The 57,436-nt window shown below is 72.4% G+C and carries 46 protein-coding genes and 1 riboswitch (2 of these 47 running past the window's edge); of the genes, 17 read left to right on the top strand and 29 right to left on the bottom strand.

Annotated features, from left to right (window positions below; translation table 11 throughout):
• Together AQJ54_RS02005 and AQJ54_RS02000 are read right to left on the bottom strand one after the other, a co-directional pair.
• A protein-coding gene (locus AQJ54_RS02005) for a GMC family oxidoreductase (RefSeq protein WP_062233222.1) crosses the window boundary here: on the bottom strand, positions 1-337 show its beginning. Its footprint begins 1,193 nt before the window's first position; only the first 337 of its 1,530 coding nucleotides appear in the window; the start codon lies at positions 335-337; its stop codon lies off the left edge, out of view.
• 89 nt (positions 338-426) lie between these two features.
• Positions 427-1,953 carry an aldehyde dehydrogenase family protein gene (locus AQJ54_RS02000; protein WP_062233219.1) on the bottom strand — a complete coding sequence of 509 codons (1,527 nt, stop codon included), beginning with the start codon at positions 1,951-1,953 and terminating at the stop codon, positions 427-429.
• Positions 1,954-2,143: 190 nt separating this feature from the next.
• On the opposite strand from AQJ54_RS02000, the gene AQJ54_RS01995 reads away from it, so the two are divergent.
• Positions 2,144-2,899, top strand: a complete 756-nt coding sequence (locus tag AQJ54_RS01995; RefSeq protein ID WP_062233216.1) for a LolA-like protein — start codon at positions 2,144-2,146, stop codon at positions 2,897-2,899.
• 40 nt (positions 2,900-2,939) lie between these two features.
• On the opposite strand, the gene AQJ54_RS01990 is transcribed toward AQJ54_RS01995, so the two are convergent.
• The 3 genes from AQJ54_RS01990 to AQJ54_RS01980 all read right to left on the bottom strand — a co-directional run bounded on the left by AQJ54_RS01990 (position 2,940) and on the right by AQJ54_RS01980 (position 6,400).
• Positions 2,940-3,908: a hypothetical protein gene (locus tag AQJ54_RS01990; RefSeq protein WP_248845283.1), complete on the bottom strand. Its 969-nt coding sequence runs from the start codon at positions 3,906-3,908 to the stop codon at positions 2,940-2,942.
• Positions 3,909-4,284: 376 nt separating this feature from the next.
• Positions 4,285-4,641, bottom strand: coding sequence for a hypothetical protein (locus AQJ54_RS01985; protein ID WP_062023570.1), 357 nt, complete (start codon positions 4,639-4,641; stop codon positions 4,285-4,287).
• Complete coding sequence (locus tag AQJ54_RS01980; RefSeq protein ID WP_062233212.1) at positions 4,628-6,400, bottom strand: hypothetical protein; 1,773 nt, start codon at positions 6,398-6,400, stop codon at positions 4,628-4,630. The genes AQJ54_RS01985 and AQJ54_RS01980 overlap by 14 nt, the downstream gene beginning before the upstream one ends.
• A gap of 140 nt (positions 6,401-6,540) precedes the next feature.
• Here AQJ54_RS01980 and AQJ54_RS01975 point away from each other — a divergent pair, with 140 nt between their 5' ends.
• A complete protein-coding gene (locus tag AQJ54_RS01975; protein ID WP_062233209.1) occupies positions 6,541-7,437 on the top strand; it encodes a bifunctional helix-turn-helix transcriptional regulator/GNAT family N-acetyltransferase in 897 nt (298 codons plus the stop codon).
• A gap of 31 nt (positions 7,438-7,468) precedes the next feature.
• Here AQJ54_RS01975 and AQJ54_RS01970 read toward each other — a convergent pair whose 3' ends face one another.
• Positions 7,469-8,383, bottom strand: coding sequence for a LysR family transcriptional regulator (locus tag AQJ54_RS01970; RefSeq protein ID WP_062233207.1), 915 nt, complete (start codon positions 8,381-8,383; stop codon positions 7,469-7,471).
• Positions 8,384-8,477: 94 nt separating this feature from the next.
• Here AQJ54_RS01970 and AQJ54_RS01965 point away from each other — a divergent pair, with 94 nt between their 5' ends.
• Positions 8,478-9,917, top strand: a complete 1,440-nt coding sequence (locus tag AQJ54_RS01965) for an MFS transporter (RefSeq protein WP_062233204.1) — start codon at positions 8,478-8,480, stop codon at positions 9,915-9,917.
• Positions 9,918-10,209: 292 nt separating this feature from the next.
• Here AQJ54_RS01965 and AQJ54_RS01960 read toward each other — a convergent pair whose 3' ends face one another.
• The 6 genes from AQJ54_RS01960 to AQJ54_RS01935 all read right to left on the bottom strand — a co-directional run bounded on the left by AQJ54_RS01960 (position 10,210) and on the right by AQJ54_RS01935 (position 16,561).
• Entirely contained in the window at positions 10,210-11,190 is a 981-nt protein-coding gene (locus tag AQJ54_RS01960; protein ID WP_062233201.1) for a hypothetical protein, read from the bottom strand.
• A 175-nt stretch (positions 11,191-11,365) separates the two neighbouring features.
• A complete protein-coding gene (locus AQJ54_RS01955; protein ID WP_030317084.1) occupies positions 11,366-12,355 on the bottom strand; it encodes a malate dehydrogenase in 990 nt (329 codons plus the stop codon).
• 376 nt (positions 12,356-12,731) lie between these two features.
• Positions 12,732-13,925: a helix-turn-helix domain-containing protein gene (locus AQJ54_RS01950; RefSeq protein WP_165938960.1), complete on the bottom strand. Its 1,194-nt coding sequence runs from the start codon at positions 13,923-13,925 to the stop codon at positions 12,732-12,734.
• Positions 13,926-14,135: 210 nt separating this feature from the next.
• Entirely contained in the window at positions 14,136-14,648 is a 513-nt protein-coding gene (locus tag AQJ54_RS01945; protein ID WP_062023557.1) for a helix-turn-helix domain-containing protein, read from the bottom strand.
• A 241-nt stretch (positions 14,649-14,889) separates the two neighbouring features.
• The gene (locus AQJ54_RS46565; protein WP_062024195.1) at positions 14,890-15,333 is read right to left on the bottom strand and encodes a DUF3017 domain-containing protein; all 444 of its coding nucleotides are present in this window, start codon (positions 15,331-15,333) and stop codon (positions 14,890-14,892) included.
• Between the two features lie 373 nt (positions 15,334-15,706).
• Positions 15,707-16,561 (bottom strand): bifunctional methylenetetrahydrofolate dehydrogenase/methenyltetrahydrofolate cyclohydrolase, encoded by an 855-nt coding sequence (locus tag AQJ54_RS01935; RefSeq protein ID WP_062233196.1) that lies wholly within the window; start codon positions 16,559-16,561, stop codon positions 15,707-15,709.
• A 224-nt stretch (positions 16,562-16,785) separates the two neighbouring features.
• On the opposite strand from AQJ54_RS01935, the gene AQJ54_RS01930 reads away from it, so the two are divergent.
• Both AQJ54_RS01930 and AQJ54_RS01925 read left to right on the top strand, forming a co-directional pair.
• Positions 16,786-17,427: an RDD family protein gene (locus AQJ54_RS01930; RefSeq protein ID WP_062233193.1), complete on the top strand. Its 642-nt coding sequence runs from the start codon at positions 16,786-16,788 to the stop codon at positions 17,425-17,427.
• 288 nt (positions 17,428-17,715) lie between these two features.
• Positions 17,716-19,380: a serine/threonine-protein kinase gene (locus AQJ54_RS01925; protein ID WP_062233190.1), complete on the top strand. Its 1,665-nt coding sequence runs from the start codon at positions 17,716-17,718 to the stop codon at positions 19,378-19,380.
• A 38-nt stretch (positions 19,381-19,418) separates the two neighbouring features.
• Here AQJ54_RS01925 and purH read toward each other — a convergent pair whose 3' ends face one another.
• Complete coding sequence (purH, locus tag AQJ54_RS01920) at positions 19,419-20,981, bottom strand: bifunctional phosphoribosylaminoimidazolecarboxamide formyltransferase/IMP cyclohydrolase (protein ID WP_062233187.1); 1,563 nt, start codon at positions 20,979-20,981, stop codon at positions 19,419-19,421.
• Entirely contained in the window at positions 20,978-21,649 is a 672-nt protein-coding gene (gene purN, locus AQJ54_RS01915; protein ID WP_207917341.1) for a phosphoribosylglycinamide formyltransferase, read from the bottom strand. Before purN ends, purH begins: the two co-directional genes overlap by 4 nt.
• Positions 21,650-21,855: 206 nt before the next feature.
• On the opposite strand from purN, the gene AQJ54_RS01910 reads away from it, so the two are divergent.
• Positions 21,856-22,662 carry a hypothetical protein gene (locus AQJ54_RS01910; protein ID WP_062233184.1) on the top strand — a complete coding sequence of 269 codons (807 nt, stop codon included), beginning with the start codon at positions 21,856-21,858 and terminating at the stop codon, positions 22,660-22,662.
• A gap of 19 nt (positions 22,663-22,681) precedes the next feature.
• Here AQJ54_RS01910 and AQJ54_RS45995 read toward each other — a convergent pair whose 3' ends face one another.
• The gene (locus AQJ54_RS45995) at positions 22,682-24,517 is read right to left on the bottom strand and encodes a cell division protein PerM (RefSeq protein WP_062233181.1); all 1,836 of its coding nucleotides are present in this window, start codon (positions 24,515-24,517) and stop codon (positions 22,682-22,684) included.
• A gap of 45 nt (positions 24,518-24,562) precedes the next feature.
• On the opposite strand from AQJ54_RS45995, the gene AQJ54_RS01900 reads away from it, so the two are divergent.
• Positions 24,563-25,441 (top strand): sigma factor-like helix-turn-helix DNA-binding protein, encoded by an 879-nt coding sequence (locus tag AQJ54_RS01900; protein WP_062233178.1) that lies wholly within the window; start codon positions 24,563-24,565, stop codon positions 25,439-25,441.
• A 212-nt stretch (positions 25,442-25,653) separates the two neighbouring features.
• On the opposite strand, the gene sucD is transcribed toward AQJ54_RS01900, so the two are convergent.
• From sucD to AQJ54_RS01870, 6 genes are all read right to left on the bottom strand, one after another.
• Entirely contained in the window at positions 25,654-26,538 is an 885-nt protein-coding gene (gene sucD / locus AQJ54_RS01895; RefSeq protein WP_030317110.1) for a succinate--CoA ligase subunit alpha, read from the bottom strand.
• Between the two features lie 21 nt (positions 26,539-26,559).
• The gene (gene sucC, locus AQJ54_RS01890) at positions 26,560-27,738 is read right to left on the bottom strand and encodes an ADP-forming succinate--CoA ligase subunit beta (RefSeq protein ID WP_062023536.1); all 1,179 of its coding nucleotides are present in this window, start codon (positions 27,736-27,738) and stop codon (positions 26,560-26,562) included.
• A gap of 764 nt (positions 27,739-28,502) precedes the next feature.
• Positions 28,503-29,468, bottom strand: a complete 966-nt coding sequence (locus tag AQJ54_RS01885; protein ID WP_063806390.1) for a hypothetical protein — start codon at positions 29,466-29,468, stop codon at positions 28,503-28,505.
• A 225-nt stretch (positions 29,469-29,693) separates the two neighbouring features.
• Entirely contained in the window at positions 29,694-30,884 is a 1,191-nt protein-coding gene (locus tag AQJ54_RS01880) for a VWA domain-containing protein (RefSeq protein WP_062234817.1), read from the bottom strand.
• 223 nt (positions 30,885-31,107) lie between these two features.
• The gene (locus tag AQJ54_RS01875) at positions 31,108-33,687 is read right to left on the bottom strand and encodes a DUF5682 family protein (RefSeq protein ID WP_062234814.1); all 2,580 of its coding nucleotides are present in this window, start codon (positions 33,685-33,687) and stop codon (positions 31,108-31,110) included.
• A 425-nt stretch (positions 33,688-34,112) separates the two neighbouring features.
• Positions 34,113-35,243 (bottom strand): ATP-binding protein, encoded by a 1,131-nt coding sequence (locus AQJ54_RS01870; RefSeq protein ID WP_062023532.1) that lies wholly within the window; start codon positions 35,241-35,243, stop codon positions 34,113-34,115.
• A 157-nt stretch (positions 35,244-35,400) separates the two neighbouring features.
• Between AQJ54_RS01870 and AQJ54_RS01865 the strand changes: the two genes are divergently transcribed.
• The gene (locus tag AQJ54_RS01865) at positions 35,401-36,756 is read left to right on the top strand and encodes an SWIM zinc finger family protein (protein ID WP_062233172.1); all 1,356 of its coding nucleotides are present in this window, start codon (positions 35,401-35,403) and stop codon (positions 36,754-36,756) included.
• A 79-nt stretch (positions 36,757-36,835) separates the two neighbouring features.
• Positions 36,836-38,449, top strand: coding sequence for a DUF5691 domain-containing protein (locus AQJ54_RS01860; RefSeq protein WP_062023528.1), 1,614 nt, complete (start codon positions 36,836-36,838; stop codon positions 38,447-38,449).
• Between the two features lie 132 nt (positions 38,450-38,581).
• Here AQJ54_RS01860 and icmB read toward each other — a convergent pair whose 3' ends face one another.
• A complete protein-coding gene (icmB, locus tag AQJ54_RS01855) occupies positions 38,582-38,998 on the bottom strand; it encodes a coenzyme B12-dependent isobutyryl CoA mutase small subunit (protein WP_062023527.1) in 417 nt (138 codons plus the stop codon).
• 504 nt (positions 38,999-39,502) lie between these two features.
• Between icmB and AQJ54_RS01850 the strand changes: the two genes are divergently transcribed.
• Together AQJ54_RS01850 and AQJ54_RS01845 are read left to right on the top strand one after the other, a co-directional pair.
• Positions 39,503-40,372, top strand: coding sequence for a lipase family alpha/beta hydrolase (locus AQJ54_RS01850; RefSeq protein ID WP_062233169.1), 870 nt, complete (start codon positions 39,503-39,505; stop codon positions 40,370-40,372).
• A 317-nt stretch (positions 40,373-40,689) separates the two neighbouring features.
• Positions 40,690-42,252 carry a M23 family metallopeptidase gene (locus AQJ54_RS01845; RefSeq protein WP_062233166.1) on the top strand — a complete coding sequence of 521 codons (1,563 nt, stop codon included), beginning with the start codon at positions 40,690-40,692 and terminating at the stop codon, positions 42,250-42,252.
• Positions 42,253-42,533: 281 nt separating this feature from the next.
• Here AQJ54_RS01845 and pcrA read toward each other — a convergent pair whose 3' ends face one another.
• Positions 42,534-45,017, bottom strand: coding sequence for a DNA helicase PcrA (gene pcrA / locus AQJ54_RS01840; protein WP_062233163.1), 2,484 nt, complete (start codon positions 45,015-45,017; stop codon positions 42,534-42,536).
• A 416-nt stretch (positions 45,018-45,433) separates the two neighbouring features.
• Positions 45,434-45,579, top strand: a riboswitch (cyclic di-AMP (ydaO/yuaA leader).
• Positions 45,580-45,587: 8 nt separating this feature from the next.
• Between pcrA and AQJ54_RS01835 the strand changes: the two genes are divergently transcribed.
• Entirely contained in the window at positions 45,588-46,745 is a 1,158-nt protein-coding gene (locus tag AQJ54_RS01835) for a C40 family peptidase (RefSeq protein WP_062233160.1), read from the top strand.
• Between the two features lie 100 nt (positions 46,746-46,845).
• On the top strand, positions 46,846-47,829 hold the full coding sequence (locus tag AQJ54_RS01830; RefSeq protein WP_062233156.1) for a tellurite resistance/C4-dicarboxylate transporter family protein: 984 nt from the start codon (positions 46,846-46,848) through the stop codon (positions 47,827-47,829).
• Here AQJ54_RS01830 and AQJ54_RS01825 read toward each other — a convergent pair.
• On the bottom strand, positions 47,807-48,160 hold the full coding sequence (locus AQJ54_RS01825; RefSeq protein ID WP_062023515.1) for a hypothetical protein: 354 nt from the start codon (positions 48,158-48,160) through the stop codon (positions 47,807-47,809). The two genes, AQJ54_RS01830 and AQJ54_RS01825, sit on opposite strands and share 23 nt — an antisense overlap.
• 454 nt (positions 48,161-48,614) lie before the next feature.
• Here AQJ54_RS01825 and AQJ54_RS01820 point away from each other — a divergent pair, with 454 nt between their 5' ends.
• Positions 48,615-49,676, top strand: a complete 1,062-nt coding sequence (locus AQJ54_RS01820; RefSeq protein ID WP_062233154.1) for a C40 family peptidase — start codon at positions 48,615-48,617, stop codon at positions 49,674-49,676.
• Between the two features lie 52 nt (positions 49,677-49,728).
• Here the strand turns inward: AQJ54_RS01820 and AQJ54_RS01815 are convergent, their stop codons facing one another.
• Both AQJ54_RS01815 and AQJ54_RS01810 read right to left on the bottom strand, forming a co-directional pair.
• Positions 49,729-50,448 carry a LuxR C-terminal-related transcriptional regulator gene (locus tag AQJ54_RS01815; RefSeq protein ID WP_062023511.1) on the bottom strand — a complete coding sequence of 240 codons (720 nt, stop codon included), beginning with the start codon at positions 50,446-50,448 and terminating at the stop codon, positions 49,729-49,731.
• Positions 50,445-51,773 (bottom strand): ATP-binding protein, encoded by a 1,329-nt coding sequence (locus AQJ54_RS01810; protein WP_174856912.1) that lies wholly within the window; start codon positions 51,771-51,773, stop codon positions 50,445-50,447. Before AQJ54_RS01810 ends, AQJ54_RS01815 begins: the two co-directional genes overlap by 4 nt.
• Before the next feature lie 142 nt (positions 51,774-51,915).
• Between AQJ54_RS01810 and AQJ54_RS01805 the strand changes: the two genes are divergently transcribed.
• Together AQJ54_RS01805 and AQJ54_RS01800 are read left to right on the top strand one after the other, a co-directional pair.
• Entirely contained in the window at positions 51,916-53,379 is a 1,464-nt protein-coding gene (locus tag AQJ54_RS01805; RefSeq protein WP_062233151.1) for a PspC domain-containing protein, read from the top strand.
• Positions 53,366-53,629, top strand: coding sequence for a hypothetical protein (locus AQJ54_RS01800; protein WP_062233148.1), 264 nt, complete (start codon positions 53,366-53,368; stop codon positions 53,627-53,629). Before AQJ54_RS01805 ends, AQJ54_RS01800 begins: the two co-directional genes overlap by 14 nt.
• 52 nt (positions 53,630-53,681) lie before the next feature.
• Here the strand turns inward: AQJ54_RS01800 and AQJ54_RS01795 are convergent, their stop codons facing one another.
• A complete protein-coding gene (locus AQJ54_RS01795) occupies positions 53,682-54,212 on the bottom strand; it encodes a DoxX family protein (RefSeq protein WP_062023505.1) in 531 nt (176 codons plus the stop codon).
• Between the two features lie 259 nt (positions 54,213-54,471).
• On the bottom strand, positions 54,472-55,770 hold the full coding sequence (locus tag AQJ54_RS01790; RefSeq protein WP_062233145.1) for a hypothetical protein: 1,299 nt from the start codon (positions 55,768-55,770) through the stop codon (positions 54,472-54,474).
• 220 nt (positions 55,771-55,990) lie between these two features.
• On the opposite strand from AQJ54_RS01790, the gene AQJ54_RS01785 reads away from it, so the two are divergent.
• Positions 55,991-56,890, top strand: a complete 900-nt coding sequence (locus tag AQJ54_RS01785; RefSeq protein ID WP_062023501.1) for a DUF4429 domain-containing protein — start codon at positions 55,991-55,993, stop codon at positions 56,888-56,890.
• Positions 56,891-57,024: 134 nt separating this feature from the next.
• Here AQJ54_RS01785 and AQJ54_RS01780 read toward each other — a convergent pair whose 3' ends face one another.
• Positions 57,025-57,436, bottom strand: partial view of a class II aldolase/adducin family protein gene (locus tag AQJ54_RS01780; protein WP_062023499.1) — the 3' portion only. The gene runs 395 nt beyond the window's last position; the window shows 412 of its 807 coding nt (coding positions 396-807); its start codon lies off the right edge, out of view — the gene reads right to left on this strand; its stop codon occupies positions 57,025-57,027.

Below are 57,436 nucleotides of genomic sequence, written 5' to 3'. Positions count from 1 at the left end.
CGGCCTCCTCCCACTCGTCCCAGTCGGAGGGCAGCGGCTTGAAGGCGATCAGCGTGTTGTGGGAGGAGCAGCCGCCGAGGACCCGGGCGCGGCTGTGCCGGATGTGGGAGTTGCCGCGGGGCTGCTCGGTGGTGGGGTAGTCGTAGTCGAGTTCGCCGCCGAGCAGGCCCATCCAGCGGCGCAGCGTGAGGACGTCGTCCCGGCCGACGTCGCTGGGGCCGCCCTCGATGACGGCGACGGTGACATCGGGGTTCTCGGTGAGGCGGGAGGCTATGACGGAGCCTGCTGTGCCACCGCCGATGACGACGTAGTCGTACTCCTGTTTGAGATCGGACATGGGGGTACTCCAGTGAAGTCTTGAGGACGAAGAGAGCGGCAGAGAGCGGCGAGGAGAACGCCGTGGGCGAGGGAGGGGCGCGCGTGGGCTCAGCCGGCGAACCAGCGAACCGGCTTGGGGGCCAGGTTCTGGTAGACGTGCTTGGTCTCGCGGTACTCGGCGAGGCCGGCGGGGCCGAGCTCGCGGCCCACCCCGCTCTTGCCGAAGCCGCCCCACTCCGCCTGCGGGAGGTAGGGGTGGAAGTCGTTGATCCAGACGGTGCCGTGGCGCAGGCGCCCCGCGACCCGGCGGGCGCGTCCGGCGTCGGCGGTCCAGACGGCTCCGGCGAGGCCGTACTCGGTGTCGTTGGCGAGGGCGATGGCCTCTTCCTCCGTGCGGAAGGTCTCCACGGTGAGGACGGGTCCGAAGACCTCCTCCCGCACGACCCGCATCTCGCGGTGGCAGCGGTCGAGGACCGTCGGCTCGTAGAAGTAGCCGTCGGCGGGGCGTTCGGGCGACGGCTCGGGGCGCTGTCCGCCGGAGCGCAGCACCGCGCCCTCCTCCAGCGCGGAGGCGACGTAGTCCTCGACCTTGGCGCGCTGCTGCTCGGAGACCAGCGGCCCGCACTCGACCCCGTCCTCGGTGCCGCGGCCGAGGCGGATCTTCGCGGCGCGGCGGGCGAGTTCGGCCACGAAACGGTCCCGGACGGACTCCTCGACGATGAGACGGCCGCCCGCGGAGCAGACCTGGCCGCTGTGGATGAAGGCGGCGTTCAGGGCCTGGTCGACGGCGGTGTCGAAGCCCTCGGGGGTGGCGCAGGCGTCGGCGAAGACCACGTTGGGGTTCTTGCCGCCGAGTTCGAGGGCGACCTTCTTGACGGTGGGGGCGGCGGCCTGGGCGACCTTGGTGCCGCTGACCAGACCGCCGGTGAAGGAGACCAGGTCCACGTCGGGGTGCTCGGCGAGCCGGGCGCCGACGGTGTGGCCGGGGCCGGTCACGATGTTGGCGACGCCTTCCGGCAGCCCGGCCTCGACCAGCAGCTCGATGAGCGCGATCGTCGTCATCGGGGTGATCTCGCTCGGCTTGACCACGAAGGTGTTGCCGGCCGCGAGCGCCGGGGCGATCTTCCAACTGGCCTGGAGCAGCGGGTAGTTCCAGGGGGTGATCAGCGCGCACACGCCGAGCGGTTCGTGGACGACGACGCTGTGGATGTCGGTCGAGCCGGCGTCGACGACCCGGCCGGGCGCCTCGCCCGCGACGAGGTCGGCGAAGTAGCGGAAGGCGTCGGCGACACAGTCGATGTCGACCCGGCCCTCCTCCACGGTCTTGCCCGCGTCCCGGCTCTCCAGCAGGCCGAGTTCTTCGCGGTCGCGTACGAGAAGATCGGCGACGCGGCGCAGCAGTGCGGCGCGTTCGGCGACGGGGGTGAGCGGCCAGGGGCCCTGTCCTGAGTCGAAGGCCTGGCGGGCGGCGGCGACCGCCAGATCGGTGTCCTTCTCGTCACCCTCGGCGACGACGGCGAACGGCCGAGCGTCGGCGGGGTCGAGGATGTCGCGGGTGGCTCCGGAGACGGCTGCGCGCCACTCGCCGCCCGCGTGGATGGTGTGCGGCTCGAGCCGCGCCTGCTGTCCGGCCATGATCGGTGTTGCCTTCCGTTCCTGTTCAGTGCCCCTGCGTCACACGCGTGTCACTCACCGGGACCGTCATCGCATGCCCCCGACCCTCGATTGCATGCGCAATCGGTGGCCGAAAGTGCCCTGGCTCACTGAACATGCGGACAAAAAGGGACAAACGTAGGCTGGTCGTGCCTTTCGTGGAGGTGACGCCATGACACGGAGAGTGCTGACCGTCACGGCGGCGGGCGCGGCGCTCGTCGTGTCGTCGCTCCTCGGTCCGGGCGCCGCCGCGGCCGACGACCCGAGCGCACGCGATCTGGTCGACCAGGCGAAGAAGAACCTCCTCGACGCCGAGTCCGTCCGTCTGCGGCTGACGGACCACAGCACGGACACCCGCACCAGCCGGACCCAGCCGGTCTCGATGGACCTCGCCCTCGACCAGGACGGCAACTGCGCCGGGACGCTGAGGATGGGAGCGGGCGGCGGCCGTGTGGAGATCGTCAAGCGGGGCGCCGAGGTGTGGATGAAGCCGGACACCGCGTTCTGGAAGGCTCAGGTACCGGGCGGTCAGGGCGACGCGGTGGCCGAACTCCTCAAGAACCGCTACCTCCACGGTTCCACGCACGACGCGATGCTGAGGGGCATGGCCGAAACCTGCGATCTGACCTCCTTCCAGAAGGAGATCACCGCGGACTCCTCCGACGCGCGGCGGCTGACGAAGGGTGCGCCGACGAAGGTCGACGGCACGGAGGTGATCCCGCTGAAGGGCACGGCGGAGGGCAAGCGGGTGGTCCTGTACGTCACGTCGGACACCCCGCACCGGCTGGTGCGGGCCACGCAGAAGGGCGGCGGGACCGACCTGGCGCTGTCCTTCTCGGACTACGGCAGGCCGGTCCCCTCGAAGACACCGCCGGCCGGCGAGAGCGTGGACGTGGACAAGCTCCAGGACGAGTTGCGGAACGCGTGAGCCACGCGCACCGGCGGGGTCCGGTCGGCCTCGTCCAGGGTCAGTCGATCGCCGCCGGGTCGCACGAGTAGGGTGCGCAGAATCCCTTCAACGCGCTGGTCAGAAGCTTCAGTTCGTCCTGGCCGCCGTTCTTGTCGAGGCCGTAGGCGGCGACCGCGTAGATGAGGCCGTCCTGTGCGACGAACCGCTCGTCGTAGACGTGCCAGCGGCCCAGGTCGGGCTCGCCGCTGAGGGTGTCGGCCACGTACTCCAGGCGCCGGCCGGTGAACCCGTCGTCGTCCACGGGCCGCAGGTCCAGCTTCTTGAAGCCGTCCGGCTTGGTGGTGTCGGCGGAGAGGTACAGCGCGAAGGACTCCTCCGGGGAGCTCTCCGCGATCTGGTACACCTGGAGCCGCTGTTCGCCGCCGGGGCTGCGGTAGTTGACGACGTCGATGCCGAACTGGGACGGCACGGTGCTCCGCGACCAGCCCACCGGGCGGGCGATGCGGAAACCCTCCTCGTCCACGTACAGCTCGTATCCGTCGGGGAGTTGGGGCGCCGAGGCGAGCGGGGACGCGGACTCCTCGGTGGGCGAGGGGGTCGGCGAGTCCTCGGGCTCCCCCTGCTGCGAGACGACATGCGTCGGCGACGGACTCCCGCCCCCGCCCTGGTCGTCCTTGTCACCGCCGCCCACCACCAGGGTCAGCACCAGGGTGGTGACGACCCCGACGGCAGCGGCTCCGCCGAGCACGGACCAGACGAGCCGGCGGTTCCTGGCGGCGGCGGGCGCGGCGGGCGGGGTGGGCGGGACGACGGCCGTATGCCCGCCGGTCCCGCCGGTCCCGCCAGTCGACCAGGAGGACCCGGACCACTCGGCCGACGGCACACCCCCGCCGCCGACCTGCTCGACCGACGACCAGCCGCCGTCCGGGACACCGGGCCCGTGCCAGGTGCTGCCGCCACCGGCCCCGGGCCAGCCGACGGGAGGGGAGGGCGGGGGTGGGGAGGACACGCCAACGGGACCGGGCACGTCGGCGGGCGCTCCAGGACCGGGCACGTCAGCGGCCGCTCCGGCACCCGCGCCCCGCGCACCCGGCCCCGTCTCAGTTCCGGGCCCCGCCGCCGTGCCAGCCCCCGCGACCGTCCCGGCCCCCGCCCCCGTGACGTCCGACCCGGCCGCCGGCGGCCACACCGGAGTCTGCGGCGGCACTGTCCCCGGCCTCTCCGATGGCGGCGGCGGTGGCGGCGTGACCGGACCGGTCGCCGACGGCGGCGGAGTGACCGGACCCGTCGCCGTAGGGCCGCCGTCCCCGTCCTCCCAGCGCTGCGTCTCCTCGTTCCAGTACCGCACGCCCCCGCTCACGCTCTCCCCCTCGCCTCTGTCCCGGCCCCTGTCACCGCCGCGGTCACAGCCCGAGCAACCCCGCCACGGCCCCCGCCGAGGCGACCAGGTTCACCAGTGCCTGTGAATCGTCCAGCAGGGCCCGCAGACGTTCCCGGCGGGTCGGTCCCGCCTGGCCCGTCGTGACGAGCTCCTCCTCCGTCTCGGCCAGCGCGGTGTCCAGGGTGGCCGTCTCGTCCGTGGACCTCAGTCTCGTGAGGTCGGCACGGAGTTCCCGTACAGCGGCGAGGAGCGCCTCGGCGTCCTCGTCCCGTCCGGGCGCGACCCCGTGGTGGCTCTCGGCACGCGCGTGGCTGCCGATGGCGAAGGTGCTGCCGTGCACCCCTCCGGTGATGCTGACGCCCGGTTCATCCGTTGCCATTGCTGCCGCTCCCCTTCTGCGAGTTCTGCGACGCGGTCCCCGAGGACGCGGTGGCGTACTTGCCCGCCGCGAACGTACTGCCGTGGACGCCGCCCTCGACATGCACCCCGCCACTGCTGATGTTGACGATCTTCTGGACGAACTCGCCGGTCTGGTAACCGGATTCGGCGAGCGCGGTGAGCACGCCGTGCGCGACCCGGTCCTGGACGCTGCGGAGATAGCGGTAGGCGTCCATCTCCTGGAAGGTGGACCCCTCGTCCATGGAGCCCAGTTCCCGCACCGACAGCGCAGGCCCGTCCGGCAGCGCGCCCGCGAAGCCGCCGGTGAGCAGCTTCCACAGGTAGGCGACGCCCCTGCCGAGGGTGGCGAGGGAGCCGGCCGCGGAGCCCGGCACCCGGGCCATGGCCCAGACCGCCTTGCCGAGCACGTTGTTGTGGCGGTAGTTGTGCGCCGCGCGGTCGGCGTCCTTGAAGTCCTCGCGCACCGGCAGCAGGACGTGCGGGGCGATCTCCAGCATGAGCATGCGGCCCTGGGTGTGGACGCGCACGAAGACCGTGACGACCAGCTCCTCCTCCCAGCCGCCGACGCGGATGCGCAGGAAGTGCCGCCGCTTCTCGGCGCCCTCCTCGACCGCCCGCGCCCGGTGCTCCTCGAAGGCCCCCGGGTGGTACGGCGCCTCCTCGCGCCGGCGCAGTCCCTCCGCGGGCAGGAACACGCACTCGTCGATCTCCAGCCAGCGCAGCCGGTCGCGGACCGTGTGTCCGGCGAACTCCGAGGGCAGCCGCAGCTGTTCGAGCAGCGGGCGGATCTTCTCCAGCACCGCGCGGTTGTTCAGCGGGAGCTGTTCCCTGCTCTCGTCGGGCCGCAGTTCGACGGCGAGCACCCAGGTCTCGTAGGCGGCTCCGGCCCCGCAGAAGGGCCGCTTCTCGTGGTACATGACGAGCGGGGCGTGCTGTTCGAGCCGGATGCGTTCCTTCAGCCGCTGGAAGCGGGGCCCCTCGGCCCGTTCGGCGGGGTCGCCGGCCGCGTCCGGGAAGCGCTGCGGGGACAGTTCGGCGCTCACGGCCCGGGCGAACTGGCCGCGCTGGGCGGCCACACAGGCCGCGATCAGGGCGAGGACGACGATCACGAGCCAGGCCTGGAGGGGGTCGACGAGTCCACCGGCCCGGCCGACGTCGGGGAAAAGGAGGTCCGTCACGTCGGGCGAGTCGCCGTAGGAGCCGCCGAAGTAGCCGTCGTCGTAGGAGGACGAGCCGCCGTAGGAGGACCCGTAGGCGGAATCGTCGTCCCCGCCGCCGAAGGCCAGGAAGAGGGTGGCGGCCAGGAAGACCGCGAAGCCGATCCGGCCCCACCAGCGCAACAGCAGGGCGGGCAGCCACCGGTACAGCGGCGGGTTGCCGCTCTTGCCGCGGACCCACGGGGCGACGGCGAGCATGAGGCTGGGGACGAGGGCGAAGCCCAGAAGTCCGCCGGTGAGCGGCAGTCCGATCACCCAGAGGCCGATGATCGCCCCGGCCCACAGCAGCTCCTGGCGGCGGGCGCGCAGCGCGTGCGCGAGCACCCGGGCCGCGTCGAGGCCGAGCGAGGGCGCGACGATCCGCTGTTCGTTCAGGTGCAGCTGCTCGATGACCCGGTCGCGGTAACCGGAATCCAGGTAGGTGCCGGCGCAGAGGAGGCGGGTCGCCTCGCTGGCGTGCGGCGGTGTGACCGGACCCGGCGGGGCGGCCTGCGGTTGCCGAGGTACGGATGCAGTGGTCACGCGACTCCCCCGATGCGTGCAAAAGCTGTGCTGTTGTCGCTTGTTGACAAACCATCAGCATAGAGGTGCGGATGGGGACCGGAAACCGGAATGCCGGATTGATGGACTCCCGGACAATCCTTTGACTACAGTCAAAGGTTATGGACCCGGTGTCGACAGAGCAGGTGGCGGAGTTCCGCCGGTTCAACCGCTACTTCACCCGCCGTATCGGCGCGCTCGACGACCACTACCTCGGCCAGGACCGTCCGCTCGGCGAGGCGCGGCTGCTGTTCGAGATCGGCGAGGGGGTCTCGCTGCGCGAGCTCAGGGGCCGGCTCGGGCTGGACGCCGGCTATCTGAGCCGGATGACGAAGACCCTCCAGGCCCAGGGCCTGGTCCGGGTCAGTGTCCACCCGGGCGACAGCCGACTGCGGGTGGTCGAGCTGACGCGTGCCGGACGGGTCGAGCTCGCGGAACAGAACCGCCGGGCCGACGCCCTGGCGGCCGGTCTGCTCGAAGGGCTCAGCGGCCCCCAGCGCGACCGCCTCACCGAGGCGATCGGCACCGCCCAGCGCCTGCTGCGCCTGGCCGGCATCACCGTGACCCGGGTCGACGGCGCCGCCCCGGACGCCCGCGCCTGTCTCGACGCCTACGCCGCCGACATCGACGCCCGCTTCCCGGAGGGCTTCGACCCGTCCGACCTGGTCCGTCCCGAGGAGGTCTCGGGGGACGCGGGCGCGTTCCTGGTGGCGTACGAGGAGGGCCGCCCCGTGGGCTGCGGAGCCCTGCGACGACTGGAACCGGGCATCGGCGAACTCCGTCACGTATGGGTCCACCCGGACGCCCGGCGGCTGGGCCTGGCCCGTCGCCTCCTCGCCGCCCTGGAGACGGAGGCCACCACGCGCGGCCTCACCACACTGCGCCTCGACACCCACGCGTCCCTCACCGAGGCCCGGGCGATGTACCGGGCCTGCGGCTACACGGAGATCCCGCCGTACAGCGAGCACGTCTACGGCGACCACTGGTTCGAGAAGCGACTGCACCCTCCGGGCAACTGACCTCCCGTCAGACCCGGCTCCCGACCTCCCGTCAGGCTCGCGCGTCCGGCCACTCGACCAGCAGTTCCCGTACGGTCCGGCGCAGCCACGCGTGGGCCGGGTCGGCGTCGTGCCGCGGGTGCCAGGCAAGACCCAGCGGCAGCGGTGGCAGCGGGAGCGGTACGTCGAAGGTGACCAGGTCGAGCGCGGTGGCGAGCGGCAGCGCCCAGGAGCCGACCAGGCCGACCAGGTCGGTGTCCCGGACGACGAAGAGGGAGGAGGGGAAGGTGGCGACGGCCGCCACCACCCGCCGCTCCAGCCCCAGTTCGGCGAGCGCCTCGTCCACCGGCCCGCGCAGCCTGCCCCGCCGGGACACGGTCAGATGCTCGGCCCCGGCGAACCGCTCCGCCGTCAACTCCCCCTCCAGCAAGGGATGTCCGGACCGTACGACCCCGACCATCCGGTCCTCGTGCAGCGCCTCCACATGCACCTCGGGCGCCACCGTGTCCACGACCCCGACCTCCAGATCGGCGGTCCCCTCCCGCAGGAACGGCAGGTCCACATGGCTCTCGGCCAGGAACCGGATGCGCACCCCGGGCGCCTCGGCGGCCGCCCGCCGCAGAAGGGCCGCCCCGCAGGCCGCGGCGACGGTGTCGTGCCCGAGGATCGTGAACGTCCGCTCCACCGTGCGCAGATCGACGTCCCGCCCGGGCGCGAACAGGGCCCGCGCCCGCTCCACCACCGCGCTCACCTCGGCGCGTACGGCCAGTGCGTGCGGGGTCGGCACCATCTGCCGCCCGGCGCGCACCAGCACGGGGTCGCCGAGCGCCTTGCGGATCCGGCCGAGGGTGCGGGACATCGCGGGCTCCGACAGATGCAGGCGCCGGGCGGCACCCCCGACGCTCTGCTCCTCCAGCAGGACATCGAGGGCGACCAGCAGATTCAGATCCAGTTGCGTCACACGCATCGATCCCTTGCAAAGGCTGCACTGGAGTGCAGGACACCGCCGAGCCTACGGTGACAGGGCATCCCACACCACCGTCCCGCTCCCTGGAGGAGCCATGCCTTCGCCTGCCCTCGCCCCGGCCCCGGCGGCCACCGCGCCGGCCCTGAAACGCTCCACCCTGCTCGCCCTGTGTGCCTGCGTGCTGGTCGCCCAGAGCATGGTGGCCGCCATCAACCTCCTGATCCCGCAGCTGAGTTCGTCGGCGCTGCACCCCACCTCCAGCGAACTGCTGTGGACGGTCGACGCGTACGTCATCGCCTTCGCCTCGCTCCTCATCCCGGCCGGCGCCCTGGGCGACCGCCACGGCCACAAGGGCGCCCTGCTCACCGGCCTGGCCCTGTTCGCGGCAGGCGCCGCCACCAGCGCGCTGGCCCAGAGCCCGGCGCTCCTCGTGGCCGGCCGGGGCGTCTCCGGAGCCGGGGCCGCGCTGATCACCCCGGCGACCATGTCGATCCTGATGCGTCTCGCGGGCCCCGAGGGACGGGCCCGGGCGATGGCCTCCTGGACCCTGGCGATCGGCATCGGCGGCATGCTGGGCAACCTGGGCGGCGGTCTGGTCGGCCAGTTCCTCACCTGGCGTGCCCTGTTCGCACTGATGGTCCCGCTGGCCGCCCTGCTCGCCGGTGCCGTCGCCGTCACCACCCCGCGCACGGAACGCGCCCCTCGGCAGCAACTCGCCCCGCTCGGCACCCTGTTGCTCACCGCGGGCCTGGTGGCCACCCTCTTCGGCATCATCGAGGGCCCCGTCCACGGCTGGACCTCACCGGGCATCCTGACCGCGTTCACGGCGGGCGCGGCCCTCGTCGCCGCCTTCACCGCGCACTCCCTGCGCTCCCGCGCCCCGCTCCTCGACCCGCGCCTGTTCGCCTCCCCCCGGCTGCGCTCCACCACCCTCGGCATGGCGACCGGCTTCTTCGGCCTGTTCTCCCTCTTCTACGTCAACTCGCAGTACCTGCAAGGAGTGAAGGGCTACGGCCCCGCCCTGACCGGGGTCGCGATCCTGCCGCTGATCGTCGGCATGGCGGCGCTGCCGCGACTGGCCGCCCGCTGGTCCGGCCGGCCCATGCCCGTCATCGCCGGCGGTCTCGCCCTGATCGGCCTCGGCCTGCTGGGCGCGTCCACCGTGGACGCCGGCACGCCCTACCCGCTGTACGCCTGCTGGCTGCTGGTCATCTCGGCCGGCACCGGGCTCTCCATGCCCGCGCTCACCCTGGGGGTCGCCACCGCGCTCCCCTCCGACCGGGCGGGCCTCGCCTCGGGTCTCGGCACCTCGGCCCGCGAGATCGGCGCGGCTCTCGGTGTCGCCGTCACCGGCACGGTCCTGGCCGCCCACCACGACCTCGCCCACGGCATGGGCCCGGCCCTGCGCACGGTCGCCGTGCTGGTGCTGGCGGCCACGGGGCTGGTGATCGCCGGACATCGCGAACGGTCCGGGGATTCGCGCACTATCGCGTTCGGCGGGAAACGAGTACTATCGCGTTCAGCCCGCCGCTGAGCCGGTGGCTCCAACCGCCGCCGCCCGCGCCCCAGTTGACCCGAGGAGCCGCCGTGCTCTCCCTGCTGAATCCGGTCGTCGGTCTGCTGATGCTCCGTGGTGCCGTCGCCGAGGACGAGTCACGAACCGGCTCGGGCGGTCGGACCGGGGCGCGCGTCCGGTGTAACGGCGACCGGCTGCCGCGACCGGCGGTCAGGTCCGGGTCGTACGGCGGCTGCTGGTACCGGAGTCGGGTCGGGGCGGTGACTCAACCGCACTCGACTCAGGCGCACTTGGCTCAACAGCACTGGACTCAGCCGCACTGGGCCCCCGTGGGGCAGAAGGAGCTCAGCGCCCTGGTGAGCGGCTCGCGCACCTGGGCCGGGGACAGGGTGGCGGGGCCGGTGGCGCGGATCGCGTACAGCGTGCCGTCGGCGGCCTCGAAACGGTGGTCGACGACCTGACGGGCGCCGAGGTCCGAGTCGTCGTAGCGGTAGGCGAGTTCGGACCAGGTGGCTCCCGAGGCGCGGTCGAGGACCTGGGAACCCGGTTGGCGCGCGAAGCCGTAGCCGGGGTCGTTCTCCGCCAGGTCCAGGGAGCGGGCCGGAGTGTCCTCCGCGAGGCGGAAGATCTGGAGCCGGCGGCCGTCGGCGGGGTCCTCGTAGGCGACGACGGGAGCGGCCTGGCCCTGTTTCTCCGTGCGGGTCCAGCCCTGGGGCACCTCGACGGCGTACCCGACGGGGTCGAGGGTGCGGTGGTATCCGGGGGCCGGGGAGGTGGAGGGGGAGGGTGACTCCGATTCCTTCTGCGATTCCCTCTTCGACGACGCGTCCGCCGTGACGCTCGGAGCCGGAACCGCCCCGGAGCGAGACCCCAGCGAGGTGTCCCGGAGCAGGAACCAGACACCGGCACCGACCGCGACCCCGACCAGGACGGCCACGGCGAGGGCGGCGAACACGCGTCCGACCCGGTGGGGCGCCGGGCTCGCGGGAGCCGGCGGGAAAGGAGAGCCCACCGGACCGGACGGAAGGGGTACGAGGGGCGAGACCTGCGTCGGCGCCGCGGACCACGGCGGCGTGAGCTCCTGGCCCCGGGGCGGCACGAAGGAGGTCTGCGTCTCGGCCGAGGCCCACGGGGGCCGCTCGCCCGCACGCGTCTCGGCCGGAGCCCACGGCGGCCGCTCCCCCGCCTGCGTCTCCCCCGAGTTCCAGGCCGCTCGGCCTCGCTCCTCGCTCGGTCCGTGCTCCGCCGCGGAACCGGAGTCGTAGCCGTTCCCGTCGTGCCAGCCGTTCATCGCGCATCCCCCGAATCACCCCACCGGGCAGGGCTTCGACCGTAGGGCGAAAAACGGCCACGGGCCCCGTTCCGGCGGAAACCGGAACAGGGCCCGTGCACGCTCGTGACAGAGCCGTCGAGAAAACTCGGCGTCGAGCGGTTCGGACGCGGATCAGGCGCGAGTCAGGCGCAGATCAGATGAGGCCGAGCGCGCGCACCGCCTCGCGCTCCTCCTCCAGCTCCTTCACCGACGCGTCGATGCGGGCGCGGGAGAACTCGTTGATGTCCAGGCCCTGGACGATCTCGTAGACGCCGTCCTTGGTGGTGACCGGGAAGGACGAGATCAGGCCCTCCGGGACGCCGTAGGAGCCGTCCGACGGGATGCCCATGGAGGTCCAGTCGCCGTCCGCCGTGCCGTTGACCCACGTGTGCACGTGGTCGATGGCGGCGTTGGCGGCCGACGCGGCGGAGGACGCGCCCCGGGCCTCGATGATCGCGGCGCCGCGCTTGGCGACGGTCGGGATGAACTCCTCGGCCAGCCACTTCTCGTCGTTGACGGTCTCGGCGGCGTTCTTGCCGGCGACCGTGGCGTGGAAGATGTCCGGGTACTGGGTGGCGGAGTGGTTGCCCCAGATGGTCAGCCGCTTGATGTCGGCGACCGTGGTGCCCGTCTTCTTCGCGAGCTGGGTCAGCGCGCGGTTGTGGTCCAGGCGGGTCATCGCGGTGAAGCGCTCGGCCGGTACGTCCGGGGCGGCGGCCTGGGCGATCAGCGCGTTGGTGTTCGCCGGGTTGCCGACGACCAGGATCTTGACGTCGTCCGCGGCGTGGTCGTTGATGGCCTTGCCCTGCGGCTTGAAGATGCCGCCGTTGGCCTCGAGGAGGTCACCGCGCTCCATGCCCTTGGTGCGGGGGCGGGCGCCGACGAGCAGGCCGACGTTGGTGCCGTCGAAGGCGACGTTCGGGTCGTCCGTGATGTCGATGCCCTGGAGCAGCGGGAAGGCGGAGTCGTCGAGCTCCATCGCGGTGCCCTCGGCGGCCTTGAGCGCCGGGGTGATCTCCAGGAGGCGAAGCTTGACCGGCACGTCCGCGCCGAGCAGCTGGCCGGAGGCGATGCGGAAGAGCAGGGCGTAACCGATCTGGCCGGCCGCGCCGGTGACGGTGACGTTCACGGGAGTGCGGGTCATGGCGTTCTCCGTATGACAGCTGGCGGTGGGGCGTCCCTGCCCCGGACGTTTGATCGATCTCTCGGCGTCAAGAGATCCACCGGTCAGGCTATCGCGCATCCGGGTACCCGAACGTCCGGGTCCGTGTGGCCCACCCCACAACGCCCCGAACAACGCCCCGAACAAAGAGGCGGCCGCCCGTCCGGGAGAGGGGGGACGGAAACGGCCGCCGTATGGGGGTACCGGGGTCCGGACTCCCGTGGGGGTACGGTTCGCGTGCCCAGGATTCAACAGCCCATGCACACTCCGAGAAGATTCACCCACCCAGGGGCGCGGGGAACTGCGCGACCAGCCACAACAAACCCGCAGCCGACAACGAGCACCCCCCGGCACCCCCTTAGTCGGTGCACCCCCGCTGCCCCGAAGCGAGCGTCACGCACGCCTTCGCCGCCCCCGCATCCTTCACAGCGACCATCGGCGTATAGGCAATGGTGTCCCCCGCCTCGGTGATGCTCCCGCTCTCCTCGACCACCTTCCCCGCACTCACCTCGACCTTGTCCCCCTGCCCCGCCTGGGTGACCCTCCCCCACGCCGCCCCGCAGGTCTCGCTGTACCGCACCTCGACCACCGCCGCCCCCACGGTCGCGGTCTTGGCGGTGGTCACCAGGTTCCCGCTGCACCCCATCGCCTCGGCGTCCTTCCCGGTGCACCCCTGGCCGCTGCACTTCACCCCCGCGGGCAGCGAGACGGAGGTGGAGGCGGACGGCGACGGGGACTTGCCGGCCCCCGGCTTCTTGTCGCCGCCCGGGTCGGTCAGGAAGAACACGGCGGCGACCACGACCAGCACCCCGACGACCCCTGCGAGGAACATCGTCAGCCGCCGCTTCCCTCCGGAGCCGCCGGAACCGGCAGAGCCGTCCGAACCGGTGGAACCGTCGGACGCCCCGCCCCCCGGCCGCGCGTCCTGCGGCTCGTCGTACGGTCCCGGCGCACCCGGCGTCCGCCCCGGCCCGTCGGCCTGGACGGGCGCGGCCGCGGCGGCCGTACGTCCCGAAGACGCCCGCGACGGGCCCTGGTAACCGGCCAGCCCCCAGGAGTTGCCGCCCGAGGAACCGCGGTCGGCCTCCGACTCCGTCGGCTGCGGCGGCACCGTCGGCGCGACCCCGGCCGGTCCCGCCACCCCCGGTGTCACCGTCGCGCTGCCGCTCCTGCGGGCCGTCCCACCGCCCTTGGCGGGCGCGGGCGGCGCCCCGAACTCGCCGAGCGCGGCCCGCGCCTGGGAGATCCGGATGGCCTCCATGGTCATGTCGTGCCGCATCTCCGAACGGCTCCAGGCGCGTTCGGCCAGCTCCCACATCGTGGTCAGATGAATGGGACTGGTGCCGGTGACCTCGGCCAGGGCGACGATCGCGCCCTTCGGCGCGAGCAGCCGGCCGTTCAGATACCGCTCCCAGGACGTCTTGCTGTAACCCGTGCGGTCGGCGACGGCCGCGATGCTCAGGCCGCTGCGGTCGACGAGCCGCCGCAACTGGCTCGCGAACTCCCTGATCTGCGGATCGATGTCTTCAGGCAAGGCCTTCCAACGAGGCATTGCTCCCCCCTCTTTCCCCCCGGTCGGTGCTGTGGTGCTCACGTGCGCTGCAAGGATCCCAGCATTCCGGGCACGTGCGCACGGGTGTATCGGCAAGTTCGACACGTTATCGACGCTGTCGAACAGTGCCGTGTCAAAACCGCAAACTTGTCAATACATCGCCACACGAGGAACACATCGGAAATAACGCCCGCCACGGCAGTTCCCGGCTCACCCAGAGGCCACGGCACCGGCGATCCCCACCGCCAGCAGCAGCACCAGCAGCAGGACGGCGGCCAGCAGCAGCCGGTTGATCCCGCCGGGCTTCCGACGGGGCGGCTCGTCCCACCACGGCAGTGTGGGGTCGTCCTCGTATCCCTCGCCGCCGGAGACCTCACGGCGCTCGCCGCCGGAGACCTTCCCGCCCACGGTGGCGGAGCCCCTGTCGCCCTCCGTGGCCGAGGCCGGCCGGGGCCAGGCCTGCACCGCCAGCTCCCAGCGCACGGTGAGGCGTTCGGCGTCGGTGCCGTCGAGGCCGGCGATCCGGCACAGCGCGGCGACGGCCTGCCGGGGCGGCGGCTGGGTGGCGTTGAGGTAGCGGTGCCAGGAGGACTTGCTGTAGGCGGTGCGGGCGCCGAGCGCGACCAGGCTGAGCCCGGTGCGGTCCTTGAGCCGCCTGAGCTGCTCGACGAAGTGCCGCACCTCCGGCGGCAGATCGTCGGGCAGCGCCTGCCAGCCACTCATCGCCCACCTCCGCGGCGTCCGCACCTGCTCCCAGGCAAGTGACGACGTCGGGGGCCGGATCGGTTCCTGGCCGCGGGGCGGTCGTGGCAGGTCACCCACTCCGTGCCGGAACCGTCACTGCTCTGCCACAGCGGACCGACAGCGGTTGAACAGCCCGCTCGCCGCGCGGGAGGGTGGAGCGCGCCGGCGGTCCGTCCCTCATCGGGGGAGGGGGCGGACCGCCGCGCCTCCCCCGCGGGGATCAGCTGTTGGTGACCGTGAAGTGCAGGGTGTCCTTGAGGAACGGGATCACCAGCCACGGGTCCGGCTGCACCATCATCGCCAGCAGGACGATCGCGGTGCCGAGCACGCCGTAGGTCGCGATGTCGGTGAAGCGGGAGCGCACGGCCAGCATGCCGACGTCGGGCACCAGCCAGCGCAGCACGGCACCGGCGAGCAGGGCCAGCCCGATCAGCAGCGTGCCGACCCGGAACGAGTCGAGCGCCGTCAGCAGCAGTCCGAGGCCCACCGCGGCCGACACGGCGAGCACCGGCCACTGCCGGGCGGGCGCCGGAGCGTCCCGCGGCGCGGCCCGGCCGCCGCCCTCGGGGCGCGCGGTGTCCCTGGTGAACAGCGGAAACCGCCGGGTGGCCCGCCGTGGCACGCCGTCGACGTCGGGCGCGCTGATCGCGTCCCGTACGACGATGTCGGCCTCCGACTCGGGGTCGCCCGCGGGGTCCGGCTCACCGTCGGCGCCGTCGGCCCGCTCGGCGGCAGGAACCGCCGCACCGGACTCCTGAGCCTTCCCGGCCCTCACCGACCCCGCCCCGGGCTCCCCGTCATCCTGGACATGAGCCGAACCGGCGTCCTGGGCCCGCACCGAACCGGCGTCCTGATCCTGCGCCGGCCCCTCGTCCTGAGCCCGCACCACCGAACCGGCGTCCTGGCCCTGCGCCGAAGCGCCGTCCCGGGCCCGCCCGGAACCGGCGTCCTGGGCCCGCGCCGACCCGGCCGGCCCCGCGGAGCCCGCCGTCCCGGTCGCCCGCGCCGCCATCCGCCGCTCCTTCGGTCCCCGTTCCTCAGCCGACACCGCGCTCCGCCGCCTCGACCACGTTGACGAGCAGCTGGGCGCGGGTCATCGGGCCGACGCCGCCCGGGTTGGGGGAGATGAAGCCGGCGACCTCGGCCACGCCCGGGTGGACGTCTCCGACGATCTTGCCCTCGGCGTTGCGGGAGACGCCGACGTCGAGGACGGCGGCGCCCGGCTTCACGTCCTCGGGGCGGATCAGGTGGGCGGAACCTGCGGCGGCGACGATGATGTCGGCGCGCTTGAGGTGCGCGGAGAGGTCCCGGGTGCCGGTGTGGCACTGGGTCACCGTCGCGTTCTCGCTGCGGCGGGTCAGCAGGAGGGGCATCGGGCGGCCGATGGTGACACCGCGGCCGACGACCACGACCTCCGCGCCCTTGATCTCGACGCCGTAGCGGCGCAGCAGGGTGAGGACGCCGTTGGGGGTGCAGGGCAGCGGGGCCGGCTCGTTGAGGACCAGGCGCCCGAGGTTCATGGGGTGCAGCCCGTCCGCGTCCTTGTCCGGGTCCATGAGCTCCAGGATGCGGTTCTCGTCGATGCCCTTGGGCAGCGGGAGCTGGACGATGTAGCCGGTGCAGGCGGGGTCGGCGTTCAGCTCGCGGACGACCGCCTCGATCTCCTCCTGCGTGGCCGTCTCCGGCAGCTCGCGCTGAATGGAGGCGATGCCGACCTCCGCGCAGTCGCGGTGCTTGCCGGCGACGTACTTCTGACTGCCGGGATCGCTCCCGACCAGGATCGTGCCGAGGCCGGGCGTGACGCCCTTCTCCTTCAGCGCCGCCACGCGGGCGGTCAGATCGGACTTGATCGCGGCTGCGGTGGCCTTGCCATCGAGAATCTGGGCGGTCATGACCCCATCCTCCCGGATGACCGGCCCCGGGTTCCAATCAGGGTTCCAATCCGGGTTGCACTTGCACAACACATCGCAATGCACCTGGACAAGCCCTCTTCTCTCCTAGAAGCATGGAGGGCGCTGTATCGCGGCTGATGTTCGGGGGGCATACCGCTTCATTTCGTGACGTTCCTCCGCACAATTCCGCAACGTCCCCTTTGCGTTCCCGGAGGATTCCCACCATGAGTTTCGGCTCGCCCAACAACCCGTACGAGAAGCCGCAGAACCCCCAGCAGCCGCAGCCGGGTTACGGCTACCCCCAGCAGCCGCAGCAGCCCCAGCAGCCCGGTTACGGCTACCCGCAGCAGGCCCCGCAGGGCGTGCCGCCGCAGCAGGGCTACCCGCAGCAGCCCGGTTACGGCTACCCGCAGGCGCCGCAGGTCCCGGCCTCCGCCTACGGCTACCCGCAGCAGCCGGGCTACGGCGGCCAGCCGCCGTACGCCAACTGGGGCCAGCGCTTCCTCGGCTTCCTGGTCGACATGCTCGTGTTCGCGGTGCCGTACGTCCTCGTCATCGTCGGGGCCAACGCCAAGATGGGCGCCCTGTCGGCGATCGGCGGCCTCGCGCTCCTCGGTCTCGCGATCTACCAGCTGATCATCGAGGGCAAGAACGGCCAGACGCTGGGCAAGAAGGCCCTCGGCATCCGTCTGGTGCGGGAGTTGGACGGACAGCCCATCGGCGTCGGCATGGCCTTCGTCCGCCGCCTCGCGCACTTCCTGGACAGCCTGGCGTGCTACCTCGGCTGGCTGTGGCCGGCCTGGGACGCCAAGCGTCAGACCTTCGCCGACAAGGTGTGCTCGACCATCGTGATCCGCACCAACTGAGCTTCGCCGCACCACGATCGACGGCGGACGGCCGTGCGTGCCGCCGCCACGCCACTCTCCCCGGGGCCGTGTCACACCTGACACGGCCCCGGGGCGTGCTGCGCCTGTCTTCCCCGGCTGCCCCGGGCGCCGGTCCCCAGGTGTTCCCGGCGCCCGTTCCCCGGGTGTCCCGGGCCCCCGTGTTCCCCCCGTATCCCCGCGCTCCCCGGTGCCGGACGGTAGCCTCTCGTCCGTCAACTGGCGTGACACGTGAGCACGTTGTGGATCTATGAGGCAGGTCGGGGAACCGTGACAGACACACCGGCGGCCGGTGACACCGCCCTGCGGCAGGTGGGCGCGGCCCCGCTGCTGCCCACCGATCCCCCGCGCATCGGCCCGTACGCCCCGCTCGGCCTGCTCGGCAGCGGTGGCATGGGCCGGGTCTATCTGGCCCGGCACGCGGACGGCAGGCCGGGGCTGGCCGCCGTGAAGGTGATCCGGCCCGAGTACGCCGAAGGGCCGGATTTCCGCCGGCGGTTCGAGCGGGAGGCCGCCGTGCACGGGCGGGTCCGCACACCCCGCGCACCGCACCTGCTGGGCACGGGGTTCGACGACGCCCTGCTGTGGATGTCCACCGAGTACCTGCCGGGCCTCACCCTCGTGGACGCCGTGCGCGAGTGCGGGCTGATGGAGCCGGCCGGGGTGTGGCGGCTCGTGGCGGAGCTCGGCGAGGCGCTGTCGGCGCTGACCGCCGCCGGGGTGGTGCACCGGGACCTCAAGCCGTCCAACGTGATCCTGTCCCCGCGGGGCGCGCACGTCATCGACTTCGGCATCTCCCGCGCCGCCGACAGCAGCGCGATCACCACGACCGGCAACCGGGTGGGCACGGCCGCGTACATGGCGCCCGAGTACCTGCGCGAGGGCCGCTGCGACGCCGCCTCCGACGTCTTCTCGCTCGGCTGCACCCTCGTCTACGCCGCCACCGGGCACGCCCCCTTCGGCGACGGGACCGGCGTGGACGTCATGCACCGGGTCGCCTTCGAGGCGCCCGACGCCGAGGTCATGGACGAACTCGCCCAGTCGGACCCCGCGTTGGCCGCGCTGCTGACCGCCTGCCTGGCCAAGGACCCCGCCGGGCGGCCCGCTCCGCGGCAGCTGACCGACGCCGCCACGGCCGCCGGGCACGGCCGCGCCTCCCACTGGCAGGAACCGCTCGCCGCCCGGCTCCGCGAGCGGCAGCAGGGGTGCGCGGTGCTGGCGGACCTGCCCGCGGGGAACGGTCCCTTCCGTACGCCCACCCAGCCGGTGGTCTCCCATGCTCCCGCGCCGACCGCTTCCCGGAACGGCAGACGCAGGAGGCCCCTCATGGCCGGCGTCGCGGGCATCGCCGTCGGGGCGGTGGCCGTCGGCGCCTTCCTGCTCACCCGGCCGGGCCTCGAGTCCCCCGCCGTGGCCGCCCCGACGGGCTCGGCCGGCGCCACGGCATCGACCGCACCGGCCTCCTCGCAGCCCAGCGCCTCCCCTTCGGCCTCCGCCTCCGCCCAAGAGGACGAAGAGAAGAAGGACAAGGACAAGGGCAAGGACCAGCAGGTCACCGTGGAGAGGACCAGCCCGGAACCGGACAGCACACCGTCCCCGACCACGACCCGGGCCGGCGGCGACAACCCGCCCGCACCCACCCCCACCGCCACGGTCACCAGGACCACCGCGCCCCCGGCCGACCCCGCCTGGATATCCGGCTGCACCTACTACTCGGGCACCGAACAGACCGAGTACGGCGACAAGGGCCAGCGGGTCGTCCAGGTGCAGTGCATGCTCACCAAACGCGGCTACAGCGTGGGGAGTTCGGGCGTGGACGGCGAGTTCGGCAAGGACACCCGGTCGGCGGTGAAGCAGTTCCAGAGCGCCAAGGGGCTGGAGGTCGACGGCCAGGTGGGGCCCTACACGTGGGCGGCGCTGCGCAGTTCGACGTAGCGCCGCCCTCGGCCGTGCATCAACCGCACGGCTGTGTGTCAGTGGAAGAAGTGGCGCGTCCCGGTGAAGTACATCGTGACGCCCGCCTTCTTCGCGGCCTCCACGACGAGTTCGTCACGGACCGAGCCGCCCGGCTGGACGACCGCCTTCACACCGGCCTCCAGGAGGACCTCCAGGCCGTCCGGGAACGGGAAGAAGGCGTCCGAGGCGGCGTACGAGCCCTGCGCGCGCTCGGCACCGGCCCGCTCGACGGCGAGCTTCGCGGAGTCGACGCGGTTGACCTGGCCCATGCCGACGCCGACCGAGGCGCCGTCCTTGGCGAGCAGGATGGCGTTGGACTTGACGGCCCGGCAGGCCCGCCAGGCGAACGCGAGGTCGGCCAGCTCGTCCGCGCTCAGCGCCTCGCCGGTCGCCAGGGTCCAGTTCGCCGGGTCGTCGCCCTCGGCCTGGAGACGGTCGGTGACCTGGAGGAGCGCGCCGCCGTCGATCGGCTTGACCTCGGCGGGGTGCGCGGGGGCGGCCGGGGCCTTCAGGACGCGGATGTTCTTCTTCTTGGCGAGCGCCTCCAGGGCGCCCTCCTCGTAGTCCGGCGCCACGATGACCTCGGTGAAGATCTCGGCGACCTGCTCGGCCATCTCCTTGGAGACCGGACGGTTCACCGCGATCACACCGCCGAACGCCGACAGCGGGTCACACGCGTGCGCCTTGCGGTGCGCCTCGGCGACGTCCGAACCGACCGCGATACCGCAGGGGTTGGCGTGCTTGATGATGGCGACGGCCGGCTCGGTGTGGTCGTACGCGGCACGGCGGGCGGCGTCCGTGTCCGTGTAGTTGTTGTACGACATCTCCTTGCCGTGCAGCTGCTCGGCCTCGGCGAGACCGACACCCGTGCCGTCGACGTAGAGGGCGGCGGGCTGGTGCGGGTTCTCGCCGTAGCGCAGGGTGCTCTTGCGCTCCAGGGCGGCCGCGATGAACTCGGGGAACTGCGAGTCGTCGGCGGGGGCGTAGGCGCTGGCGAACCAGCTGGAGACCGCGATGTCGTACTCGGCGGTGTGCCGGAACGCCTCGGCGGCGAGCCGCTTGCGGGTGGCGAGGTCGAAGCCGCCGTCCTTGACCGCGGCCAGGACGTCGGCGTACCGCTCGGGGCTGGTGACGACGGCGACCGAGGGGTGGTTCTTGGCGGCGGCACGCACCATGGAGGGGCCGCCGATGTCGATCTGCTCGACGCACTCGTCGGGGGAGGCACCGGAGGCGACGGTCTCGCGGAACGGGTAGAGGTTCACGACGACGAGGTCGAAGGGCTCGACACCCAGCTCCGCGAGCTGCTCGCGGTGGCTGTCGAGGCGCAGGTCGGCGAGGATGCCGGCGTGCACGCGCGGGTGCAGGGTCTTGACCCGGCCGTCCAGGCACTCGGGGAAGCCGGTGAGCTCCTCGACCTTGGTGACGGGGACGCCGGCGGCGGCGATACGGCCGGCGGTGGACCCGGTGGAGACGAGCTCCACGCCCGCCTCGTGCAGGCCGCGCGCGAGGTCCTCGAGGCCGGTCTTGTCGTAGACGCTGATGAGCGCCCGGCGAAGGGGCCGCTTGTTCTCGGCGGTCACTGGATAACTACCTTTCGTCCCTCAATGCGATAGCCGTTGCGGGCGAGCCGCCCCACGACCTCGACGAGCAGCCTTCGCTCGACTTCCTTGATGCGCTCGTGCAGAGCGCTCTCGTCGTCCTCGTCCCGGATCTCCACCACGCCCTGGGCGATGATCGGTCCGGTGTCGACGCCGTCGTCGACGAAGTGGACGGTGCAGCCGGTGACCCGGGCTCCGTACGCGAGCGCGTCACGGACGCCGTGGGCGCCGGGAAAACTGGGCAGCAGCGCGGGGTGGGTGTTCACGAACCGCCCGCCGAAGCGGGCGAGGAACTCCTTGCCCACGATCTTCATGAACCCGGCGGACACCACGAGGTCGGGTTCGTGGGCGGAGACGGCCTCGGCGAGGGCGGTGTCCCACTCCTCGCGGGTCCCGAAGTCCTTGACCCTGCACACGAAGGTCGGCAGCCCGGCCCGCTCGGCACGCGCGAGCCCCTCGATGTCCCCGCGGTCCGCGCCGACCGCGACGATCTCGGCACCGTAGGCATCGACGCCGATCGTCGCGATGGCGTCGAGGAGCGCCTGGAGGTTCGTACCGGATCCGGAGACCAGCACGACCAGTCGCTTGACCGGCTCGGCCACGATGGGGCCCTTTCTCGGGGGATCTTTTGTACGGTCGTACGAATGCATCGAGCCCCGGTATACGGGGAAGCCTACGAAGCGGCCGACCGTCAGCAACGATACCGGCACACCGGAAGGCCCCCACGGGACGGGGGCGTGGCCGGAAGGTAGCGTCTGCCAGGGGCCTCTCCGGGAACGCGGGCGGTGTGCGGTGCGTTGACGCAGTGACGGCTCTCGCCAGACGACTCGTACTCCTAGGGGAAGACGCTCACTTGATGTCGGACCGCAGCCTGCGACTCCTCACGCTCCCCCAGCACTCGGTGCAGGGAGGGGGGCGCAGCGGCGTGCTGCTGAGGGAGCAGCCCACGTCACCGCCGGACGCGCCGTCCTCCGGCAGGAAGAACGGCGAGGGGCAGGGCGGTCGAGCCGACGAGGACAACCCCTTCGCCCCGCCGCCGGAGGGCACCCCGGACCGCCCGTGGCAGCCGCGCCGCCCCGAAGGCTCAAAGGGCCCGGAGGGCTCCGAAGGCTCCGAGGGCGACGACAGAAGCGGTTACACCCCCTGGGGCAGTCAGTGGAGCGACCGCCAGCCGGGCCGCTCCGACGGCGGCTTCGGGGACCGCCCCGGCCTGAATCCCGGCGGCGGCCAGGAGGACAAGGGCGGCAGCGGCCCCGGCATGCGCTGGGACCCGACGGACCCGGCCCAGCGCCGCGCCCGCTACGCCCTGCTGTCCGGGATGTGGGCCTTCTTCTTCGTCCTCTACGGCTGGCAGCCCGTGGGGCTGCTGCTGGGTGCCCTCGCCCTGTACTGGGGCGGCAGCGCCCTGCGCGCCAAGCCCCGCACCCCCGACCCGAACACCCCCGCCCCGCCGCAGTCCGCACGCCCCCAGACCACGGCGGCCATGACCGGCCTGGTCACCGCCTCCCTGGCCATCCTCTTCGTGGCGGCGAGCTTCACCACGCGGCTGGTCTACGACGACTACTACACCTGCGTCAACGACGCCCTCACCAACCAGGCCCAGCAGTCCTGCTCGGACCTGCTGCCGAAGCAGCTCCGGCCCCTGCTGGGCGTCGACAGCTGAGGTCAGTGGGCCGGGCCGGTCAGTCGGCCGGGCGGGGCTCGTCGGGCTCGTCGGGCTCGTCGGGCTCGTCCGCCGGCTCCTCCAGCAGCGCGGCCCAGCGGGCCTCGTGGGCCGCGTCCTCGTACCAGGGGGCGGCCGGTGCGGGGAACGGATCGGGTGAGAGGGACGGGCTCGGCGCGGGGGTCGGGCTCGGCGCGGGGGTCGGGCTCGGCGCGGGGAACGGGCTGGACTTGAGGAACGGGCTCGGCGCCGGGTCGGCGGGGAGCACTTCGTACGGCTCGTAGGTGTCGTCCTCGTCGTCGGGAACGTCTTCCCGGGCCGGAGCGCCCGCCTGATCGGGGCGGCCTGGGACGCGGCCCTGGTCGAATGGGGTGTCGTGGGGACCGCTCGGCTGCACCTGGCCGTTGTCAGGTGCGGTCCAGGACGGTGTGGTCCCGGGAGCCGCAAGGGGGGCGTCGACCGCCTTCCGCCGGGTGAGGAGACCCCGCATCCGCGACCGCGCTCCGGGAGCCGTTCGGGTCGCCCCCGCTGCCTCGCGCCGGGTGAACAGGCCCCCCGCCCACGCCCGCACCCCGCCGCGCGTACGTCCCCGCCAGGCCCGGACCCCCAGCCCCACCGGCACGCCCACGGCCACGAGCCACACGGCCACCGCGCCGCCGACCTGCCACCACACCGGCCCGAACCGGGCCAGCGCCCCCACCCCGAGCGGCCCGCCGGCCAGCACGGCGAGCACGGCGACCGCTGCGGCGCACAGCACCGCGGCCCAGCACACGGCCCCCGCGGTCCGTCCCCGCGACCACCCGGTGTCGGCGGCCCGCCCCACGAACCAGCCCAGCACCACCCCGGCCACCAGCGGCACCCCCGCCACCGCCCAGTGCACCGGTCCCTCAGGCCCCGCCTCCGGCACCGCCGCGAGCAGCGGGAACGGCGGCAGCAGCGGCGCGGGGTCCGAGGTCAGCGGCCCCACCACATGTCCCGCGCCCAGGACGAATCCTGGCCCGGCGGCATAACCCACCGCCCACACCGCCGCGTTCGGCACCAGCGCGGCACAGAGCAGCAGCACGGCGAACCGCCCCGACCATCCCTCCGTCAGCTGGAGGAAGGAGCCCCGGGTGGCCTCGCCGTGCACCACCAGCGACACCCCCAGCACCGCCGCCCCGCCCCCGGTGAGCGCGGCGACCCCGGCCCCCGCGGCACGGGCCGCGACGGCGAGCCGTGCCCTCGCCTCGACCCCGAGCACATACCGCCGCAACCCCGGGGGCAGCAGCACCAGCACGCTGTCGAGGGCGTCGCCGGGGCGGCCGTACGCCGTCCATACCCCCGCCCCGGCCGCACCCATGGCGACGACGGGCAGGCACACACAGACCCATGGCCACGAGGGCCGCAGCGCGCCGCCGGACGCGTACAGCGAGGCGGCCGCGCCGACGGCGAGGTAGCCGAGCACGACCCCGGTCCACGCCGTGCGCCCGGACGCGGGCGGCGGTGCCTCGTCCCCCGAGGCCACGTCCCGCGCGGCCCGGTGCACCAGCCACAGCGGCAGCGCTAGCAGCAGCATCGGGGTCACCCCCACGGGGGCCGGCACACCGGAGAGGGTGTCCGTACGGACCAGTTCGGCGCCGTGAGCCAGCAGCCACAGGGCCGCGGCCACGTGCAGCGCCCCGCCGGGGCCGCTGTCGGGATAGGGCGAGCTGATCCACAGCACCATCACCAGCACGGCGAACGAACCGAGCCCGAGGCCCGCGGCGACCGCACCACCCAGGAGGCTGGCGGCCAAGCCGGGCGTTCGGTCGCGCAACCGGGTGAGCAGGGGCGACAACGACGTACGGCGAGCGGTCATCTCGATCACGCCCGCCATGCTCCCAACGACACGCGCTTTCACGACGCAACACGCGAACAACCGATGTGTCGCTCAATATACGACTATGTACTTTTTCGTACGAAGGGGTGTGCTGTGACGGCGGAACTGGAGCCTTCCCCCGCTTCCCTGACACCCGCTCAGGCCTTCGACGCGCTGTACGCGTTCTGCGCCCCCGCGCTCGTCCGGCAGGCCTATCTGCTCACCGGCCGCCGCGAACTCGCCCGCGAGTCGGTCGAACGGGCCTTCCAACTCGCCTGGCAGCGCTGGCCCGAGGTGGCGGTGGACCCGGACCCGGCGGGCTGGATGCGGGCCATGACGTACGAGTACGCCCTCTCCCCCTGGCACCGGTTCCACCCCCGCCACCGGCGCCACGAGCCGCCGGCCGCCGACCCGTCCGACCGCCCGCTGATGGCCGCACTCCTGGAACTCCCGCCGCCGCAACGGCGTTCCCTCCTGCTGTACGACGGTCTCGGCCTCGATCTTCCGGAGACGGCGGCGGAGACGGAGGCGAGCACGCCGACGACCGCGAGCCGGCTGATGAACGCGCGCGCGGCGATCGCGGCCCGGCTTCCCGACCTGGCCGACCCGTCCGCCCTGCACGAGCGCCTCACCTCGCTGGCCGCCCATGAACGGCTCCACGCGTCGAAGCCGCCCACCGTGCGCAACGGCGGCGAACGCCGGGCCCGTTTCTGGACCCGGGCGGCGATCGCCTTCACGGTGGCGCTGATCGGCACGACGGCGCTCACGGTCCGGACGGCCCCGACCCACTACGAACCGCCGGTGGCACCGGGGGCGGAGATCCAGGGGGTGCCGCCGCGGGTGGGGCAGGGGGCGTTGTCGGAGTCGGAGGTGTCGTTGCGGAGGAAGCTGCGCGAGTCGATGGGGAACGGGCCGGAGAGGGTGGTGCCGCTTGCTCATTAGCGGCGGGCTGCGGGCCGGTGGGGGCTGGTCGCGCAGTTCCCCGCGCCCCTTGAGCAGGTGCGGTGGAAGTCTCTTTTAGGGGCGCGGGGAACTGCGCGACCAGCCACAAAGCACCCGCAGCCGCCAGACCACACAGTGAGGCACCCCATCAGGCGCGATGGGCCCGCCCCAACCCACGGAGCGAGCCCATCGAACGTTCAGCTTCGTACCGTTCAGCCGGCGAGGATCTCCCGCGCCAGCTTCGCCGTCTCGGTCGGCGTCTTGCCGACCTTGACGCCGGCGGCCTCGAGGGCCTCCTTCTTCGCGGCGGCCGTGCCGGAGGAGCCGGAGACGATGGCACCGGCGTGGCCCATCGTCTTGCCCTCGGGCGCGGTGAAGCCCGCGACGTAGCCGACGACCGGCTTGGTCACGTTCTCCTTGATGAACGCTGCCGCGCGCTCCTCGGCGTCGCCACCGATCTCACCGATCATCACGATCAGGTCGGTGTCGGGGTCGGCCTCGAACGCGGCGAGCGCGTCGATGTGCGTGGTGCCGATGACCGGGTCGCCACCGATGCCGACGGCGGAGGAGAAGCCGATGTCACGCAGCTCGTACATCATCTGGTACGTCAGCGTGCCGGACTTCGAGACCAGACCGATGCGGCCCGGCTTGGTGATGTCGCCCGGGATGATGCCGGCGTTCGACTGGCCCGGGGTGATGAGACCGGGGCAGTTCGGGCCGATGATCCGGGTCTTGTTGCCCTTGGACACGGCGTACGCGTAGAACGCGGCCGAGTCGTGGACCGCGATGCCCTCGGTGATGACGACCGCGAGCGGGATCTCGGCGTCGATGGCCTCGACGACGGCCGCCTTGGCGAAGGCCGGCGGCACGAAGAGGACGGACACGTTCGCGCCCGTCTTCTCGATCGCCTCGGCGACCGTGCCGAAGACCGGGATCTCGTTGCCGTCGATGTCGACCGACGTGCCCGCCTTGCGGGGGTTCACGCCGCCGACGATGTTGGTGCCGTCGGCCAGCATGAGCTTGGTGTGCTTCATGCCCGTGGCACCGGTCATGCCCTGGACGATGACCTTGGAGTCCTTGTCGAGGAAGATAGCCATGGCTTGTCTGTCCCTCTTCCCTTACTTCGCAGCCGCGAGCTCGGCGGCCTTGTCGGCCGCGCCGTCCATGGTGTCCACGCGCTGGACCAGCGGGTGGTTGGCGTCGGAGAGGATCTTGCGACCCAGCTCGGCGTTGTTGCCGTCGAGACGGACGACGAGGGGCTTGGTGACTTCCTCGCCCTTGTCCGCGAGCAGCTGGAGCGCCTGCACGATGCCGTTGGCGACCTCGTCGCACGCGGTGATGCCGCCGAAGACGTTGACGAACACGGACTTGACGTCCGGGTCGCCGAGGATGATCTCCAGGCCGTTCGCCATCACGGCGGCGGAGGCGCCACCGCCGATGTCGAGGAAGTTGGCGGGCTTGACGCCACCGTGCGCCTCACCGGCGTACGCGACGACGTCCAGGGTGCTCATGACGAGACCCGCGCCGTTGCCGATGATGCCGACCTCGCCGTCGAGCTTGACGTAGTTGAGGTTCTTGGCCTTGGCGGCGGCCTCCAGCGGGTTCGCGGAGTCCTTGTCCTGGAGGGCCTCGTGCTCCGGCTGACGGAACTCGGCGTTCTCGTCGAGGGAGACCTTGCCGTCCAGGGCGATGACGTCACCGGAGGCGACCTTGGCCAGCGGGTTGACCTCGACCAGGAGGGCGTCCTCCTCGACGAAGGTCTTCCACAGCGTGACCAGGACGTCGGCGACCTTGTCGGCGACCTCGGCCGGGAAGTTCGCGGCCTCGACGATCTCGCGGGCCTTGGCCGGGGTGACACCCTCGTTGGCGTCGATCGGCGTCTTGGCGACGGCCTCGGGGCGGGTCTCCGCCACCTCCTCGATCTCCATGCCGCCCTCGACGGACGCGATGGAGAGGAAGGTGCGGTTCGCACGGTCCAGGAGGAAGGAGACGTAGTACTCCTCCACGATCTCCGGGGCCGTCTCGGCGATCATCACCTTGTGGACCGTGTGGCCCTTGATGTCCATGCCGAGGATGTTGGTGGCGTGCTCCACGGCCTCGTCGGCGGTGGCGGCGAGCTTGACGCCACCCGCCTTGCCGCGGCCGCCGACCTTCACCTGGGCCTTGACTACGGACTTGCCACCGAGGCGCTCGGTGGCTGCGCGGGCCGCCTCAGGCGTGTCGATGACTTCACCGGCCAGCACCGGTACATCGTGCTTGGCGAAGAGGTCCCTCGCCTGGTACTCGAACAGGTCCACGCGCTTCCGTCCCTATCAGTGATCTCGCGGTTCGTTGTCTGCGTGGGCGTGCCGCGAGGGCAACGTGACGTCCGACCACTGTCTGTGTCACAAGGGAGGCGCACACGGTGTCCGAGCGCGCGGCATGTCCGTCTCGCAGGTTATCGCTGCTTGTGGAGGGCCTCTAAATCGAGGGTCACACCTGAGCGGTGATACCTGTCACATGATGCCGCCCTCACTGGCACGGCGTGCCGTGAGTGAAGGGCCTCACCGGGGTGGGGTTGCCCCGGTGAGGCCCCTTGCGCAGCCCCTTCAGGGGCCCTGGGCGGTCGGTCCCCACCCCGATGGGGACCTCTTCGCCCGCGCCCGTGAGGGTGCGGCAGGACGGACCGACGGCTTTCGGCCGTCCGGGGCGCATCGCCTCACGGGGCTGGTCGGGGGAGGTCAGGCGCGGTTCCGTGGATCCTGCGCGTGACCCGGGGTGACGGACTGGGCTGTGTCCCGGATGCGGGTGTCTCCCGGATACCGGTACCTCCCGGACGCCGGTGCCCTACGGATGCCGACGGCTGTGGCTGTGGCTGCGGCCTGGGCACGGCGGGGGTTGATCTGGCCGGGTACATCCGGGGTTCAGGTGTCCGAACGGCTGGGGCAGGCAGGCCCGCTTCGCGCCCGCGCACAAGGTCAGGCGCGGGTGGGGAGGTCTTTTGGTCCGGCCGTGTCGTCCGGGCCTGAGGTCCGGCCGTGTGGTCCGGCCCAGTGGTCCGGGCCTGTGATCCCGTCCCGGTCTAGCCGGGAAAGACGGGGATGTCCCGGTGACTGTCCCGGGTCCCGGCCGCGTCGACGTCCGCGGCGGCACCGGGCACGAGCCGCAGCGGCGCCCGGTGGTCGAGGGTGACGGCATGCGCGTCGCCGTGCCGCGAGGAGCCGCTGTCCACGGCGGGCTTGCCGCTCAGGGCGCCGCCCTGGCCGTCGGACGGCAGCTGGTGGGCGGGCGCGGTGGAGGGGGACTCGGTGCGGTGGCCGGAGGCGTGCTGCGGGGAGTCGTGCTGTGTGGAGCCGAGTACGGCGAAGTCGGTCAGGCCGTCGCGGCCAGTGAACCAGGGCCCGTAGGCGGCACCGCTGCTCGTGGAAGGCGCGCTTTCGGCAGGCTCGGCCTTCGAGTGGTCACCCGCTCCGGGCTGCGGCGCCGAGGCGACCGGTGGCGCGGGCACGGGGGCGGGCAGGCTCGGCGCCGAGGGGATCTCCGGCGCGGTGGGAACGGTCGGCCACGACGGGGACTGCGGGAGGTCCGGGAACGACGGCAGGGTCGGCAGCGACGGCAACTCCGGCAGGGACTGCACCGGAGGCAGCCCGACCGTGTCGGTCAGCCCCGTGGTCACCGTCTCGACGAGGTCTCCGACCGGCCGCACGACACCATCACTCACGACCGTCGTGATGCCTTCGGTCACCGGCTGGAGAACCTTGCTTGCGCCGACGGGGGCAGCCGGGGGCTCGGTGGGCCTGCTGTGCGTGCCGTTGTCCGCGTCCGAGCCCGAGTCCATGACCTTCGGTGCGGTCGGCGATGTCAGCGACCGCACCGGCGCCTTCACCGGCAGCGCCCCGACACCGTCCGCCGCGTGCGCCTGCTCCCCGCAGAGGAAGCCCAGCACCAGCAACCCGCCCAGCAGCAGCCCCAGATGCAGCGCACGACGCCCGGACACCCCGCGCAGCACGCGCGCGGCGACACCGGGAAACGCTGCTGACCAGGTCAAGAGAGAGCGAGACCTTCCGTGCGGAGAAGAGGCGAAACGGCATGGAAGCGGGAACGGAAACGGACGGGAAGGGTGAAGACTGTGGAGAGACCGATCCTTGCACGGGGCTCCCGAGGTTGCGCAAGCCCCGTGTTACCGATGCGTAGTCATGTCCGTTTTGCTGGCTGGAATCGCAGGTCACCCGGTCGACAAATCACCGGCGCGGGACTCGAGTTCACGGGTGGGTCACACCGTGTCCGGTATCGGAATCGGCCGCTTCTCGATGGCCGCGGCCATCACCTCCGGGAACAGGTCGGGCGTACAGGCGAAGGCCGGTGCGCCCAGCGCGGCGAGCGCGGCCGCGTGCTCCCGGTCGTACGCCGGCGCCCCCTCGTCGGACAGGGCGAGCAGGGTCACGAACTGCACCCCCGACGCCTTCATCGCCGCGACCCGCTTGAGCATCTCGTTGCGGATCCCGCCCTCGTAGAGGTCGCTGATCAGCACCATCACCGTCTCGGCGGGCCGGGTGATCTGCGACTGGCAGTACGCCAACGCCCGGTTGATGTCCGTGCCGCCGCCCAGCTGCGTGCCGAACAGCACGTCCACCGGGTCGTCGAGCTGGTCGGTGAGGTCGACGACCGCCGTGTCGAACACGACGAGCCGGGTGTCGATCGACCGCATCGACGCCAGCACCGCCCCGAACACCGAGGCGTAGACGACGGACGCCGCCATCGACCCGGACTGGTCGATGCAGAGGACGACCTCCTTCTTCACCGACCGCGAGGCCCTGCCGTACCCGACGAGCCGTTCCGGCACGATCGTCCGGTACTCCGGCAGGTAGTGCTTAAGATTGGCCGAGATCGTGCGGTTCCAGTCGATGTCGTGGTGCCGGGGCCGGTTGATCCGCGCGCTGCGGTCGAGGGCGCCGGTGAGGGTGGCGCGGGTACGGGTGGCGAGCCGCTTCTCCAGGTCCTCGACGACCTTGCGCACCACGGCCCGTGCGGTCTCCTTCGTGGTCTCCGGCATCGCCTTGTTGAGGGACAGCAGGGTGCCGACGAGGTGCACGTCGGCCTCGACCGCCTCCAGCATCTCCGGTTCGAGCAGCAGGGTGGACAGCCCCAGCCGGTCGATGGCGTCCCGCTGCATGACCTGCACGACTGAGGAGGGGAAGTACGTCCGGATGTCCCCCAGCCACCGCGCCACGGACGGCGCCGACGCCCCCAGGCCCGCCGAACGCTCCCTCCCCGCCTGGCCCTTCCCGTCTCCCCTGCCGTAGAGCGCGGCCAACGCCCCGTCCATGGCCGCGTCCTGACCGCCGAGCACGCACCCGGTCCCGTCAGCCGCGTCCCCACCGAGCACCATGCGCCACCGCCGCAGGCGCTCGTCGGCGGCAGGCGCGGAGTCAGCGGAGTCAGGGGTGGGAGAGGGGGGCGCCATGTCGATGGCCATGGTTCCGCTCGGTTCGATGGTTCCGCTCGGTTCGACGGTCATCCGCGGACCCCCGTCCGGAAACGGTCCCAGAGCGGGACCACGGTCACCGGCGTCACCGAACCGTGCCTCGGCCGGAACCCGGCCCTGTGCGCGGGTGCGCTCCCCCGCCCTTCTGCGGCGGCGCCCATCACGTCGCCCCCGCTCCTCGCTGTCCGGGTCACCTCGGTGATCATCCCGCCACCCCCACAAAGTCGTTGCCGTCGGCGTTGGTCAAGGCGTTGTCGTCGGCGTTCGCCGGAGCGTTGTCGTCCCTGTTCGCCAAGTAGGTGCCGTCGGCGTTCGCCAGGTCGTTGTCGTCGTCCAGGCCGAGCAGTAGCCGCACCACCGGCAGCACCGCGTCCGCCCGCGGCCCGTCGAGGTCCGCCCCGAACCCCGGTATCCCGGAACCGGCTCCGGCCGCACTCCCCCGTTGCCCCGGCCCACGCCGGACCAACTCGCCCAGGGTCCGGCGCACTCCGGGCTCGTACGCCGAGAACGTGCGCCGCAGCAGGGGCAGCACATCGGTGAAGGCCTCCGCCGACACCCCGGTGAGCCAGGCGTCGACCAGCCCGAGCAGCCGCTCGTCGTGCACCAGGAGCATCCCGCCGCCGGATCCGCCGCCGACGAAGCCCTCGATCCACGCCGCCGCGTCCCCCGGCGGCGTCCCCGGCGACAGCACCAGCCCCATGAGCCGCGCCACCTCGTCCTGCGCCAGCTCCCCGTCGTCCAGCAGCAGCCGCACCGCCCGCCCACGAATGACACCGGGCACGGTGTCGCGTCGCCCGAGCACCTTGAGCACGCCCAGCCAACGCCCCCGCAGTCCCCGCTGAGCCGGTGCCGACGGTCCCGCCTCCAGCCCCGGTGCGGCCGCGGAAGACACGCCGGAAGGCGCACTCGCCTCCGCGGCCCGCTCGTCCGCGGCCCGCTCGGCCGGCTCGGATCGCTCCGCTTCCGCCACCTCGCCCAGCAGTCCCACCGCGCCATGCACCGCGTCCACATGGCGCCGCATCTCCTCGGCCGCCTCCGCGTCGAGCGCGGCGCAGGCCGGCGGCAGGCCGACGAAGACGCGCTCGGCGAGGCCCGCGGCGACCTCCGCCAGGGCCCCGGTTCCGGTGCCCCGCACATCCCCGTACCGGAGGGAGCGGACAAGGGCCGGCAGGGCCTGGGCGAGGTGGCCGACATCCGCGTCCAGCGCTGCCCGGTCGGCGAGTATCTGCATCACCGTGGGCAGGGCGTCCGGGAGTTCGGCCAGCAGACAGCGTTCGGCGAGCGCGGTGACGTCGGCCAGCCCGGCCGCGGAGACGGCGTCCGCCTCCACCCTGGCCGTGGCTGCGGCGAGCACGGTCGTCCCCCACACCCCCGCCTCGGCGATCCGTACCGCCAACTCCGGCTCCCAGCGCAGCCGCCATGTCTCCCGGAAGGTCCCCGTACTCCCCCGCGAGATCGCCGGCTCGCCCCAGGCCACGCCCAGCAGCCGCAGCCGGTGCAACAGCCTGCTGCGCTCGGCGTCGGTCTCCTTGCGCAGATCGAGTTCCAGCTCCCGCTCCAGCGCCTCGGGCCTGAGCCGCAGCCGCCGCTGGATCCGGTCGAGGTCACGCTGCAAGGGGACCGCGGGCGCCGACTGCGGCACCTCCCCCAGCACGTCGCCGACCACCAGCCGGTCGTGCACCAGCGCCAATGGCACGTCCGAGCCCTCGCACATCACGGCCCGTACCGCGTCGGTCGTCTCACTCAGGCCGGGCAACGGGCGGCCGCGCATCGCCGCGAGCGTTCCGGCCAGCCGTACGGCCTCGATGACGTGCGCCGACGACACGATCCGGTCCTCGTCCCGCAGCAGTCCGGCCACCTTGGTCAGCCATCGCTCCACGGGACGGTCCGGCGCGGCGAACAGGTGCCCGTACCAGCCGGGCGAGTCGATCCCCGCGCCGTAGCCGCTGTGCCGCGACAGCCTGCGGTGTGTCCACGGCACCCATGTCAGGTCCGCCTTGACCTTCGGGAGCCCCTTCAGCAGCGCCTTGTCGGCGGCGAGAGTGCTCTTCCGCCGCAGCGCGGGCACATGCCAGGCCCCGCACACCACGGCCACGTCGTCCCCGAACTCACGCTGCGCCGCCCGCACCTGGAGCCGCATGTACGCCTCCCGCACGAGGTCCCGGTCGTGACCCCCGGTTCCGTACGTCTCCCGCAGCACCCCCATCGCCTCTTCCAGCACGGTGAAGGGCTCGAACACATCCCCCCGCCCCGGACCCCGATGCTCGACGACGTCCTCCCACCACCGCTCGGGATCGTCGTATCCGGCAGCCTCGGCAAGCACACCGAGCGGATCGACCCGAACGGCGTCCGTCGCCGCCGGCTCCGACGCCTCGGACTCCCCCACCCCCGGCACCTCATCCGCGGGCCCGTCCGCCCCTTCGTCTCCCGCCGGGCCGGCATCCGCGGGGCCCCCGTCCCCCTCGTCCCTCCCCCAGGCCAGCGTGTGCGTGGCGGGCAGGTCGATGAAGCGGGCCGGGACGTCGTGCTCCAGGGCCCAGCGGATCGCCACCCACTCCGGGGAGAACTCGGCGAGCGGCCAGAACGCCGAGCGGCCGGGTTCGTCCACGGCGTGGGCGAGCAGGGCGACCGGTGGCCGCATGTCCTCCTCCGCGGCCAGCGGGATCAGCGCGTCGGCCTCGGGTGGTCCCTCGATGAGCACCACCCGGGGCAGCGCCGCGTCCAGTGCCGCCCGCACGGAGCGAGCAGACCCGGGCCCGTGATGCCGCACCCCGAGCAGCAGCGGCCCGGACCCGACTCCCCGGCTGCCGCGCCCACCACCGGTCCGCTTTCCATCGCCGTTCTCATGGCCCACGGCCGCAGTCACCCCCTCGATACTCCGGTCCCCGTCCCCGCTCGCGCCTCCGCCCGAGCCGGGTGCCTCCGCACCGCCGTTCTCATCGACTCCCGTCACGCCGACCCCCGCCCCTCCGCGGCCACTTGGAGTCGTCCTCACCGACCAGCTCGACCCCGCCCGCGTCGCCGTACCGCTCAACGTCCGTCACAACCGTCCCCCTTGGTTCCGCTGGTTCCGCGCCCCTCGACAGCCGGCCCGCATCGATGACCCCGTGTCCGCCCCGACAGCAACCCGGGCCCCCGGACGCCGAGCTGTCACCCATCCCTGTTCCCGTCCGCCGCCCATGCGGTCGCCCCGCCTCAGGTGGCCGCTCACGCACTGACCTCCCGGCAGGCCCGGTAGAAGTCCTTCCAGCCGTCCCGTTCCCGGACGACCGCCTCCAGGTACTCCTGCCAGATGACCCGGTCGGCCGCCGGGTCGCGGACGACCGCGCCGAGGATGCCCGCGGCGACGTCGCCGGCCCGCAGGACGCCGTCGCCGAAGTGGGCGGCGAGGGCGAGCCCGTTGGTGACCACCGAGATCGCCTCGGCGGTCGACAGCGTGCCGCTGGGCGACTTGAGCTTGGTGCGGCCGTCGGAGGTCACGCCGTCGCGCAGCTCGCGGAAGACGGTGACGACCCGGCGGATCTCCGCGATGCCGTCGGGCGCGGCCGGCAGGTCGAGGGAGCGGCCGATCTGGTCGACGCGGCGCGAGACGATGTCGACCTCGGCCTCGACGCTCTCCGGCAGCGGCAGCACGACCGTGTTGAAGCGGCGGCGCAGGGCGCTGGAGAGCTCGTTGACCCCGCGGTCGCGGTCGTTTGCCGTGGCGATGAGGTTGAAGCCACGGACCGCCTGCACCTCCTGGCCCAACTCCGGTATCGGCAGGGTCTTCTCGGACAGGATCGTGATCAGCGAGTCCTGCACGTCGGCCGGGATGCGCGTGAGCTCCTCCACCCGGGCCGTCATCCCCTCCGCCATGGCCCGCATCACCGGGCTGGGCACGAGGGCGTCGCGGCTCGGGCCGTTGGCGAGCAGCTGGGCGTAGTTCCAGCCGTACCGGATCGCCTCCTCCGGGGTGCCCGCGGTCCCCTGCACGAGCAGCGTGGAGTCGCCGCTGACCGCTGCTGCCAGGTGCTCGGAGACCCAGGTCTTCGCGGTGCCCGGCACGCCCAGCAGGAGCAGGGCGCGGTCGGTGGCGAGGGTGGTGACGGCGACCTCGACCAGGCGCCGCGGGCCGACGTACTTCGGGGTGATCACCGTGCCGTCGGGCAGGATGCCGCCGAGCAGGTAGGTCGCCACCGCCCACGGAGACAGCTTCCAGCGGGCCGGGCGCGGGCGGTCGTCCTGCGCTGCGAGCGCGGCGAGTTCATCGGCGAAGGCTTCCTCGGCATGCGGCCGCAACGCCTCGGCCGGCTTTCCCTGCTTCGGTTCCACGGACGTCGGTTCAACGGACACAGTCATGGCTGAGGCCCCCTCCAGCTCGGCCGGTTCGGATCTGCCACCAACCGTGCACCACGCCACTGACAATGCGATCCGACCTGCGGAAACGCGCTCAGCGGGGTCGGGACGGCCGCCGGTCCGAGGCCGATTGTCAGTGGGGGGATCTACCTTCGGTGTCATGACTCAGCAGGGGGTGCGCTGGACGGCGGATCAGGTGCTGGCACTGGCTCCTGACGCCGCCTCACGCAAAGCGGGAAGCAAACTCGGCGCGGCCGGTCCGTGGTCCGAGGCGGGCAGTTCCGAGGAGGGGACGGTGTGGGGGCTGTGCAAGGGCAGCGGCAGCAAGCCGTATCAGACGGTCATCGACCTCGCGGACGCGGCGGGGCCCGCGTACAAGTGCAGTTGCCCGAGCCGCAAGTTCCCGTGCAAGCACGCGCTCGGGCTGCTGCTGCTCTGGGCGGGCGGGGAGGGTGCGGTGCCACCGGGGCCGGCACCGGACTGGGCGGGGCAGTGGATAGAGGGGAGAAGGCAGCGGGCGCAGGAGAAGCGGACGGCGGAACCGGCCGGTTCCGCCGCTGGCGCCGGTGATCCGGAGGGGGCGCGGCGCAGGGCCGAGCGCCGGGCCGTGCGGATCACGGCGGGCGCCACGGAGTTGGAGCAGCGGCTGGCCGACCTGCTGCGCGGCGGTCTGGCGGGGGCGGAGCAGGCCGGGTACGGCCTGTGGGAGGAGACCGCGGCCCGCATGGTCGACGCGCAGGCGCCGGGGCTCGCCTCCCGGGTGCGGGAGTTGGGGGCGATCCCGTCGTCCGGTCCCGGCTGGCCGGTGCGGTTGCTGGAGGAGTGCGCCCTCATTCACCTCCTCGACCAGGGCTGGCTGCGCCGCGAGCGGCTGCCGGACGGGCTGGCGTCGACGGTCCGGTCCCGGATCGGGCTGCCCGCCTCGGCCGACGGACCGCCGCTCCGGGACCGCTGGCTGGTCCTCGCCCAGTACGACACCGCGGACGCCCGCCTGACGACCCGCCGGATCTGGCTGCACGGCACGGACTCGGGCCGCACCGCGCTGCTCCTCTCGTACGGTGCCGCGGGCCGCGCCCCCGAGTTGGCGCTGCCGGTGGGGCTGGAGCTGGAGGCCGAGGTGTCCGCCTACCCCGGCAAGGGGCAGCTGCGCGCGGCCCTCGGCGAGCAGTTCGCACCGCCCGCGCCCTCGGCGACCCGGCCACCTGGAGTGTCGACGGACCAGGCGGCCGCCCGTTACGGCGAGGCGCTGCGGGACGACCCCTGGCTGGACTCCGTGCCCGTGACCCTGGACCGGGTGATACCGGCCCCGGACGGCGACTCCTGGCAACTGGCGGACGCCGACGGCGACTCGGCGCTGCCCCTCACCCCCACCGCCCGCTCCCGCCCCGGCCTGTGGCGTCTGGTCGCCCTCTCGGGCGGCGCCCCGGTCAAGGTCTTCGGCGAGTGCGGCCACCGGGGCTTCACCCCCCTGACGGCCTGGCCGGAGGGCACGGGCGAGGCGGTGCAGCTGTGCTGACCGACACCAGACGGCCGACTGCGATCACGCGCACGCGTCGCACGAAACCCCCCACCCCGACCGGACGGAAAGGAACCGCATGAACAAGACCTCCGCCCCGGACGTCTGGGAGGAGCTCGTCACCTCGGCTCTGCTCGGCACCGCACGCCGTACGCCGCCCGGCGTCGTCCCCGGCTCCGACGCACCGACGGCTCTGCTGGACGCGGCGGCCGTGGAGACCGTACGGCGACGGGCCGGACTGCGGCCCACGCGTGCGGCGGAGCGCCCGCAGCCGGCGCCTCAGGACAGCCGCCCTGCGCTGCCCGCCGCCGCGTCCCGTCGGCTCTCGATGCTGCTGGCCGACCGGCCGGGCACGGGGAGCAGTGGCCGCAGGGGAACGGCACCCGATCTGATGGAGCTGCTGCCGCAGTGGCTCTCGGCGGCCAACGCACACGGCTACGCGGCACCCCCGCACCTGGTGCCCGCCCTGCTGGACGCGGCCCGGGGGCGTACCGACCTGCGGCCGGCTGCACTGGCCTTCGCCGGACCCCGGGCCACCTGGCTCGCCCGGCTGAACCCGGACTGGCGGTTCGCCCTGCGCGCGACACCGGGCGGCGGGACGGCACTGCCCCCTCCGCAGGACACGGCAGCGGTGCGACAGCTGTGGGAGGAGGGGCTGTTCGCGGAGCGGGTCGCGCTGCTCGCGACGATCCGGGCCCGGGAGGCCGCCGCCGCCCGCGAGTTGCTCGCGACGACCTGGGCGACCGAGCGCGCCGAGGACCGGCTGATGTTCCTCGACTCGTTGCGGACGGGACTGAGCGCGGACGACGAGCCGTTCCTGGAGCAGGCACTCGCGGACCGGAGCCGCAATGTGCGGGCCACGGCGGCGGAGTTGCTGTCGGCGCTGCCGGGCTCGGCACTGGCGGCCCGGATGGCGGTCAGGGCCGGGGCGTGCGTGGCCGTCGACCGTACCCATGCCACGCCGACGATCGTCATCGAGGCACCGCACGAGTGCGACCCGGGCATGGAGCGCGACGGCGTCGTGGCGAAGGCGCCCTCGGGTCGGGGTGAACGGTCCTGGTGGTTCGGGCAGTTGGTGGAGGCGGCACCGCTGAGCGGATGGCCGGACCGGCTGGGCGGACGGACCCCCGAGGAGATCGTGGCGCTGCCCGTGGCGGACGACTGGCGCGACGAGCTGCACGCGGCGTGGTGCCGGGCCGCCGTACGGCAACGGGACGCCCGGTGGGCCCGAGCCCTGCTCGGGGTGCCGGCGGCGCCGGAAGCCGGTGGTCCGGGAGCGGTGTCGCTGGCCGAACGGGCCAAGCTGCTCGGCACTTTGGGGGCGGAGGAGCGGGCGGAGTGGGTGGCGGGGTTCATCGCGACTCACGGCCTGTCCGAGGCGTTCCAGCTGCTCGGAGTCTGCACCGTGCCGTGGGCTGCGCCACTGGGACGGGCGGTGGTCGACGCGCTCAACATCGCCCGGGACGCAGGGAGTTATCCGTGGAGTTTCAGTGGGGTGATGGGGCTGGCGGAGCGGTGCCTCGATCCGGGCGAGGCGGGGCGTCTGGAGGGCCTGATGGCGGTCCCGGACGAGCGAGAGGACGCGAGCCCCGGCGCGGGAGGTTACTGGGCGGAGGCCTTCCAGCGCCTGGTGACGACGTTGCGGTTGCGGGGGGCGATGGCGGAGGAGCTGAAGGGGGAGCCGAAAGGGTAATGCCGTGCGGCGTACTGCTGGGGGCGGTTTCCTCAGCCGACCCACCTGGCGCCCCGACCCGCCCGGCGGCCTGGCCGACCTGCCCGACAGCGACCTCAGGTACCCCCGCAGACCCACCCGGACGCCGTACGCCTACGCCCCCGCCGGCCGCCGCACATTCTCCCGCACCCAGTCCACAATCGCCTGCGTAGTCGCTCCCGGCGTGAAGATCTCCGCGACGCCCTTCTCCTTCAGCGCCGGGATGTCCGCCTCCGGGATGATCCCGCCGCCGAAGACGAGGATGTCCTCCGCTTCCCGCTCCTTCAGCAGGTCGATCACCGCGGCGAAGAGCGTGTTGTGGGCCCCGGAGAGGATGGAGAGGCCGATCGCGTCGGCGTCCTCCTGGATCGCGGTGGCGACGATCTGCTCGGGAGTCTGATGGAGCCCGGTGTAGATGACCTCCATGCCCGCGTCGCGCAGGGCCCTCGCGATCACCTTGGCTCCACGGTCGTGCCCGTCGAGCCCCGGCTTGGCCACCACCACGCGGATCGGACCGGCTGCCACACCCATCACTGCCTCCATGAAGCGACTGCGTACCTACCGACTAGTACCGCACAGACCGGGAATGTGAACGGACGTTGTCGCCGCCATACCGCGACCGGCTGTTTCCGATGGTCATCGAGGGGGAAATCAGATGGTGGGACACGTTCGGGAGCCGCAACGTGGTCGTCGCACCGCCGCGCCGCAGTCTGCGCGCCACGGCGGTGCGGCGCACCGGCGACGGCACGAAGGGCATGCAGGACAGGTAAGGCACGTCACCGGCGCACTACCAGCACCACGGACACCGTCCGCCCGACAAGGACAAGCACGAGTACAAACCGCAACAACAGCACCGCCCCCATCCTCGGCACCGCCGGACCGTCCGGCGCCCCCGGAACCCCGCGCCGCACGCCGCACCCGCCCCGCGAGCCCCACTCGCGCTCCGTCGACGCCGATGACGACCTTCGCCGCGGCTTCCCACGAGCGCACACGGGGGACGGAGCTGTCCTCCCGTGTGCCGACAGGAGGTCGGCCATGAAGGTCACCAAGGCGGCGCTGCCCTTTCTCCCCCTCTGCCAGCGCCTGCTGCCCGGCAGACTGGCGGGACTCTCCCTGGCCCTCCTGAAAGCGACCGCCCTGGAGATGGCGATCCTCGCGGGCCACCTCCTCCTCTACCCCTCCGGTATCGCCCAGGAGCGCCGCTCCGCGCTCCCCCCGCTCCCCTCCCCGGAGGACGGCGCCGCCCAGCTGCCGACCGAGGCCAAGCCGCCGGTCGTGCTGCTGCACGGCTTCATCGACAACCGCTCCGTGTTCGTCCTCCTGCGCCGCAGCCTCGCCCAGCACGGCAGGCAGCAGATCGAGTCCCTGAACTACTCCCCGCTGACCTGCGACATCCGTGTCGCGGCGGAGCTGCTGGGCCGGCACATCGAGGGAATCTGCGAGCGCACGGGCAGCCGACAGGTCGATGTCGTCGGGCACAGCCTCGGGGGTCTCATCGCCCGGTACTACGTGCAGCGCCTGGGCGGCGACACCCGGGTCCGCACGCTGGTCACCCTCGGCACGCCGCACTCCGGCACCCGGGTGGCGCCACTGGCGAACGCGCACCCGATCGTGCGCCAGATGCGCCCCGGCTCGGAGCTGCTGGAGGAGCTCACCCAGCCGGCTCCGGGATGCCGTACGCACTTCGTGAGCTTCTGGAGCGACCTCGACCACCTGATGGACCCGCTGGATGCCGCATGCATCGACCACGCCGACCTGCTGGCGGAGAACGTCCGGGTCAGCGGGATCGGCCATCTCGCCCTGCCTGTGCACCCCGCCGTGGCGAGCGGCATAAGGCAGGTGCTCGACACCGCGCGCCCCGGAGAGGAGACGGTGGGCCGCACCGGCGGACTGACCGTGGCGTAACGGCCGTAAGGGCTACAAGGGCCGCAAGGGGCCGTAAGAGTCATAACGGACAGCAGGTGCAGGGTGTCGACAGGGCGCCAACAGCCCGCCGACAGCCCTCAGGCCACCAACCGACATCGAACAACTCTCGAACACAGGGCCAAACTCCCGCCCGCCCTCCCCCGAAACACGGCCGAATGCCCGTTTCCTGCGCGCCCGAAACCAGTTGAAGATTGTCGCGCCCGCGTACCGCCGGGTACAGTCGCCGCACTGCTCTGGCAGCCCCTGTTGTCGAGGCGAAAGAGAAGTTGGTGAACGACCGTCACCCGTCGGGGACAATGACCACCCCGGCTCCGGCTTCCGACGCCGACTCGTCGCCCTATGCGTCGTACGGCTCCCAGGAGGCCCAGTACGGCGACTTCACCACGTACGGCGGTTACGACGCCACTGGTTTCCCGGGCTCGGACACCTCAAACGCCACCGGCACCTTCGAGACGGATCCGCTCTTCGGCAACATGCCGGGCGACGGCACCGGTTCGTACGACACCTCCACGTGGAACACCGGCGGTCACCAGACCCTGAACTACGACATGTACGCGGCCCAGCATCACGCCGCCTACGACACCGGCGCGTACGACGCCACGCAGTGGGGCGGCGACCAGCAGCACCTCGGCGCGATCCCCCCGCAGTCGGGCAGCCCCGACCACAGCGGTGAGTGGGACGCAGGCGCCTGGCAGCAGCTCGACCCCTCCGCGCACCAGGCCGACCGGACCCAGCAGTGGGAATGGGGCACGCAGGCCTTCGACACCGGCGCGTACGACGCCACGCAGTGGAACTCCGACGGCCCGGCGGCCGACCCGCAGGCGACGACCACGTTCGAGCAGGCCGGGTACGACGAGGGCCACGCGTTCGATGAGGGCCATGCCTACGACGAGACCCACGCCTACGCCGAAGGCCACGCGTACGACGAGGCGAATCCTTACGGCGACGGCTACGCCGAACACACCTCGCACGACGGCGAGTCCACCGACACCGCCCTCACCGGCACCGGCGAGATGCCCGCCGTGCACGACATCGACGGCCGGCTCCTGGACGACCAGGAGGAGGCTTACTCGGCCGAGGCGGCGCCCGCCCCGGGCTCCCGCGTCGCCGCCCGCACCGCCAGCCGCTCCCGCCGCCGTACGCCCGCGAAGCGCTCCGCGCTGCTGACGATCGCCGTTCCCTCGGCGTGTGTCATGGGGGTCGCCGGGATCGCCGCCGCCTCGGTCGGCACGCTGACCGGCGGCGAGCAGAGCACCGCGAAGACGCTGGCGGACCCGACCGCGGTCAAGCCGTCCGTCGCGAACGACAAGCTGGACACCCAGCTCGAGAGCCTCTCGGCCGGCGCCGACGACTTCGCCGACCGGGCCAGCCGTACCCAGGAACGCATCGACCTCAAGGCCCAGCAGGTGGCCGAGAAGAAGAAGGCGGCGGAGGAGGCGGCCCGCAAGGAGCGGCTGCGCCCGAAGTTCGCCCTCCCGGTCGCACAGCGCGGTCTCAGCGCCTACTTCGGGCAGGCCGGCGTCAACTGGATGTCCGTCCACACCGGCATCGACTTCCCGGTGTCGTACGGCACGACGGTGATGGCCGCGACCGACGGCACCGTGCGCACGCAGTGGAACAGCGCGTACGGCAACATGATGGTCGTGACGGCGAAGGACGGCACGGAGACGTGGTACTGCCACCTCTCCAGCTACCGCGTCTCCTCCGGTACGACGGTCAAGGCCGGCGACCCGATCGCGTACTCGGGCAACTCCGGCAACTCGACCGGCCCTCACCTGCACTTCGAGGTGCACCCGGCGGGCGGTTCGGCCATAGACCCCCTGCCGTGGCTGCGCAGCCACGGGCTGGACCCGACGTAACCCGACCCGCGAACAAGCCCGGGCCGTACGCAACTTGAGCAACCGGCCAGCGGGCGTACGCAACCCAAGCCACCCGCCGACCGGACCGGACGTAACCCAAGCCACCGGCCGACCGGACCGTAAGCGACCCGCGCCCCCGCCGGCCGGATACGTGCAACCCCAGCCTCGGCCGACTGTGCCCATCGCAAACCCAGCCTCGGCCGACCGGACCAGCGGGCATCCTCGCCACGCCAAAGGGCCGGACCCGAGCAGAACCCCGGTCCGGCCGCCTTTTCGCGGAGCTACAGCTTCTCCACCGGCGCGTACCGCAGCAGCAGCCGCTTCGGCTTGGCTTCGCCGAAGTCGATGGTCGCCTCGGCGTTGGCGCCGGTGCCCTTGACCCCGACCACGGTGCCGAGCCCGAACTGGTCGTGGGTGACCCGGTCGCCGACGGCCAGCGCGACCACCGGCTTCTCCGAGGTCCGGCGCGTCGCGAAGCCGGACGCACCCGACGCCGAGGACCGCGACCGGGACGAGGACAGCGAGGCGGCGATGCCCGAGACCGGCCCCGCGGGAGCGGCGGTCGCCCCCGTGCGCTTCCAGTCGACGTGCTGCGCCGGGATCTCCTCCAGGAAGCGGGAGGGCGGGTTGTACGACGGCTGCCCCCACGCACTGCGCAGGGAGGACCGGGTCAGGTACAGCCGCTCACGCGCGCGCGTGATGCCGACGTACGCGAGCCGCCGCTCCTCCTCCAGCTCCTTGGTCTGGCCGAGGGCGCGCATGTGCGGGAAAACGCCGTCCTCCATGCCGGTGAGGAAGACGACCGGGAACTCCAGGCCCTTGGCGGTGTGCAGGGTCATCAGGGTGATGACGCCGGAGCCGTCCTCGTCCTCGTCGGGGATCTGGTCGGAGTCGGCGACGAGCGCGACCCGCTCCAGGAAGTCGGAGAGCGAGCCGGTCTCCTCGCCCTCGCCGGACTCCTGCTCGAACTCCAGGGCCACGGCGGCGAGTTCCTGGAGGTTCTCGATGCGGGTCTCGTCCTGGGGGTCGGTGGAGGCCTGCAACTCGGCGAGATAGCCGGTGCGTTCCAGGACGGCTTCCAGGACGGTCGCCGGGCCCGCGCCGGACTCGACGATGGTCCGGAGCTCCTCCATCAGCACGTTGAACCGCTTCACGGCGTTGGTGGAGCGCGCGGCCATGCCGTACGCCTCGTCGACGCGCTTGAGCGCCTGCGAAAAGCTGATCTTCTCGCGCTGGGAGAGCGCGTCGATCATCGCCTCCGCGCGGTCGCCGATGCCTCGCTTGGGCACATTGAGGATCCGGCGCAGCGGCACCGAGTCCTCCGGGTTGGCGAGGACGCGCAGGTAGGCCAGGACGTCCCGGACCTCCTTGCGCTCGTAGAAGCGGACGCCGCCGACGACCTTGTAGGGCAGGCCGACGCGGATGAAGACCTCTTCGAAGACACGGGACTGCGCGTTGGTGCGGTAGAAGACCGCGACATCGCCGGCCTTCGCGTCGCCCGCGTCGGTGAGACGGTCTATCTCGTCGGCGACGAACTGCGCCTCGTCGTGCTCGGTGTCGGCGACATAGCCGGTGATGCGCGCGCCCGCGCCCGCGTTGGTCCACAGGTTCTTGGGGCGGCGTGACTCGTTGCGCTCGATGACGGCGTTGGCGGCGGTGAGGATCGTCTGGGTGGAGCGGTAGTTCTGCTCCAGGAGGATCGTCGTCGCGTCCGGGTAGTCCTCCTCGAACTGGAGGATGTTGCGGATGGTCGCGCCGCGGAAGGCGTAGATCGACTGGTCGGCGTCACCGACGACACAGAGCTCGGCGGGCGGCAGGTCGTGCTCGCTCGGCGGTACGTCGACGGGGTGCTCGGAGGTGCCGACCAGCTCCCTGACCAGCGCGTACTGGGCGTGGTTGGTGTCCTGGTACTCGTCGACGAGGACGTGCCGGAAGCGGCGGCGGTAGTGCTCGGCGACGTCCGGGAAGGCGCGCAGCAGGTTGACCGTGGTCATGATCAGGTCGTCGAAGTCGAGGGCGTTGGCCTCGCGCAGCCGCGACTGGTAGAGGGCGTAGGCCTGGGCCAGGGTCTTCTCGAAGCCGTCGGCGGCCTGGGCGGCGAAGTCCTCCTCGTCGATCAGCTCGTTCTTCAGGTTGCTGATCTTGGCGCTGAAGGACTTCGGCGGGAACTTCTTGGGGTCGAGGTCCAGGTCGCGGCAGACCAGGGCCATCAGACGCTTGGAGTCGGCGGCGTCGTAGATCGAGAAGGAGGAGGTGAACCCGAGCTTCTTCGACTCCCTCCGCAGGATCCGCACGCACGCGCTGTGGAAGGTCATCACCCACATCGCGTTGGCGCGCGGGCCGACGAGCTGCTCGACGCGCTCCTTCATCTCGCCCGCGGCCTTGTTGGTGAAGGTGATCGCGAGGATCTGGCCGGGGTGGACACGGCGCTCGCCGAGGAGGTGGGCGATGCGGTGGGTGAGCACCCGGGTCTTGCCGGAGCCGGCACCGGCCACGATGAGCAGCGGGGTGCCGGAGTGCACGACGGCGGCGCGCTGGTTCTCGTTCAGCCCGTCCAGGAGCGCGGCGGCGTCCAGCACCGGGCGGGGGGCGCCGTCGCGGTAGTAGGCGTCCCGGTCCGGGGGCACGTCGAACTTCCCGCCGAACAGGTCGTCCGGAACGGGTTCCGGCACGTGGTCGTCCTCGGGCGGCGGCGGGGGTTCCTCCGCGTGCCCGCGAGGGGCCTGGAGGTCCGCCAGGAAGCTGTCGTCAAAGAGGCTGCTCATCGCTCTCCGAGTCTAGGGTGCCCCACTGACAGCCCGCCGCCGCCCTGAGAACATCGCCGGAATCGGGGACGCCCCGCGCCCGGCGCCCAGGCCCCGGTGCCTCCCTGCCCGCTCGCCCGACGGCGGCCCAGCACCCTCCGACACCTCTCCGACACGTTCCGTGACCCACCGGGCACACACCGCGGCCGCGCCGGAACCGCCCTTCCCCCACCTCGCGAACACGCCCCGGAAAAGCACTCAGCCGCGTCGCATCACCGGCGCCGAGCGCCAGGCACGCACCCCTGACCGAAGGTCACGAAAATGTATCGGGCATATCGAACATCAACCTTCACAGGGGCCGCACCAGTTGGCTACCGTTCCCGGTAGGCCGTACGACCCCCTCCGGCGAACGTCGCCGGGCCGCGCGGCCTCCGCCGAGTCCGACAGCGCCGCCGCGCGCCCGGAGCCGGGGACCCACCGAACCCGGGGTGAATCGGCCGACTCCCGCCCACGGGAGCGCCGTAGGGCAACCCTTCCCGCCCGAACCCGACAGCTAACCCGGTAGGCGGAGCACGGAAGGAGTCGCCTCCTTTGGCGTCGCACCGCAAGTCGCGTCCCGCTGGTACGCGCGTGGCAGGCATACGGACCCCGGCCCTCGCGACGGCCGCCCTGACCTCCGTGGCCCTGCTGTCCCAGTCGGCGAACGCCGCGCCGGCCGACGACCGGCCCAGTCTCGAAGAGGTCGAGAAGAAGGTCGACGACCTGTACCGCCAGGCCGAGTCGGCGACCGACACCTACAACGCGGCCAAGGAGCGGACGACCAAGCAGCGCAAGCAGGTCGACACCCTCCTGGACGACGTCGCGCGGCGCACCGAGAAGCTCAACCAGGCGCGGGAGGAGCTCGGTTCCTTCGCCGCCGAGCAGTACCGCACCGGGGCCGCCGCGCCCGGCACCGCGACCTTCCTGCTCGCCGACACCCCGCAGGACTACTTCGACCAGACACAACTGATGGGCCGCCTCACGAGCCGTCAGAAGGGCGCGGTCGACGACTACGTCTCCGAGCAGTCGGCGACGATGAAGAAGCGTCAGGAGGCCTCCCAGAGGCTCCAGTCACTCACCGAGACGCAGAGCGACCTGAGGACCGCGAAGGCGACCGTCCAGAAGAAGCTCGCCGACGCGCGCGAGTTGCTGTCGGAGCTGACGGCCCGGGAGAAGGCCCGCCTCGCGGCGATCGAGAAGGCGAAGCAGGAGGCCGCGGCACGCAAGGCGGCGGAGCTGGCCCGGCAGCAGGCGGCCGCGGAGAAGGCCGCGCAGGGGGCGGGTCAGGAGGCGGGCCGGCAGGAGAGCACATCGAGCACCGGCACCTCGACGGCGACCGACCCCTCGTACGCGACCAGGGCCGCCAAAGCCCTCGCCTTCGCCCGCGCGCAGATCGGCAAGCCCTATGTGTGGGGCGCCACCGGCCCCGGCTCCTACGACTGCTCGGGCCTCACCCAGGCCGCCTGGAAGGCCGCCGGCGTCACCCTCCCCCGCGTCACCTACGACCAGGTCAACGCCGGCACCACGGTCCCCCTGGCCGACGCCCAGCCCGGTGACCTGGTCTTCTTCTACGACGGCATCACCCATGTCGGCCTTTACATCGGGAACGGCATGATGATCCACGCCCCCAAGCCGGGCGCGTACGTCCGCGAGGAGTCGATCTACTACGACGGCGAGTCGGCGATCCACAGCGTGGTACGACCGGCCTGAGGTCCCGTGGCGCGGGCGGCCCTCCTGCGCCCGCGCGATTCCCCCACGCGCGCGTGCGCGCCCCGCTCGCGACGGGCGCGGGGCTTCCTAGCATCGGTCCATGGCCGGTACCTCCCCGCACTCCCCGTTGCGCGTCTGGTGGACGCAGCGCCCGCCCGCCGCCGGGGCCGCCGTGCTGGCGACCGGCATCCTGTCGGTCGGACTGCATCTGACCGGCTACGAGACGCTGTCCCGGATCGCCCTGGTGATCGACTGCGTGGCCTGGCTGGGACTGGCCGCCGAGTTCGCCGTACGACTGCTGCGGGAGCGCGCCCGATGGGCCGCGGAGGCCGGGACACCGGGCGCCCTGACGGCGGTGGCGGCGACCACCGTCCTCGGCACCCGCTTCTCCGCACTCGGCCGGCAGTCCCTGGCCGAGGCGCTGCTCGCGCTGGCCGCGCTGCTGTGGCCGGTGCTGATCGTGTTCGTCGTGAGCCACTGGACGCGGCGGATGCCCGGCGGGGTGTTCCTGGGCTGCGTGGCGACCGAAGGCCTCGCGGTCCTCGGCGCCACCCTCGCGGCGGCCGAGTCGGCGGCCTGGCTCGCGCACACCGCGCTCGTGCTGTTCTGGCTCGGTCTGGTCCTGTACGGCGTCGCGCTCTTCCGTTTCGACCCGGGCCAGGTGCTGGAGGGTCACGGGGACCACTGGATCGCGGGCGGCGCGCTCGGTATCTCGGCGCTGGCCGGCGCGCAGCTGATCGTCGCGGACAGGGCGCCCCTGTACCTGTGGAACGACGACGACCTGGGCGTGCTGCGCGCGGTGACCGTCACGCTGCTGGTGCTGGACCTGGCCTGGTACGCCGTGCTGCTCGGGGCCGAGTGGGTGCGGCCGCGGCCGCGCTACGACGTGCGGCGCTGGGCCACCGTCTTCCCCATGGGCATGTCCGCCGCGGCGACCCTGTCGGTCGCCTCCGCCGTGGACGTCTCCTGGCTGAAGGTGCCGGGTGAGGTGCTGCTGTGGATCGCGGTGGCGGCCTGGCTCGCCGTCACCGTGGGAGCGGTCGCCGAGGCGCGCGCCGCTCTCAGGTCCACAGGACCGCGATGAAGACGTTGGCCGTGGTCAGCGCGCCGACCAGGCCGAACAGTCCCTTGTCGATCTTCTCGTCGTCGCGCTTCACGTAGACGAGTCCGAGGATCACGATCAGCAGGGCCAGCTTCACGCCGATCTTGATGTTGTTGACGTGCTGGTCGTCGGCCTGGTTGAGGCCGACCAGGATCACCCCGGTGACCAGCATGGTCGCGGCGCCGTGCAGCATCGCGGGGACGAACCGGGCGGCGCCCTGGCCCATCGCCTTCATCTGGGTGAGGAAACCGCCGAGCAGCGAGGCGATCCCGATGATGTGCAGGCCGACGAAGAGATGGATGAGTACGTCCATGGGGCCGGAGCCTATTGCGGTCCCTTAGGAGCGCCCGCACCGCCCCCGTCGGAGAGCGTGCATATATGCGGCCCGTAGCACTCCAAACCTCCGGAGCGGCAGAAAATCCCGACTTCGGTCAGCCCACCACGCGAAGTCGACGACGGCACCCCGGGATCGCGGTCACCTTCGGTCACCAGTCGATTACCTGACGGCACTTCCGCACAACGCGTTACCTCCCGGACACACCCAGGTTTAGCGTCCTCCACCAGGTGACCGGCTCCCCACCGCCGCCCGGGCCAGGGGCGGCAGTCGGCCACCACCGCCGAGAAGGTCCGGCGGCGGTCCGCTCCCCCTGTGTGGGCCGTCGCCGGACGCGCACACCGCCCCGGGCGGTCGTACGGCCGCTCCCTCCTGGCGTCCGTACGTCCCCGGGTCCCGGGGCGGCGGTCGGACGAAAGGACGTGCAGTCCACGTGGCAGCGCACCGCAAGCCCCGTCAACGCTCGGCCGGCGGCCATACGGTCCGTACGGCGGCGACGATCGCCCTCGCCGGGGCGGCGACCGCGGCGGGCTTCGACGGGACCGGACACGCCGAGCCGCAGCTCACGCCCACGCAGGTCAAGGCGAAGGTGGACCAGCTCTACCAGGAGGCGGAGACCGCCACCGAGAAGTACAACGGCGCGAAGGAGAAGGCGGAGGCCGCCGAGACCCGGCTCAACGCCCTGCGCGACCAGGCGGCCCGCAGGACCGCGCAGCTCAACGAGGCCCGGGACGGCCTGGGCGCGATCGCCGCCGCGCAGTACCGGGGCGGCGGACTCGACCCCGCTATGCAGCTCGCCCTCTCCGACGACCCCGACCACTACCTGGACGGCGCCGAGTTCGTCGAACGGGCCGGCAGCAGACAGGCGGCCTCGGTGGCGAACGTCCGCCGGCAGCTGCGGGAGATCGAGCAACTGCGCGGTGCCGCACACATCGAGCTGGACGCGCTGAAGTCCCGTCAGGCGGAGCTGAGGCGCCACAAGAAGACGATCACCGGGAAGCTGGAGGCGGCCCGCCGCCTGCTCACTCAGCTGCCGGCCGGGGAACGCGCGGGGGTGGGTGAGGCCGGGGCTCGCGCCTCACGTGACACGACGGGCGCACGCCAGGGCCTGACGACACCCGCCGCGGCCCTCGCGCAGGCCCCCAACTCCCGTGCCGCGGCGGCCGTCTCCTACGCCTACTCCAAGCTCGGCAGCCCCTATGTCTGGGGCGCCACCGGCCCGGACGCCTTCGACTGCTCGGGCCTCGTCCAGGCCGCGTACCGCTCCGCGGGCATCTCCCTGCCCCGCACGACCTACGCCCAGATCGACGCCGGCCGGCGCGTCTCCCGCTCCGAACTCCTCCCCGGCGACCTCGTGTTCTTCTACTCCGGCATCAGCCATGTCGGCCTCTACATCGGCAACGGCATGATGATCCACGCCCCGAACCCGTCGGCACCGGTACGGGAGGCGCCGATCGACGAGATGCCCTTCGCGGGAGCCACCCGGGTGGTGTGAGCGGGCCCCGACGAGTGAGGCCCGGACGAGTGCGCCCCGGACGCGCGCGGGGTCAGACCAGTCGCCGTGCGGTCGCCCATCGCGTCAGCTCATGACGGTTGGACAGCTGCAACTTCCGCAGGACTGCCGAGACATGGGACTCGACCGTCTTCACCGAGATGAACAGCTGCTTGGCGATCTCCTTGTAGGCGTAGCCCCGCGCGATGAGCCGCAGCACCTCGCGCTCGCGCTGGGTGAGACGGTCGAGGTCCTCGTCGACCGGTGGGGCGTCGGTGGAGGCGAAGGCGTCCAGGACGAAGCCCGCGAGCCGCGGGGAGAACACCGCGTCGCCCTCCTGGACGCGGAAGACGGAGTCCACGAGGTCCGTGCCCGTGATCGTCTTCGTCACATAGCCGCGCGCACCGCCCCGGATCACCCCGATCACGTCCTCGGCCGCGTCCGAGACGGACAGGGCGAGGAAGCGGACGGGCTGCTCGGGGTCGGCCATCAACGGGGCGCAGCGGCGCAGCACTTCGACCCCGCCGCCGCCCGGGAGGTGGACGTCGAGCAGGACGACCTCGGGGCGGGTCGCGGTGATGACGGTGACGGCCTGCTCGACGTCCGCGGCCTCCCCGACGACCTCGACACCGGTCTCCTCGGTCCGGCCGATCTCGGCCTGGACGCCGGTACGGAACATCCGGTGGTCGTCGACGAGGACCACGCGCACGTGCCGCCGGCCCGCTCCCCCCGCGGGCTCCACGGGTTCGGTGTTCGCCTCGGTGGGGTCACTCATGACGTCTTCTCCGCCCTCTCCATCTCCAGCTCGACCTCCGTGCCGCCGCCCGGCACCGCGCGCAGCCGGGCCGTGCCGCCGTGGCGCTCCATGCGGCCGATGATCGATTGTCTGACACCCATCCGGTCGGCGGGTATCGAGTCGAGGTCGAAGCCGGGACCGCGGTCCCGGACGGACACGAAGACCGTCCTGCCCTCGACTTCGGCGTAGACCTGTACGGCGCCGCCCTCGCCACCGTACTTGGCGGCGTTGACCATCGCCTCGCGCGCGGCCTGCATCTGCGCGCCGGTCCGCTCGTCGAGCGGGCAGTCCCCGACGACCACGACCTCGATCGGGACGCCGTGCTTGTCCTCCACCTCGGCCGCATTGCGCCGCACCGCGTCGGCGAGATCGGTGGGCTCGTCGGCCTCGTCCTTGCCGGTGCCCTCGGGTTTGTAGAGCCAGGTGCGCAGGTCGCGCTCCTGGGCGCGGGCGAGGCGACGGACCTCACCGGGGTTCTCCGCGTTGCGCTGGATCAGGGTGAGGGTGTGCAGCACGGAGTCGTGGACATGGGCGGCGACCTCGGCGCGCTCCTGGGCACGGATGCGCATCAGGCGCTCCTCGGAGAGGTCCTGGGTCATCCGGACGAGATACGGCCCCGCGAGCAGCGTTATCCCTACGAGGACCGCTAGGGCCGCCTGGAGGACGGAGCCGAGGTGGGCGGCGGAACCCTGGAGGACGAAGACCCCGGAGACACCCGCGGTGACGAGGAGGACACCGCCCGCGGCACGCAGCAGGCTCAGGGTGCGCCGACGGCGGCCGACCTCCATCCAGCGGGCCCGGCGGGCATTGTCCGCCTGGCGCCAGACGAGGGCGACACCGGCGCCGACGAGGACGGCCGGCCAGAGGTACGCCTTGGCCCCGTTGCCCACATTGACGTTGCCGACGAAGACCATGGCCACGACGACCATGAGCAGCAGGGCCACGATCTGGCCCCTGTCGGGGCGGCGGGCGACCAGTCTGCGGCGGCCGTCCGGCGAGGTCTCCGTCGTGACCAGGGACGGGGGCCGCTGTCCACCGACCCCGCCGACGCCGAGCGGCACGAAGAACCAGAACGCGGCATACAGCAGGGCACCGAGGCCGTCCGCCATGAACAGGCCGACGAAGACGAGCCGCACCCAGATGACGGGCAGCCCGAGATGCCCGGCGAGCCCCCGCGCCACACCACCCAGCCAGCGTCCGTCGCTGCTGCGGTAGAGCTTGCGCGGCGGCCGCGGTTCGACGAGGGGCGCTGCTGCGGCTTCCGGCATGCCATCGATCGTCACACGGCCGGGGTGCGGGGGCATCAGGGTTGGCCCCCGAGACTCCCCTGATCTTCGAACGGCGCGCCCTCCGAACACCTCCCTCCCCCCTCTCAGGGCCGATATCAGGGTCCGGCCAGGGTCGTTCCGACTCCCGCCGGGCCCTCCCGCCCGTCACCATGGACACATGACAGATCACCAGCACGCCGCGGCCTCCGGATCCGGCGGAGGCCCGGACCGGAGCACCGGCGCCGGCCTCGGCGCGGGCGTGGGCGCGGGCGCGCACAGGGAAGAAGAAGGAGGCACGGCACCCCCCACAGCCGCACACGACACCGGAAGTCCCACCCGCGAGCCCACCACGGAGCCCGGCCCTGCCCCCGCTCCCCTCTCCTTCCGGCGCGACCGGCGGCACAAGCAGCTCGCCGGGGTGTGCGCCGGGCTGGGGCGGCAGTGCGACATGGACCCGGTGATCTTCCGGATCACCCTCGCCGTGCTCTCGGCGACGGGCGGCATCGGCCTCATCTTCTACGGCTTCGCCTGGCTCCTGGTCCCGTACGAGGACGAGGACGAGAACGAGGTGCGCAAGCTCCTCACCGGCCGGGTGGACGGCCAGGCCCTGACCGGAGTGCTGTTCGCCCTGGTCGGCTGCGGAGTCTTCCTCACCATGCTGAGCAACACCGGCGTGCTGACCTTCGCCCTGGTGCTCTCCCTGCTCCTCGCGGGCGCCGGCTACTGGTCGCGCAACCGCGGCACCCCCGACCCGGACCCGCTCTCCGCGCAGGCCGTCGCCGACGCCCCGCCGGAGGCCCAGGCACCGCCGGTACCGGCCGGCTCCCCTTCCTGGTGGCGCGACCCCATCGTCAAGGACGGCACCCATGTCGGCGGCACGGGCTATCTGTGGGGGCCCCTGGACTCCCGCGACCGTGACATCGCGGCGGCCGTCAACATCGGTCTCGGCACCCCGTGGAACCGACGTGAGGACCTCCGCGCGGCCTACACCCGGCCGCCCAAGCCCCGCGGACCGCGCTGGATCGGCGGCTGGATCTTCCTGTTCGCCCTGCTGGCGGGCGGCCTCGCCACCGGAGCGACCTGGGAGCACCACCCGCTCGGCACGAGTCTTCAGACCGGCCTGGCCTGCGCGCTCATCGTCTTCGGCGTCGGCATGGCCATCAGCTCCTTCCTGGGCCGCACCGGAGCGGGCTCGCTCTTCCTCGCCGTCATCACGGCAGGGCTGCTGGCCACCTCCGCGGCCCTGCCGAAGGACATCACCACGCACTGGGTCCGCACCACCTGGAAACCGGCGGCGGTGACGGAGGTCCGCCCGGAGTACGAACTCGGCACCGGCGTGGGGACCTTGGACCTGAGCAAGCTGGACGTGGCCAAGGGCCGGACCGTGACGACCCATGCCGACGTGGGTGTCGGCCGGCTGGTGGTGATCGTGCCGCCGGACGTGACCGTGAAGGCGAGCATCGACGTGGGAGTGGGCGACATCCAGCTGCCGGGCGACGACCAGCGGGACGTGGACGTGCAGCCCGGCAAACGCAAGGAGGTCACCCTGCCGGCGACCTCGGACGGCAAGAACGCCGGCACCGTCGACCTGGATCTGCGGGTCGGCATCGGACAGGCGGAGGTGAGCCGTGCTGCGTCATGAGTTCCAGCCGGGAAGACTGGTCGCCGGCGCCTTCCTGACCCTCGCGGGCATCACCTACGTCGGGGACGCGGGCGGCGCCTGGGACACACCCTGGTTCGCCGTGATCCCGATGGTCGTGGGCGGCCTCTGCCTGGCAGGCGCGGTCGGACTGCTGACCCGCGCGATACGCGGCCGCCGCGCCAAGCACCGCACGGGCACGGAGGCACCCCCGGAGGTGGAGGAAAGGGCACAGCCGCCCGCATCGCACTGACGACAGGGGAAGCTACCGGTCGCCTCGCCACCGGTAGCTCCGCCGACCGGAGCTACCGGTACCCTCCCGCCCGCTGCCGTCGTCGGGCCCGCAAGGCGGCGTCCACGGAGAACACGGAGGCACCCGCGAGCACGAGCGGCAGCCAGGCCATCAGGTAGGCGAGATCGTTGCCGTAGTAGTAGGGATCGGAGGCCCAACTCACCGTCAGCCACAGACTGAGCGAGATCAGCGCACCGCCCAGTGCGGCCAGGCGTGCCAGGATGCCGAGCAAGGTGCCGATGCCTACGGCGAGTTCACCGAAGGCGATGGCGTAACCGAACCCGACGGGATTCTTCAGAGACAGGTCGACGAGCGCGGGAATCGCGGAGGAATCCCGCACGCTGCGCATCATGTCGCCGATGGAGCCCGAGCCGGAGTCCTTCATGAAGGCACTGTCGGTCAGCTTGTCCAAGCCGGCGTAGATGAAGGTGACGCCCAGGAAGATGCGCAGGGGAAGCAGGGCGTACTGGCTGATGCTGTCCCGCCAGGACCGTGCCTCGTCGTAATAGGGGGCGTGCGTGTCCGTACGAAAACTATGAGTCATCGCTCCGAGCCGCCTCTCACCAGCGAGCCGAGACCCCTCACAAGACGATACGCATGGAGGGGCTGCGCGGCTCAATCCGGTGCGGAGGAGTTTTCGAGAGCGCCGGAGGGGGTGCCGGGTTCGGTTGCCGGGCGAGTGCGGGTGCGTCGTGGCCGGTCGCGCAGTTCCCCGCGCCCCTGGGGAGTTGCAGTCCGACTGCGTCATGACCGGACCGTCGGCCACCGTGCCCGCCCCCACCGAACCCGCACCCAAGCAGCGATCAGTCCGTCACGTCGATCGCATACCGGTTCGTCTCCACCCCCGCCGCAGTGACCACCTGCACCTCCACCCGGCCCGCCTCCACATCCGCCGGCACCGGCACGGTCAGTACGTCGTCCGCCGGGTTGCTGAAGCCACCCGCGACCGGCACCAAGGGCACCTGCACGTTCACCGTGCCGATCCGCACCACCATCCGCGCCAGCCGGTCCGCCCGCTGCGCCCCCGGCGGCACGAAGCCGGCGCCGCGGATCTCGATGTCGTCGCCGGTGCGGATCGGGCCGTCCAGATCGCCCGCCTCGCGCGACCGCACCACGGAGAGGATCACCGGCCGCCCGCCCTCCGCGTACTTCCCCGCCACATAGGTCGCCGCCGACACCAGCACCACCACCGCGAGTCCCCACGGCAGGTCCGGCAACTGGTCCGGCCGCCGGGCCAGTCGGACGGCCGCGAACAGCAGCGCGACCCCGCCGATCACGACGTACTGGATGTCGGCGAAGCTGCCCCGCCCGGAGTCGTCGGTCAGCAGGTCCGCCGCCCGCGGGCGGTCCGCCCGTACCTTCTGGAGCCGCTGCCCCAGCACCCGCAGCCCGACCACCCGCCGTACCAGCACGGCGATCCCGCACACCACGGCGAGCACGGTCACGACACCCGCGCCCCGGGCCAGTTCGAGCCCGGAGATCAGCGTGTCCCGTTCCGTGCCGGAGGAGGCCGCGGCGAGCCGTCCCACCAGGACCAGCACCGCGTACGCGACGAACAGCACCCACGCCACGGCGACCGCGCGTGACGTGGAGAGCCGGTTGTCCTCGCCGATCACCGGCGCGAGCACCCCGCCCCGGGCCCGGTGGAACCAGGACGCGGCGGTCAGCGAACCGGCCACCACCAGCGCGGCCAGCAGCCCCGCCGTCCGCGCCGCGGTCCACCCCGCGCCGATCGCCGTGAGCGCCTGGACGAGCACCAGCACCACGACCGCGGCCCACACCGCACCCGCCGTACGACGCCACAGCCGGGCGAGCCAGGCCGCGCCCTCGGCCCGTCCCCGCTCGGCCACGAGCTCCGCGGACTGGGTGAGTTCCGCCGAGATCCACTGCCGTGAGGCCGACGCCGAGTGCGCCACGGCGGCGGGCAGTCCCTGCCCGGCGGCGAACTCGTCCCGCTTCAGCAGGAACTCCGCCACCGCGCGCCGATGCCCGGTCCGCGCCCCGTGCGGACAGTCCCCGCAGGTGCAGCCACCGTCATGCGCACCCCCGGACACTCCGAACGCACCGCCGTCCGCGCCCTGTCTCGCTTCCTGCACCGCCACGCCCGACGCCCGCCTTCCCAAGACTCCTGGACCTTCGGCCCCACATGACCTCACGGCCGACCGGCCGCACCACCCGCTGAAGCCCCCGGACAACTCCCCCGTGATGACAGCGAATTGTGCCCTACGGCACACCCCCAGGACCCGGCAGGTCCGGTCCGCGCAAGTGAAGCGACGGGTGAAGCGGGCCCCGCCGTGTTGACCCGGCTGCGAGAATTTGCGTATGGCCGAGATCATCCAGCGTGACGGGACCTGGGTCTTCGACGGCACAACGGTCAGGATCACGCCGGGACTCCACCGTTCCGTACCACTGTTCCGGCAGACGTACGGCGAGATCGCCGTGCCCCTGGAGGCCATCGCGGGCGTGGCGTTCGAGCCGGAGCGCAAGCGCGGCCGGCTCAGGATGCGGCTGCGCGAGGGCGCGGACCCCCTCCTGCACGCGACCGGCGGACGGCTGCCGGACTCGGCCGATCCGTACCGGCTGGTCGTGGACGTCGACCGCGCCGGGGTCGCCGAGTACGTGGCCGAGGAGATCCGCCGGTCCCTCCTCCTCGACCAGATCCCCAAGGAGCCGACGAAGACGTATCTGCTCCCCGGCCCGCCGGTCCCGGTCTCGGTGCGCTCCTCCGACGGCACGGTCTCCTTCGACGGCATCCAGGTCCGTATCGACTGGGCCGACACCTCCGACCGCGTCAAGCGCGCGACCGGCCCGCGGATCATCGACGTGGGCGACCTCGTCCAGGTGGAGTGGCTGCCCAACTCCGGTTACGAGGACGGGTTCATGCGGTTCGTGACCCGTGAGACGTCGTTCTCGAAGCTGCCGCCCGAGAAGGACCCGTACGCCCTCGACCTGTGGGGCAGCACCCGCCGCGACCTGCTCACGGCGCTGGTCGCGACGGCGGTCACGGCCCGGCTGCCGCACCCGTCCACCCGGGGCGGCCTCGAGTACGACGACGAGCGGGCCCTGCGGCCCCGGCCGACGGCGTCGGCCCTGCCGCCGGCGGCCGACCACCACGACGTACTGCTGCGCAGGCTGCGGGAGCTGGGCGAGCTGCACCGCGAAGGGGTGCTCACGGACGAGGAGTTCGCGGCGACGAAGGCCGCCGTGTTGCGGGGTTTTTGAGCTTGGTCCCGGCCCCCGGGACCGCTGGCTCAGCAGACCCGAACCGCTGGCTCAGCAGACCCGGACCGCTGGCTCAGCAGACCCGGACCGCTGGCTCAGCAGACCCGGCTCGCTAGCTCAGCAGACCCGGCTCGCTAGCTCAGCAGATCCGGCTCGCTGCGGCTGATGTCCTGCCACATCGGCTGGTAGTTGATCCACGCGACCAGGTCCCCGCCCAGCTGTTCCCGCGTCGCCACCGCCGCCCGGTGGTCGATGAGCACGGGGCGGCCCGCCGCCCGGGCCGTCAGCTGGACCTGGCTGGAGCGTTCCATCGAGATGAACCACCAGGCCGCCGCGTCCACCGAGTCCCCGACGGTCAGCAGCCCGTGGTTGCGCAGCACCAGGGCCTTGCGGGACCCGAGCGCGGTGGCGATCCGGCGGCCCTCCTCGGCGTCCACGACGACCCCGGTGTAGGTGTCGTACAGCGCGTGGTCCTCGTAGAAGGCGCAGCTCTCCTGGGTGATCGGGTCGAGGAGTTCACCGAGGGCGGCCAGCGCCCGGCCGTGC

The sequence above is a fragment of the Streptomyces griseorubiginosus genome, assembly GCF_001514195.1.
GTDB lineage: Bacteria > Actinomycetota > Actinomycetes > Streptomycetales > Streptomycetaceae > Streptomyces > Streptomyces griseorubiginosus.
This window is presented reverse-complemented; position numbering and strand designations above follow the sequence as displayed.

What these genes read in the sequence shown, in the direction of transcription:
- icmB (WP_062023527.1), bottom strand. Translation starts at nt 38,998, where the DNA reads ATGGGTGTGGCAGCCGGTCCGATCCGCGTGGTGGTGGCCAAGCCGGGG.
- AQJ54_RS01960 (WP_062233201.1), bottom strand. Translation starts at nt 11,190, where the DNA reads ATGAACGGCTGGCACGACGGGAACGGCTACGACTCCGGTTCCGCGGCG.
- AQJ54_RS01815 (WP_062023511.1), bottom strand. Translation starts at nt 50,448, where the DNA reads ATGAGTGACCCCACCGAGGCGAACACCGAACCCGTGGAGCCCGCGGGG.
- AQJ54_RS01985 (WP_062023570.1), bottom strand. Translation starts at nt 4,641, where the DNA reads ATGGCAACGGATGAACCGGGCGTCAGCATCACCGGAGGGGTGCACGGC.
- AQJ54_RS01810 (WP_174856912.1), bottom strand. Translation starts at nt 51,773, where the DNA reads ATGCCCCCGCACCCCGGCCGTGTGACGATCGATGGCATGCCGGAAGCC.
- AQJ54_RS02000 (WP_062233219.1), bottom strand. Translation starts at nt 1,953, where the DNA reads ATGGCCGGACAGCAGGCGCGGCTCGAGCCGCACACCATCCACGCGGGC.
- AQJ54_RS01970 (WP_062233207.1), bottom strand. Translation starts at nt 8,383, where the DNA reads ATGCGTGTGACGCAACTGGATCTGAATCTGCTGGTCGCCCTCGATGTC.
- AQJ54_RS01785 (WP_062023501.1), top strand. Translation starts at nt 55,991, where the DNA reads ATGGCCGAGATCATCCAGCGTGACGGGACCTGGGTCTTCGACGGCACA.
- AQJ54_RS01950 (WP_165938960.1), bottom strand. Translation starts at nt 13,925, where the DNA reads ATGCCTCGTTGGAAGGCCTTGCCTGAAGACATCGATCCGCAGATCAGG.
- AQJ54_RS01900 (WP_062233178.1), top strand. Translation starts at nt 24,563, where the DNA reads ATGTGTCGCTCAATATACGACTATGTACTTTTTCGTACGAAGGGGTGT.
- AQJ54_RS01865 (WP_062233172.1), top strand. Translation starts at nt 35,401, where the DNA reads ATGACTCAGCAGGGGGTGCGCTGGACGGCGGATCAGGTGCTGGCACTG.
- AQJ54_RS01850 (WP_062233169.1), top strand. Translation starts at nt 39,503, where the DNA reads ATGAAGGTCACCAAGGCGGCGCTGCCCTTTCTCCCCCTCTGCCAGCGC.
- AQJ54_RS01795 (WP_062023505.1), bottom strand. Translation starts at nt 54,212, where the DNA reads ATGACTCATAGTTTTCGTACGGACACGCACGCCCCCTATTACGACGAG.
- purN (WP_207917341.1), bottom strand. Translation starts at nt 21,649, where the DNA reads ATGCATTCGTACGACCGTACAAAAGATCCCCCGAGAAAGGGCCCCATC.
- AQJ54_RS01830 (WP_062233156.1), top strand. Translation starts at nt 46,846, where the DNA reads ATGGCCGGTACCTCCCCGCACTCCCCGTTGCGCGTCTGGTGGACGCAG.
- AQJ54_RS01825 (WP_062023515.1), bottom strand. Translation starts at nt 48,160, where the DNA reads ATGGACGTACTCATCCATCTCTTCGTCGGCCTGCACATCATCGGGATC.
- AQJ54_RS01995 (WP_062233216.1), top strand. Translation starts at nt 2,144, where the DNA reads ATGACACGGAGAGTGCTGACCGTCACGGCGGCGGGCGCGGCGCTCGTC.
- AQJ54_RS01955 (WP_030317084.1), bottom strand. Translation starts at nt 12,355, where the DNA reads ATGACCCGCACTCCCGTGAACGTCACCGTCACCGGCGCGGCCGGCCAG.
- AQJ54_RS45995 (WP_062233181.1), bottom strand. Translation starts at nt 24,517, where the DNA reads ATGGCGGGCGTGATCGAGATGACCGCTCGCCGTACGTCGTTGTCGCCC.
- AQJ54_RS01945 (WP_062023557.1), bottom strand. Translation starts at nt 14,648, where the DNA reads ATGAGTGGCTGGCAGGCGCTGCCCGACGATCTGCCGCCGGAGGTGCGG.
- AQJ54_RS01845 (WP_062233166.1), top strand. Translation starts at nt 40,690, where the DNA reads ATGACCACCCCGGCTCCGGCTTCCGACGCCGACTCGTCGCCCTATGCG.
- AQJ54_RS01910 (WP_062233184.1), top strand. Translation starts at nt 21,856, where the DNA reads ATGTCGGACCGCAGCCTGCGACTCCTCACGCTCCCCCAGCACTCGGTG.
- AQJ54_RS01935 (WP_062233196.1), bottom strand. Translation starts at nt 16,561, where the DNA reads ATGACCGCCCAGATTCTCGATGGCAAGGCCACCGCAGCCGCGATCAAG.
- sucD (WP_030317110.1), bottom strand. Translation starts at nt 26,538, where the DNA reads ATGGCTATCTTCCTCGACAAGGACTCCAAGGTCATCGTCCAGGGCATG.
- AQJ54_RS01880 (WP_062234817.1), bottom strand. Translation starts at nt 30,884, where the DNA reads ATGGCGCCCCCCTCTCCCACCCCTGACTCCGCTGACTCCGCGCCTGCC.
- AQJ54_RS01805 (WP_062233151.1), top strand. Translation starts at nt 51,916, where the DNA reads ATGACAGATCACCAGCACGCCGCGGCCTCCGGATCCGGCGGAGGCCCG.
- AQJ54_RS01930 (WP_062233193.1), top strand. Translation starts at nt 16,786, where the DNA reads ATGAGTTTCGGCTCGCCCAACAACCCGTACGAGAAGCCGCAGAACCCC.
- AQJ54_RS01870 (WP_062023532.1), bottom strand. Translation starts at nt 35,243, where the DNA reads ATGACTGTGTCCGTTGAACCGACGTCCGTGGAACCGAAGCAGGGAAAG.
- pcrA (WP_062233163.1), bottom strand. Translation starts at nt 45,017, where the DNA reads ATGAGCAGCCTCTTTGACGACAGCTTCCTGGCGGACCTCCAGGCCCCT.
- AQJ54_RS01975 (WP_062233209.1), top strand. Translation starts at nt 6,541, where the DNA reads ATGGACCCGGTGTCGACAGAGCAGGTGGCGGAGTTCCGCCGGTTCAAC.
- AQJ54_RS01860 (WP_062023528.1), top strand. Translation starts at nt 36,836, where the DNA reads ATGAACAAGACCTCCGCCCCGGACGTCTGGGAGGAGCTCGTCACCTCG.
- AQJ54_RS01965 (WP_062233204.1), top strand. Translation starts at nt 8,478, where the DNA reads ATGCCTTCGCCTGCCCTCGCCCCGGCCCCGGCGGCCACCGCGCCGGCC.